Source organism: Campylobacter sp. US42a (assembly GCF_004379055.1).
In the GTDB taxonomy this organism is placed as follows: Bacteria; Campylobacterota; Campylobacteria; order Campylobacterales; family Campylobacteraceae; genus Campylobacter_D; species Campylobacter_D jejuni.
In genome coordinates this window covers 115,344-173,014 of record NZ_RYYK01000001.1, presented here as the reverse complement: position 1 = coordinate 173,014, position 57,671 = coordinate 115,344, and the positions used below count along the sequence as shown (strand labels likewise).

Genomic DNA, 57,671 nt, shown 5'->3' with positions numbered 1-57,671 from the left:
AATCAAAAACACAGGCGTACCTTATCTTGTTTTAGAAAGTGATTTAAATTTAGTAGAACTTGGAGTTAGTCGGGGTGAAAATGTCGTTTTTGCCAATGCTGCTCAAGAAGAAACCTTAAAAATTGCCAATATAGAAGAATGTGCCGTAGCTATTATCACAGTTACAAATGAAGCTAAACTTGAAATTTTATGTCAAGTGCTAGCTAATTATCCAAAGCCTATAGACACCATCATTCATGTAAATGGAACTTTGAAAAAGATGCTTTTTTCAAGCATAGATGAAAATATACGCATCATTCGCTCTGAAAAAGTAATCGCTAGAAATTTAGTTCAAGAAGCGCTAGAATGCCGCATTCATAAAAATACCTAAGGAAGAATTTTGACAAAAAATGAAGAAAAAGCCTTACGCGTAAAATACCTAAGAAATCTTGAAAAATTTTTCAATGGCGCTATATCTGCACTTAAAAAAGAAGATTTTGATAAGACTAAATTTGAAGAAAGAATGCTAAAAAATGCTAAATTTTTTGAAAAAAATCCCACGGTAAATCTTAACTCAACCTATGCAAAAAATCTTGAATTTTTTGTCAATGCTTGTTTAGATTTTTCCAAAGAAAAAAACGAGCTTTTAAATCTTGCTAACGCCTTAGATAAACAAAAAAAACAAGGTGAAAAAAAAGAAAAACATAAAAATTATTTAAAGGATTATGAATGATTAATGTATTTTTTGATATGGATGGAACTTTAATCGATAGTGCAAACGCCATTTCTTGTGCAGTCAATGAAATAAGGCAGGATTTAAACCTAGCTCCACTTTCAAGAGAAATCATTATGCAAACCATCAATACTCCTAATATTGACTGGGCAAAAGAACTTTATAATATAGAAAATTTCCATCATTCTAGTTTTAAAGAAGGCTATGAAAAATATTTTGTCAAACACTATGAACAAAGCGTGGTACTTTTTGAAGGAGTGAAAGAACTTTTAGAATTTTTAAAAAGCAAAAATTGTTTTTTAGCTATTGCTACTAACGCCCCGCAAAGCTCACTTTCAAGCATACTTAAAAAACATCAAATCATTCCTTATTTTGATAAAATTTTAGGCGTAAGTTTAGGCATGGAACCCAAACCTCATCCTATGATGCTAGAGCTTTTAAAAAGCGAGGCTCCATATAAAACAAGCGTTTTTATAGGGGATAGTCAAAAAGATAAAGAATGTGCTAAAAATGCTAATTTGCCTTATTTTCATGCCAAATGGTATCAAAAAGATTTAAAAGAAAATGAATTTAGCAACGCTAGTGAGCTTAAAGACTTTTTGCAAAAGTATTTATAAGTTTTTTAATGAAATTTTAGTTAAAATTAGAAATAAATTTTAAAAAGAGTAAATTATGAGTGAATTATTAATAGAAATTGGCACAGAAGAATTACCTGCTATTCCTTTGCTAAAAGAATTAGCTAATATAGAAAAAAAATGGAAAAATATTTTAGAAGAATACCGCTTGGTAAGTGATTTTAAATTTTATTATACTCCGCGTCGTTTAGTTTTTTTTCATGAAAATTTTGCAGAAAAACAAGAAGATAGCTTTGCTGAATTTATAGGAGCACCTAAAAATGTCGCCTATAAAGATGGGGTTTTAACTCCTGCGGGGCAAAGCTTCCTACAAAAAGCAGGGATCAGTGAAAATGAACTCACTTTTAAAGAAATCAAAGGCAAGGAAGTTTTATACCATCAAAAAGCTATTAAAGGTTTACAAAGTCAAGAAATTTTAGGAGAAATGATAGAAAAATTTCTAAAAAGTCTTAGTTTTGGCAAAAGTATGCGCTGGGGTGCAAATTCTTTTGAATTCATCCGTGCGATCCGTTCTATAGCTTGCATTTTAAATGATGAACTTGTAAATTTTCAAAGTTATGGGGTAAAAAGTGCTAAAAAAACTTTCATTCACAGAAGTGTAAGTTATGATTTGCAAGATTTTAACAATGCAAAAGAATATTTTGAACTACTAAAGAAAAACTATATTATCCTTGATCCAATCAAAAGAAAAGAAAAAATACTTGAGCAATTTAAACTCATAGAAAGTCAAAAAAATATACAAATTGGAGAGGATGAAGAACTTTTAGCTGAAGTAGTTGCTATCACAGAATACCCTAATGCACTTTTAGGAAGCTTTGAAGAAGAATTTTTAGAAATTCCTAGTGAAGTAATCATCACTTCAATGAGAGAAAATCAACGTTATTTTGCAGTTTTTAACGATAAAGGCTTAAGTAATCATTTTATAGTAGTAAGCAATGCAGTATGTAAAGATTATTCAAAAATCATACATGGAAATGAAAGAGTTTTGCGTGCAAGACTTAGCGATGCAATGTTTTTTTATCAAAATGATTTACAAAATGGTTTAAAACCTGAAAAACTTGCCAAAATGACCTATCTTGAAGGTTTAGGCACAATGCAAGATAAAAGTTTAAGAGAGATTAAAATTGCTGAAATTTTATGTCAAATGCTTCATAATGATAAAATCGAAAATATCAGCACGGCACTAAAATACGCCAAAGCAGACTTAGCCACACAAATGGTTTATGAATTTACTGATTTGCAAGGCATTATGGGAAGTTATTATGCGCAAAAAATGGGCTTAGATTATGAAATTTGCTTAGCCATCAAAGAACAATATCTTCCTAATTCCGAACAAGCTCCACTTCCAAGCACGGAATTTTCAAGCATAGTAGCCCTTGCAAACAAGCTTGATACCCTTATAGGACTTTTTAGCATAGGAAAAATTCCAAGCGGAACAAAGGATCCTTATGCCTTAAGAAGAGCAGCCAATGGGATCATTAAAATCGCTCTAAATTTAAATAAAGAATTTGATATCCAAATTTTATTAGAAAAACTTTCAAGTCATTATAAAAGCTTTGATATGCAAATTTTAAAAGATTTTATTTTTGAAAGACTTTATACTTTTTATACGGTCAATGCTTCTTTTGTAAAAGCGGTTTTAAGCTCACAAAATACAGATCTTATCCATATCAATCAAAGCGTAAATGCTCTTATAAAACTTAGCAAAAAAGATAATTTTAATGAAAATTTTGCAACCTTTAAAAGACTGGCCAATATCGCCACTAAAAATCCTCATAAAGTTGATGAAAGTCTTTTTGTTCAAGAAGCAGAAAGCAAACTTTACAAAGCTTTTCAAGAAAAAACTAAAGCCAACTCTTTACAAGAAAAACTTGAAAATCTTTTTGCACTCAAGCCTTTTATCGATGAGTTTTTTAATCAAGTGATGATTAATGCTGAAGATGAAAAACTTAAAAATAATCGCCAAGCTTTGGTTTATGAAATTTATGCGGAGTTTTTAAAAATCGCCGATCTTAAAGAGTTAAGCCTATGAAAGCCTTATGGCTTTTTTTAAGCCTTGCTCTTTGGCTTTTTGGAGCTCAAAATTTAGAACTCATCAAAGGTCAAGCTTTATTTTTGGAACTAGATAAGAAAGATTTTTTATCTTTGAAAAATAATGATAAAAATATTCCCACTTTTGCACATCCTAAAAATCAAGAAAAAATTCTAGCTATTTTTTCCTTACCTTACAAAAATCCCCCGCAAAACACCAAACTTATCGCATTTTATAAAGATAAAAAAGAAGAAATTTTCATAAAAACTTTAGAAGGTAATTATAAAAGTGAAAAATTGCAAGTTGAAAACAAAAAGATTTTTCCACCAAAAACCGTACAAGAACGCATCGCTAAAGAATTAAAAGAAGCCAATGTGATTTATAGTTCTTATACTCCAAAAGCTTTATTTAATGGTGCTTTTAACATACCTTTAAATTCTTTTATCACAAGTGATTTTGGCAAAGCAAGAACTTTTAATGAAAAAGTAGCAAGTTATCATAGCGGAACGGATTTTAGAGCCGCCACAGGAACGCCTATTTATGCAGCCAACTCAGGCATAGTAAAAATTGCAAAAGATCGTTATTTCGCAGGAAATTCGGTAGTGATTGATCATGGTTTTGGAATTTATTCACAATACTATCATCTTTCTAAAATCGATGTTAAAGTAGGACAAAAGATAAAAAAAGGCGAACTTATAGGACTTAGCGGGGCTAGTGGTAGGGTAAGTGGGCCGCATTTGCATTTTGGAATTTTAGCTGGAGGCAAACAAGTTGATCCTTTGGATTTTGTATCCAAATTTAATGCTATTTTTCAATGAAATTTAGTGACTTTTTCCACGCTTGGCTACATGAAAGCTATTATAAAAATGCTGTAAGTATAGGAAAAAATGGGGATTTTTTTACTGCTGTTAGCGTAGGAAATCTTTTTGGCACACTTTTAGCCAAGCATTTTTTAAATTTAATAGATGAAAAAATTCTCAAACCTCCACTAGAACTTGTAGAAATAGGCGCTAATGAAGGCTATTTAAGTCGTGATTTTTTAGCCGCTTTGCTTGAATTAAGACCTGAAATTTTTTCTCAAATTTCTTTTTTCATCATAGAACCACATGAAAAATTAAAAAATTTACAGAAAAAGACCTTAGAAGGAGTGGAATTTACTCACAAAAATAGTCTTAAAGAATGCCATTTTAAGAACGCTTTTTTCTTTTGCAATGAACTTTTTGATAGTTTTACCTGCGAACTTATAGATCATGATAAACTGGCATTTGTAGAAAATTTTAAACTTATTTTTAAAAATATGGATGAAAATTTGATCACAAAATGCAAAGCTTTAAATCTTACAAAAGGCGAACTCAGTTTAGAGCTTGAAAATTTTTTTAAAGATTTAGATCAAGCTTGCGAGAGATTTATATTTGCGGGATTTGACTATGGAACTTTGAATCCACAAAATTTTAGCTTAAGAATCTATCAAAAGCACGAAGTTTTTAGCCCCTTTGAAATATCCTTGAAAGATTTTTTCGGCAAAAGCGATCTAACCTATAATGTTAATTTTACTCATCTTCAAAAACTCATCAAAGAATACGATTTCAAGCCTTTAGCTTTTAAAAAACAAAGTCTTGCTTTCATGGATTTTGGTTTTGAAGATTTATTAGAATACACAAAAAATAAAAACATTAAAACTTACGAAAGTTTTTTATCTCAAGCTAAAATTTTATTTTTTAATTTTGATGAAAAATTTCATTTTTTCGAATTTCAAAAAAACTAAAATTTTATATTTTTCATACTCGCTAAACAAACCCCCTCTCTTAAACCCTCATCAATGACTAGAAGTTTATGTTTATCAAACAAAGCATAAAACAATAAACAACCTGCACTCAAATAATTTTTTCTCATCGTGCCTACTTCTTTTATGGCCTTTTTTTCTTCCATATGAAAAAGTTTAATAGCATAATTTAAAAAATCCTTATAGCAAAGTTTTTTACCATTTACTCTAGTTGCTTCATACTTTTCATAGCTTATATTTTGTTTTAATGCACTAAGCATAGTAGGAACTCCGGAATTTAAAACCACCGTTTTAACTCCTAAAGAACGAAGTTCCTTTTTAATCATAGCCACCTCATCAAAAGCCATAAAAGCTAAATGCTTTAAATAGGGATTTGCAATTAAAAAATGAATTTTAAGTTTTTTATCTTTAATATTGATGATAAATTTAGGATATTTTTTTATCAATTTTTTATAAGAAATACAAGATTTATAATAAGAATGGCAATTTTTTTCATAAAAACTAATAATACCAAAATCAAAACTTTTAAAACTTTTTCCAAAAGAAAGCTCACAAGAAGCCCCTCCTAAATCACAATACGCAAACTCTCCCCAAATTTTAAGCCTTCTTAAACCTGATTGCATACCTAAAACACTGATCTTAGCTTCACTTTTAGCATCTATAAGCTTAAAATCAACCCCAAATTCTTCTTTTAAATGGGCAAAAATTTCATTTGTATTACTTGCCTTTCTAAAAGCTGCAGTCGCTACAGCTCTTGCTTTGCTTAAATCTTGCTCTTTAGCTAAAATACTCAAAGCATTTTTTAATCTTTGTATGGCTTCTTTAGAAATTTCTCCACTTTGATTTAGATTTTTCGCTGCCCCAATAACAAATTCATATTCTTTTAATTTATTTAATTTTTCATCCATTTGTACTGCTCTTAAAGTATTCGAACCAAGATCTATACCTAACATGACTTTCCTTGTTTGATTTTATAGTATAATAGCAAAAAAGTTCTAAAGGAAAAATATGCTTTTAGGTGTAAATATCGATCATATCGCAGTGTTAAGACAAGCTAGAATGGTAAATGATCCTGATCTTTTAGAGGCTGCTTTTATAGCAGCTAAACACGGAGATCAAATCACTTTGCATGTAAGAGAAGATCGCCGTCATGCTCAGGATTTTGACTTGGAAAATATCATAAAATTTTGCAAAAGCCCTATCAATTTAGAATGTGCTTTAAATGATGAAATTTTAAATTTAGCTCTTAAACTCAAACCCCACCGTGTTACTTTAGTGCCTGAAAAAAGAGAAGAGCTTACTACAGAAGGGGGACTTTGTTTAAATCATGCTAAATTAAAACAAAGCATAGAAAAACTTCAAAATGCAAACATTGAAGTTTCACTTTTTATCAATCCTGGTTTAGAAGATATAGAAAAATCAAAAAATTTAAAAGCCCAATTCATAGAGCTTCATACAGGACATTATGCAAATTTACACAATGCACTTTTTAGCAATATCTCTCATACTGCTTTTGCTTTAAAAAAACTTGATCAAGATAAAAAAACCCTGCAAACTCAATTTGAAAAAGAATTACAAAATTTAAAACTCTGTGCCAAAAAAGGCGTAGAACTTGGTTTAAAAGTGGCTGCGGGACATGGTTTAAATTACAAAAATGTAAAATCCATAGTAAAAATTAAAGAAATTTGTGAGCTAAATATAGGACAAAGCATTGTAGCAAGATCTGTATTTACAGGACTTCAAAACGCTATTTTAGAAATGAAAGAACTTATTAAAAGATGAAAAAACTAGCCATTAGCATAGGCGATATAAACGGCATAGGACTTGAAATTTTAGTGCGTTCTCATGAAGAACTAAGCAAAATCTGCACACCTTTTTATTTTATCCACGAAAACTTGCTTGATAAAGCTTCAAAACTTTTAAATTTAAAACTTTTTAATGCAAAAATTGTAGCTTTTAAAGATGACAAAGACTATGAGTTTAATTTTATAAAAAAAGAAAATTCTCTTGAAATTTACTCTTTTTGCCTTCCTTTAGGCTTTAAAGTGGATGAAAATTTTGAAATCCAAGCCGGAGAAATAGATGCAAAAAGTGGACTTTATAGTTTTTTAAGCTTTAAGGCGGCAAGTTATTTTGTCTATGAAAAACACGCCCATGCCTTGCTTACTCTGCCTATACACAAAAAAGCTTGGGAAGATGTAGGACTTAAATACAAAGGACACACCGATGCTTTAAGGGATTTTTTTAAAAAAAATGCCATTATGATGTTAGGTTGCAAAGAACTTTTTGTAGGGCTTTTTAGCGAACATATACCTTTAGCTAAGGTGAGTAAAAAAATCACTTTTAGAAATTTAAGTATCTTTTTAAAAGATTTTTACAAAGAAACGCATTTTAAAAAAATGGGACTTTTGGGGTTTAATCCTCACGCTGGAGATTATGGAGTTATAGGTGGAGAAGAAGAAAAAATCATGGAAAAAGCTATAGCCTTTGTCAATGCCTTTTTACACTCTAAAAAAGATGAAAAATTTTTCAAAAAAGCCTTAAAAGATGAAAATTTACAAAAAGAATTGCTTTTAAATTTTAAAGGCAAGGGCGTTTATCTACCCTATCCTTTAGTAGCTGATACAGCTTTTACCAAGGCTGGTTTAAAAAACTGCAATCGTTTAGTGGCTATGTATCACGATCTTGCCCTTGCTCCTTTAAAGGCCTTGTATTTTGATAAAAGCATCAATGTGAGTTTAAATTTACCTATCATACGCGTTAGTGTTGATCATGGCACGGCCTTTGATAAGGCCTATAAAAATGCTAAAATCAACACTAAAAGTTATTTTGAAGCAGCTAAATTTGCAATCAATTTAAGTCCTAAAGCTTAAATTTAGCCCTAGAATCAATCAAATCTTCTTTAGCTAAGCTGTCTATAAAATCTTGCAAATCTTTATTGGTATTTAAACTTTGAGTGAGTAAATTTTCATATTTATCAACTTTATTTTTAAAAATTTGCCCTAAAGCTTCTTTAGTTTTTGTATCTTTTTTTGCTCTTTGCGTAAGCTCTAATAAAGCTTTAGCATAAGCTTCTTGCATGCAATCACTTGCATTGAGTAAAGGTAAAATAGGATTTTCCCCTGCTTTTGTATTTTGCATATTTTTTATACAAATTTTTCTTTCTTTAATCATCTTTTTTGAAATAGCTTTAAAATCTTTTTTCATCTTTTCGTCTGCTTTTTTTGAAATATTTTGATACAAACTACTATAAATGTTATCTACTAAAGCAAGTTTTTTATTATCAAATTCATTACGCACGCCAATTTCATTGCATATCATAAGCTCATCATCACTTTTGCCATCATCTTTCACCTTAGAACAATCAAAACTAGGTTTTACTTCATCTTTGTAAATAAGCTCATCAAAACTCAAAGCCCCTAAACTCACCAAACTTAAACCGAGCAATAAAATAATTTTTTTCATTTTTACTCCTTTAAAATTTTTATTTTATTTTAACAAAAATATTTTGAATTTTTTAAGGAAATTAAGCCTTTATTTTATTATAATGCGTTTTTATTTTTTATAAGGAAATTAAAATGCAAAATTACAAAAAAGCTCTTTTTGCACTAGCTCTTAGTGCTTTTTGTATGGGTGTAACCGAATTTGTCATGGCAGGAGTTTTGGTTGATGTTGAAGCGTATTTTAGCGTAGATGCAAAAACCGCAGGATATCTTACAACTTTATATGCCATAGGTGTTGTTATAGGTGCTCCTCTTATTACTATACCTTTAAGTCATTTTCATAGACATACACAACTTTTAATCAATCTTGGAATTTTTGCTTTAGCAAATTTCATCATCTTTTTTAGCCAAAATTTCTATCTTACAGCATTTGCGCGTTTTATAGCAGGAACACAGCATGGGGTGTTTTTTGTCATTGCTACCTTAGCTGTAAGTGCTATAGTACCTAATGATAAAAAATCAAGTGCTCTAGCTATAATGGTCACAGGACTTACCGTAGCCTTAGTTACTGGAGTACCACTTGGAACTTTTATAGGACATTATTTTGGCTTTAAATTTATCTTTTTACTTATTTTTATCATTACAAGCCTAGCATTTTTTGGAGTATGGCATATGATGCCCAAAAATTTACATCCTAGTCCAACAAGTCTTAAAAATCTAATCCCTGCTTTTTCGCATCAAAATTTGTTAAAAACTTATACTATAACCATTTGTAGTTGTGGGGCTCAATTCGTTCTTTACACTTATTTGCAAAAATTACTTGTAGAAATAAGCGGTTTTAAAGTCCAAGATACAGCTTATATCTTGCTTTTATATGGAATTTGTGCAATTTGTGGGAATTTATGGGGCGGAAAAATAGTAGATAAAAAAGGTGCTATTTTTTCCTTGCGTCTTATTTTAAGCATACAAGTTCTAGTATTTTTAAGCGTATTTCTCACCATGCATTCTAAAATTTTAATCATTTTTAGCGTAGCTTTGATAGGATTTTTTGCCTTTTCCACTATACCTGCGCTAAAAATGCTTAGCATTGCTAAAGCTAAACGCCATACTTATAAAGTCATAGATAGTACAGTAAGTGTGAATGAAGCAGCTTTTAATGTAGGCATAGCCTTAGCAAGTTTTTTAGGTGGGATTGTTTTAGCAGGATTGGGTATAGAATTTAATGCTTTATTTTCGGCACTTTTTGTAAGCCCTGCTTTGATTTTTGCCTTACTTTTTGCCAAAGATAAATTAAATTATAAAAAATTTCAAAGAAAAAGTTTAAAAAAGATATAAATTGGAATAGAAATTGCTTGTTTGTTTAATGTAAAGTTAAATAAAGGAGGAGAAAATGGTAGTAGATAATACTCAAAAAACATCAAATGCTATTTTTAGCACCACAACAAAGGTTAAAGAGAAAAATACTTCAGCAGATGAATTTCAAGCCACATTAAATGAAGTAAAAAACAAAGAAGAAAAGGAAGAAGAAAAAACAAGCTCAAGCAAATTTACTAACGAAGATATTGATCTTAGTGCTGTTAGAGAAGATTTTAGATCTTATGCTTGGCAAAAAATGAGAGAAGATCAATACAAAAAAAATGAGGAGACTTTGCTAAATAAGCTTTTTGCTACAATTGACGCAGGAAATACCACAAACAATACAAAGGCTTAGTATACAAATCAAAACTCAAACTACACAAACGAGAATTCCAATAATTCTCGTAAAATTTCTCATAACTCTGGATAAAATGAAAAAATTTATTATTTCCTCCATATGAAGAAAATATAGAAAAAGTGACCAATTTAATTTATCAAATTCTGTTATAATTTTGCTAAAAACAAAGGAAAATAATGATTTTTATTGATGCTTGCTTTAAAAAACCTACACCCTACACCCCTATTTGGATGATGCGTCAAGCAGGAAGATATTTGCCAGAATATATGGAAGTAAGAAAACAAGCGGGTGATTTTCTCTCTTTATGTAAAGACTATAAAAAAGCTTCTGAAGTTTCTTTACAGCCTATTGATATTTTAGATGTAGATGCAGCAATCATTTTTTCAGATATCTTAGTTGTTCCTCTTGAAATGGGTATGAATTTACGTTTTGAAAAAGGAGAAGGGCCTGTTTTTGATAATCCTATTTCAACCCTAGAAGACTTAGAAAAACTTGACGATCAAAATGCACATAAAAAATTAAATTATGTCTATGATGCCTTAAAGCTTACTAGAGAAAAATTATCTCAAAACAAGGCTTTAATAGGATTTTGCGGAAGCCCTTGGACTATAGCTACCTATATGATAGAAGGAAGCGGAAGTAAAAATTATGCAAAGTGTAAAAAAATGCTTTATCAAAACCCAGAACTTTTACATAAAATTCTAAATAAACTAACTCAAGTTTTAAAACTTTATTTAGAAGAGCAAATTAAAGCAGGTGCCAATGCTATACAAATTTTTGATAGCTGGGCAAGTGCTTTAGAATATGATAAGTTTTTTGAATTCTCTTTTAATTATATGCTTGAAATTTCAAATTTTATTAAAAGCAAATACCCAAATATACCTGTAATTTTATTCCCTAAAGGCATTAGTGGTTATTTGGATAGAATCGATGGTAATTTTGATGTTTTTGGGGTTGATTGGAGTACTCCACTTGATTTAGCACGCGATAAACTATCACACAAATACACTCTTCAAGGCAACATGGATCCTTGTAGACTTTATGATAAAAATGCCATCAAAGAAGGAGTGGAAAAAATACTAAAAACCATGCAAAATAAAGCTCATATTTTCAACTTAGGACATGGGATCTTGCCTGATATTCCTGTTGAAAATGCAAAATATTTTATCAAGCTTGTACAAGAAAGTTCAGCTAAATGAAAATACTCTTTGGTCCTGTTAGCTCTAGGCGTTTTGGAAGATCTTTGGGTATAGATTTAAGCCCTAGTAAAAAACAATGCAATTTTGATTGTGTTTATTGTGAGCTTGATCCAAAAAAAGCCCAAGAAAAACAGGATGAAGTTATCAGCATAGATAAAATTATCTCCGAAGTTAAAGTTATGCTTGAAAAAAATGTTGAATTTGATTTTCTTACCCTTACTGCCAACGGAGAGCCTAGTCTTTATCCTTATTTAAATGAGCTTATTTTATCTTTACGCAGCATTGCTAAAGATAAAAAATTGCTTATTTTAAGCAATGGTACAGCTGTATTAGATGAAGACAAATTTAATGCTTTGCTAAAACTAGATGTAGTCAAATTTAGCCTAGATAGTGCAGTTGCTAAAACTTTTTATCGTATTGATAGAGCTTTAAAAAACATTGACTTAGAAAAAATGATAGAAAAAATGGTAGATTTTAGAGCTAGATTTAATGGAGATTTGATTATGGAAATTCTAGTTGTTAAAGATCTTAACGACAATGAAGAAGAATTTAAAGCACTTAATCAAGCTTTAAAAAAAATCATGCCTTTAAGGGTTGATCTAAGCACCATAGATAGACCTCCTGCTTATGCCGTTAAAAAAGTAAGCGAAGAAAAACTTTTAGAACTTTCTAAACTTATAGATTCTACTCCTGTACTCTTAGCCAAAAGGCATTATGAAGGTGAAAAACTAAGCTTCAATGAAGAAGAATTATTAAAAATGCTTCATTTGCGCTCACAAAGCGAAATAGACATTGAAGTGAAATTTGATGAACAATCCAAAACTCTCTTAAATCAACTTATCAAAGAAAAAAAGGTAAAAATTCTCGATTTAGCTGGAGTTAAATTTTATAAAGTTTAGGCCTTTGGCAAATACTTTCTAAGTAAAGTTATAAGATCATTTCTACTTACATCACTTAAAACTTCGCTCACACAATCAAAATCCCTAACTTTTTCCTTTGAAAAAAAGATGATATGACTTTGTGGATGCTGTTTTTTATAAGCACTTAGCAAATTTCTCATTTGCTCAAGATCAAATTTAATTAATTCATAATCAAGCAAAATCAAACGATAAGTCTCCTTGCTTAATTCTTGTTTTAATTGACTAAAAGAATTTATACATACATTTTTATCGCATTGTTTTTCTATTATATTAAAAAATAAGGTTGCATCAAAATCATTTTGTTTAAAAAGCAATACATTATTTTGATAAGGGGTTTTAAATTTTAAAGTGCAAACCTTATCAAGCTTGTTTTGCAAAATATTTTCAAGATCTTTTTTTTCAAAAGGTAAAGTTAAAAAATACTCATAATGTGTATTTTTATGGCGACCCATCACTATAAAATCATAGTTTTTCTTTACATTTTCATTTAAAATTTTATCCTTGATAAAAATCAAATGAAAGTCATTAACATCAAAACTTAAATTTTTAAAACAAGTGCTTTCTATGCCAAAATACGAAAGTAAATTTGCAAGTAAAAAATTCTCAAGCTCATCATTATTAACTATAGCCACACTTGCTTCAAACTGCAAAACCTTTCCGTGAGATGTCCCTATAATGCTTTTATGATGCTCTAAAGCCTCATTTAATTCTAATCTAATTTGATCTTTTTGAGAATTTAAGGCATTTAAAATCAAAGAATTAATTTCTTTATTATACCCTTCATTTAAGCAACGCATTGCATTGGATATATTTCCAAGCTGATATAAATTTTCCTCCAATAAATGCAAATATCTATCTTTTTCATGGGATATTTTAGTTAAATTTTGACCCGTAGTTTCAAATTTTTCCTTTAACAAATCAAGCGCACTATCAACATCAATCTTTTTTTGAAAATTTAAAAAATCATTTTGCATGTAAAAAATTTTTTGATATATTTTGTTTATATTTCTATTTTGTCTAAAAGCAAAAATAAAAAGTGTTAAAGATAAAACAAAAATGCTAGAAAACATACCTATTTTCAGTTGTTCAGCAACACTATCAAGCTTTGAGATATCAATACTTAAATACGCTAAAATTAGATTAAAAATAAAAATTATCCCTGCTAATATCAAATCAATTTTCCTTTATCTTTTGTGCCGCTTTCTTGCCTACAAGCATTGCAAGATCTTTAAAATCAGCCTTATATATAGATTCAAAATTTCCATAATACGCTAAAAGTTTTTGTATAACCCCTGAACTAAGTCCTAAATTTACAAGCTTAGAACTATTCAAGTCCTGTTTTTTCTTAGTATTTTGATGAAAGCTGATAGCAAAACGGTGTGCTTCGTCTCTTAATTTCTGTAAGAATTGTAGTTTTTTATCGTTAATACTTAAGCTAAATTCTCCTTTTAAGGAATGAATTTTATCTCTAGCACCTCCTTTAGCCCTATGTGCTTTTGCATCGATTTTTTCTTTTGAAATAGCTAAAATATCGACATTTGCCCCACTACTTACAATGATTTCTTTAGCCAAATCAAGCAAAGCCTTTCCTCCATCTATAAGCCATAAGTCAGGAGGGGGTATTTTATCAAAGTCCAAAGCCCTACGCATTAAAACTTCACGCATTTGATCATAATCATTTTTATGTTTTAAATGAAATTTGCGATATTTTGACTTATCCCAAGAATTTGCACTATAAGTTACCATAGCTCCAACATTTGCCACGCCTTGCAAATGAGAATTATCAAACACTTCTATACAAGAGGGTAAATTTTCAAGCTCAAAATAAGACTTTAATTCTTTTTGTATAGTAAAACCATGATTTTTTTGCTCTTTTTCTATATTTAAAAGTGCATTTTGAAAAGCCAAATCACAAATTCTTCTTTTTTCTCCTATTTTAGGGATTTTAATACTGATTTTTTTATCAAATCTTTGGCTTAAAATTTCTTCCAAAAGCACTCTATCTTCAAATTCTTCATAAACATAAATAACATTTGCAAGCAAAGGAATGTCCATACTAAAATTTTCTAAAATCAATTGCTTATAAATTTCATTTTTATCCCATTGTATATCATTTTTTATAGGAGTAATCTTAGAATTTACACTGATAATTTTTCCATTTTGCACTACAAAACGCAAGGTTGAAAGCATGGAATTTTCAAAAGCTAAAGCAAATACTTCAAAATCTTCTAATTTTGCAATATCTATTTCAACCTTAACTTCTAAATCCTTAATCGTTGCAATCTGATCTCTTACTTTAGCTGCTTCTTCGTAATTTTCATTTTGCGCTAAAATAAGCATTTGTTTTTCTAAGTTTTTAAGCAAAATACTAGGATTTAAAAGCGCGTGCATAGCCTCATCTAAAATTTCAAGGTATTTTTCCCTGCTGATGCGTTTATCACAAGGTGCAAGACAACGAAAAATTTGATAAAAAATACAAGGGGATTTACAACTTGCTTTTTGCTTTAAAGGATAGTATAAATAAAGCGCATCTAAAAGCTCTCTAGCGCCTTTAAAAAAAGGGCCAAAATATTTAATTTTGCTTTTTTTTACTAATTTTCTAGTGATCTCAAAGCGTGGAAATTCTTCTTCAAAATCCACATAAATATAAGGATAAGTTTTATCATCTCTTAGTAAAATATTATATTTTGGATGCAGTTGTTTGATAAAAGAATTTTCTAAAATCAAAGCATCGGCTTCTGAATTAGTAGTGATAAATTCCAAATGCACTGTTTCTTCAATCATTTTTTGAATTCTTAAAGAATTTCTTGGGTTTGCATGTAAATTTGGAGTAAAAGCGAAATAAGATTTGACACGATTTTTAAGATTTTTAGCCTTACCTACATATAAAAGCTTTCCTTCTTGATTGAAGTATTGATACACTCCAGCGCTATTAGGAAGAGTTTTTAACTCATTTTCTAAATTCTCTTTAGTCAAGATTAGAACCTTTTTTTATAAGCTCTCTTAAATCTTCAAATTTCTTAAATAATTTTTCATCTTCAAAGCAATTTTTAAATTCACCCTTAGAAAGCTCCAAATAAGAATTTTTAGAGAGTTTTTCATCATTTTTGTTTTTATTTACTGTATAAGTGTATTTTTGAGAAAAGATTTTTATATCTTTTATATCAACAAATCCACTTAAAGGATATTTTTGTCCATACGCTTTTATGAGAAATTTAATATAAATTTTGCTATCATCATGATTTAATTCTTGATAAGCTGCTGGATGTAAGGTTATTATATTTAAAATATGATTTTTTACATAAATTTTAGCAATCAAACGTTGCTTAGCAGGCGGAAAAGAACTTAAAAAATCTTTGCAAAAAAATAAGGTTTTTAAAGGCTTATAATGAGGTTTATCCATCAATTCATTAATAACAGCACTAGCGTTTTTAGTCATCTTAATATTATTTCTTTTTCCCATAAGATGATTTTAGCATTTCTTTTCTTAATTTTCTTCTGTGCTTGCGGATATAAAGGCAACCCTCAATACACAAGCTATGAACAAAATGGTTCGGTAAAAACCATTAAAAAATACGAACAATTACATAGGTGGTAAATAATGAAAAAAGCAGATATTTTAGTTTTGGACTTTGGCTCTCAATACACTCAGCTTATAGCAAGACGCTTAAGGGAACAAGGGGTTTATGCAGAAATTTTACCTTTTAATGTGAGCTTAGCTGATATTAAGGCGAAAGAACCAAAAGGTATTATTTTAAGCGGAGGTCCAGCAAGCGTATATGCAACTGATGCGTATTTTTGCGATAAAGGTATATTTGACTTAGGTTTACCTATTCTTGGAATTTGTTATGGTATGCAGCTTATGGCACATCATTACAAAGCTACAGTAGCACCTGCAGGACATAAAGAATACGGCAAAGCAAACATAGAAGTTAAAAAAGATAGCGCTTTATTTAAAAATCTTCCAAAAAAACAAACTGTTTGGATGAGTCATTCTGATAAGGTAGAAAATTTACCTCAAGGTTTTGAAGTTTTAGCCACAAGTGAAAATAGCCCTTTTTGTGTTTTTGGCAACGAAGATAAGAAATTTTTTGCTCTGCAATTTCACCCAGAAGTGCAACACAGTGAATTTGGCAAAAATATCTTAAAAAATTTTGCTAAATACGCTTGTAATTGTGAAAGCGTTTGGAATATGGGTTCTTTTGCAAAAACTCAAGCAGAAAAAATCCGTGAAGAAGTAGGCAATGATAAAGTGCTTTGTGCAGTAAGTGGCGGAGTAGATAGTAGTGTAGTTGCTGCACTTTTAGCTAGTGCTATAAAAGAACAAGTTATAGTAGTTTTTGTAGATAATGGACTTTTAAGAAGCGGAGAAAAAGAACAAGTTGAATTTATGTTTAAAAATACCTTAGGTATCAATCTTATCAGTATTGATGCAAGTGAAATTTTCCTAAGTCGCTTGGCTAATATTAGAGATCCTGAGCAAAAAAGAAAAATCATAGGAAATACCTTTATAGAAGTTTTTGAAGAAGAAGCAAAAAAACATAAAGATGTAAAATATCTCGCTCAAGGCACACTTTATACTGATATCATAGAAAGTTCTGTTGTGGGTGCAAGCAAAACCATTAAAAGCCATCATAATGTAGGGGGCTTACCTGAAAAAATGAATCTTAAACTCATAGAGCCTTTAAAAGAAATTTTTAAAGATGAAGTGCGTGCTTTAGGGCTTGAGCTTGGACTTAGCAAAGAAGTAGTTTATCGCCATCCTTTCCCTGGGCCAGGGCTTGCTATACGCATTATGGGAGAAGTAAATCGCCCTAGCTTAGAACTATTGCGCAAGGCTGATGTAATTTTACTCGAAGAACTTAAAAGTACAGGTTGGTATGATAAAACTTGGCAAGCATTTTGCGTGCTTTTAAATGTTAAAAGCGTTGGGGTTATGGGGGATAACCGCACTTATGATAATGCAGTTTGCATACGCGTTGTAGATGCAAGCGATGGTATGACAGCTACTTTCTCGCATTTACCTTACGAAGTTTTAGAAAACATAAGTCGCCGTATCATCAATGAAGTAGAAGGTATAAACCGCGTTGTTTATGATATCTCAAGCAAACCACCTGCAACCATAGAATGGGAATGATCCATTTTTTCTAGCTCTTATTTTTATTATAAAATTTTTATAAAAATAAGGCTAGAATTTATTCAAGAAATTTCAAGGAAGAAATATGCATGGAAAAATAGCTATTTATATGGATTCTACAGGACGTGGAACCGTTACAAACTCAGCAAATACCTTTTTTGACTTCAATCGCCAAATTTGGAATGATAAAAAAAGTATGCCAAGTGTTGGTATGCTTGTGGAATTTAGAACTCTTTCTAGCGAAAAAAAAGCAGAAGACGGCAAGCCCGTTCAAACAAGCAAAACCATAACAGGTATAAAACCTTCAAAATTTCAAGAATTTAAAGAAGGGGATTTTATCACTGAGCATGATTTTTGGAAAACTGATAATGATGATGAATTAGAAGACTTGCAAAACTCAAGAAGAAGTGCTTATATAACAGAACTTTATAGAACGACAGACTTTGACACTATAGAAAAAATTCCTCTTTCTTTTACTATACCTCAAGCTATACAAAAATATTTTGCCCATGAAATTTTATCCGTAGAAACGCTTCAAGCCAATCTACAAGATGAAAAGGAAATTCCTTGCATACTTGATTATCTTATACTTAAAAGATTTTTATTTAAAGCTTATGATACTTTAATTTTTATGGATAATAGCATAGACCAAACCCAATTTAGTGCATTAAAAAGCATCATGATGCATTTAGAGAATTCATACAAGCAAATGATAGCTGATCAAAAACCAAATATCACTAAAATTTTTAACGAAACTTTTTTATCTTTGCAGTGTCATTACCAAGCTTTAGTAGCCACCATAGATACAAGAAAAAATCGTCTAGCCTCGCTTGAAGCACAAATGAAAACTTTACAATCTGAAATAAATCTTAAAAGCAATGCGGCCAATGCAGACCCTGAAAAACTTAAAGCAAGGCAAGAAAGATTAGCTAAACTACAAAAAGAAGCAGAATACTACAGAACAACACTAAAAAGACTTGATGCTATAAGGGAAGATTTTTATAAGAAAAATTACAATATTTTCGAAAATGCTTTTAAACTTTCACGAGAAAAGCTCTTTAAAAAAATTGTCACAGGTTTAAATCTATGCGCAACCATAATGGATGTTAAAATTTGGCACTTATCTTTAAAATCATCAGGGGTTAAAAATTCTTATTTTACTATGAGTAATATAGAAAATTCTTTCTGTTCTCTTTCTTTTGCAGAACATTACTTAAGTCGCTTAAACAAATCCGCTCTAAATCCTTTTGATCAAAAACTTTTAGTGTATATTCAAAAAATCACAAAAGAACAAAGAAAAAAATTTTTAGTTGTCACATCGGATTTAGATTTATTATGCAAATTAAAAATTGAAAACTTTTCACAAAATCCGTATTATTTAGTAAAATACGCACCTAAAAAAGTGAATTATCAGTCTTTAATGCGTGATAACACCTTTGATATAGTCTATATTGATGAAAAACATGTTTGGGAAAATGTTGCCGATATTATTTTACAAGGAAAACATTTTGACAAATCAGGAAAAACCAAATTTAAACTGATTTAAGACATAGAAATTTAAGCTAAATTAAGTTATAATTTCCTTGCCTAAACAGTTTGTGGTATTTAAAGCGATCCAACACATTTTTATTAACTGCGATTGTGTGATTTACCGTGTTCTGTGGCATCGTTTGAGCTTTGAAAAAAGCGAGAAGTTGCAGCCTTTAAAAATTACCTAGCGGTTTTCTTTGACTTTTTGGGGTCAATCTTTGTTAAACGGCTGTTTGGGTTTAAAAGGAGATATAAATGAAAATAATGATTTTGGGTAGTGGTGCAAGAGAATATTCTATTGCTTTAGCCTTAAGAAGAGTAGACAAAAATTTAGAGTTTTATTTTGCTCCTGGAAATGGCGCTACCGAAAGTCTTGGAACAAATTTAAACCTAAAAGATCCAGTAGTTTTAGCAACCTATGCAAAAGAAAAAGGTTTTGATCTTTGTATAGTAGGAAGTGAAAGTTTTTTAGCTGAAGGGGTTGTAGATATTTTTAAACAACAAGGACTTGCTATTTTTGGGCCAAGTAAAGCTGCTGCAATGCTTGAAACCTCAAAATCTTTTATGAAAAGCTTTCTTAAAAAATACCGCATCAAAACAGCCAAATTTTTAAACACAAATGACATTGAAAAAGCAAAAAATTTTATATATAGTTTAACCCCTCCTATAGTAGTAAAAGCCGATGGACTTTGCGCAGGAAAAGGTGTTATTATAGCTAAGACTCATGAAGAAGCCATAGAAGAAACAGCTAAAATGCTGAGCGGAGAAAGCTTTGGAGATGCTGGAAAACTCGTTGTAATTGAAGAATTTTTAGATGGTTATGAATTAAGCATTTTTGCAGTATGTGATGGCAATGATTTTGTTTTACTTCCTGCAGCACAAGATCACAAAAAATTACTCGATAATGATCAAGGGCCAAATACTGGTGGAATGGGTGCTTACGCCCCTAGCTCTTTAGCGAATGAAAGTTTGCTTAGAAAAGTTCAAAAAGATATTATTTTACCGACTTTAGCAGGCATGAAAAAAGAAGGAGCGGAATTTTGTGGCGTTTTATTTATAGGCGCTATGATCGTTGGAAATAAACCTTATGTATTAGAATTTAATGTTCGCTTTGGCGATCCTGAATGTGAAGTTTTAATGCCTTTAATCGAAGATCCTTTAGAGCTTATTTTAGCTGCTACTCAAAGACGCTTAAGACACGCAAAAATCAAAATCAAAAAAGAATTTGCAGTAGGGGTTGTATGCGCGAGTGAAAACTATCCTTACAAAAGTTCACCAAAAAGTGAAATTACTGTAAATAACATTCCTGAAAACTCTCATATTTCTTATGCTGGAGTAAGCCTAGAAGATGGCAAATTAATGGCTGATGGTGGAAGAGTTTTAGTTTGCGTTGGCACAGGAAAAAGTATAGAAGAAGCGCAAAAAAATGCTTATAAACTTTGTGATAATGTAAATTTCAAAGGAAAACAATACAGAAAAGACATCGCTCATCAGGTTCTTAAATGAAAGAAAATTTACAAGACCGCTTAGAGCGTGAAAATCTAAAAATAGCAAGTTTTGGAAAAAGAGTTCTAGCTTTTTTAATCGATGATATGGTTATTTCTTTGATTGTGCTTATCATTTTTTATGATCGTCTAATCCAAGCAAAAGATTTATTTGAAACGACTCAAATTATAGGAAATTTTTATCTTGGCTTCATCTTGCTTCATTTTAGTTATCAAGCAATTTTTACTTATCTTTATGGGGCAAGTTTGGGAAAAATATTATGCAAAATTATCATCTTGGATGAAAACCTTCTTGACAAACCCAATCTCATCCAAAGTTGCATCAGATCTGCCATAAGACAAGTTAGTGCTATGGCGTTTATGCTTGGGTTTGCTTGGGCTTTAAGTAATGATTTACGCAAAGCTTGGGAGGATTATCTAGCAAGGACAATAGTAGTCGATGTGGCGTAAATTTTCCCTATTGCTAGGAACTAGCATAGCTTTAAATGCAGCACAAGTTGATATTTACGCTCTTGATGCAAAAAAAGAAGGTGATATTCTTACTGCAAACAATGATGTTATTATTTTTTCTGATTTTTATTTCATCACTGCCAATAAAGCAATTTACAATGAAAAAACCGGAGATGTTGAGCTTTTTGGCGATGTTAACATCCTAAGGGGACAAAACGAAAGATCACATTCTGATTATGCTAAAATCAACCTAAATTCCAATCAAGCCGATTTTAGTAATTTTTTCTTTTCCAATAACAATCTTGAAGTATGGTTTCAAAGCAAAACAAGCCATCTAAATGATAAAGTCTTTGAAAGCAAAATTTCAGCAGTTTCAAGCTGCAATGTTGAAGATCCTGATTGGGAAATTCGTTTTTCAAAAGGCTGGCTTAACCGAGAAACCAATTTTGTTCATCTTTACAATGCAAGATTATATGTTAAAAATACCCCAGTTTTTTATCTACCTTATTTTGGATTTAGCGCTGATACTCATAGACAAAGCGGGCTTTTAATCCCAAAAATCGTTTTAAAAAGTAGCGAAGGCTTATACTATGAACAACCTATTTATATAGCCACTCAAGAAAATTGGGATTTAGAACTTGATCCGCAAATTCGAACAAACCGTGGTTTTGGACTTTATTCTACTTTAAGATTTCTTGATTCTCCATATTCAACAGGAGAATTAAATTTTGGTGCTTTTAGGGAAAATAGCTCCTATTTTCACGATGAAAATTTGAAAAATCAAACCCACTATGGAATAGAACTAAAATATTCAAGAGATGATTTAATCAAATCTTTACTCAGTGATAATTTTCAAGAAGGCCTATGGATAGATGCAACCTATCTCAACGATGTGGATTATTTAAATTTAGGAAGTAGGGATTATCGAGATCTTAACTCGCTTGTAACCTCCAAAATCAATTATTTTTTAGCCGATGAAAACAATTTTTACGGAGCTTATGCAAGATATTATATCGACACATCTAAACTTAGCAACAATACAACCTTACAAGAATATCCAAGCTTTCAATATCATAGATTTTTAAATAACCTTTTTGATGAACGCTTGCGTTATTCATTTGATGCTTCATTTCATAATTTTTACCGACCTGCTGGTTCTTATGCAAATGAGCTAAATTTAGACTTGCCTATCTCGTATCACAACGCTTTTTTTGGAGACTTTTTACACTTTACTTTTACAGAAAGATTTTATGCTTCTTTTGTAAATTATAGCAACGATCCCGAAAGAAACCATGAGCATTATTTCAGAAACACTCATGATTTTAATCTCTACACCGATCTTTCAAAAGCTTATGAAAATTTCTTTCATACTTTAAATTTAGGGGTGAATTACATTTTGCCAGGAGCAAAATCAGGTAAAATCACGCAAGATTATCTTGAAGAATACGACAAAGAAAACGAACATGCAAGTCTTTATGCTGTGCAATATTTCTATAACAACGAAGGACAAAAAAAACTCAAACACAGAATTTCACTTGACTATCTCAATAAACAAAATGAATTCTATGAACTTGAAAATCTTTTAACTTATTATTTTAATGAAAACATCAATCTCAACAGCGAAGTGCTTTACTCTTATGAGCAAAGTCGCTTTACCAATGTCATCAGCCAAATAGAAGTCAATACAAATTCAAAATTTAATTGGATGTTTTCTCATGCTTATCAAAACGATGAGTATGGAAAATATAGCTTTATTGGTACAAGAGCAAATTATATTGCCACGCCTAATTATAATTTATTTGGTGGAATTTGGTTTGATACTCAAAGAGCTCATGCAAACATGTGGGAACTTGGCTATACCTACCAAAGAAAATGTTGGAACTATTCTTTAATGTATAGAGAAAGAATCGATCCACAACTCACAAGTGGTGGCATCACAGCTAAAAATCAAAGCGGAGTTTATTTTATTTTCAACTTCTATCCTTTAGGAGGAGTAAAATACGATTTCTCTTTAGCAGAAAGTGAAAACAAAATTTAAAAAGGATGAAATTTGCTAAATATTTTAAAAAATTTTACGAATTTATTATCTGGTAAAAAAGGAAAAATAATGCAATACAGCATAGAAATTAACAAAAATACAGAAATATTTGATATAGACAAAGTCGCCAAACAAGCTGCCGGTGCTGTTTTAATGAGACAAGGCAAAAGCGTTGTTCTAGCTACAGTTGCAAGAGAAGAAAAACAAGTTGAAGAAGATTTTTTACCTCTAACCGTCCAATACATCGAAAAAGCTTATGCCGCAGGAAAAATCCCTGGTGGTTATGTCAAAAGAGAAACCAAACCAAGCGATGCAGAAACCTTAACAGCACGCATTATTGATAGAAGCTTACGCCCTCTTTTTCCAAAAGGCTATGCTTATCCGACTCAAATCGTTGTGATGGTTCTCTCAGCTGATCCTAAAGTAGATTTGCAAGTAATGAGCTTAAATGCCGCAAGCGTGGCACTTTATCTTAGTGATATACCTATGAAAGCTCCAGTATGTGGTGTGCGTATAGGAAAGATAGATGGAAATTTCATACTCAATCCAAACAATGAAGAACTTCAAAATAGCACCCTAGATCTCTATGTAGCAGGTGTAAAAGATGAGCTTTTGATGATAGAAATGAGAGCCTTGCCTGATCAAAAAGAAAATGAAATCTTTATCGAAGCTCCCTATGCTGATGTTTTAACTCAAACCACTTCACAAAATATGAATGAACTTAGCGAAGATGAAATTTTAGAAGCTCTAAATTTAGCTCAAAAAGCTATATTAAATGGTTCAAATGCTTATGAAGAAGCCTTTAGCAAACACAAAAAAAATTCTCAAATCGAACTAAAAAATGAGATTGAACATCCTGAAATTTTAGCTTTTATAGAAAATAATTTCCAAAAACAAATCAAAGAAGCCATCAACCAAATGGCAAAAAGCGAAAGAGCAAGCGAACTAAATAAAATTGCTAAAGAAATTTTAAATCTTGAAATCGCTAAAGACTGGAGCGAAGAAAGTGTCTTAAATACCTTAGCTAAAGTCAAACGCAAACTTATTCGTGAGCAAATTTTAAATGAAGGTAAAAGAGCTGATGGTAGAAGTTTAAACGAGGTACGTCCTATCAGTATAGAAACCAATATCTTGCCAAACGCTCATGGCTCTTGTCTTTTCACTCGTGGACAAACTCAAGCTCTAGTGGTTGCAACCTTAGGCGGAGAAAACGACGCTCAAATGATAGACTTGCTTACAGAAAAAAATCCTATAAGCGAACGCTTTATGGTAAATTATAATTTTCCAGGTTTTTCAGTAGGCGAAGCAAGTCCTATCAAAGCTCCAGGAAGAAGAGAACTAGGACATGGAAATTTAGCCAAAAGAGCACTTTATCCAAGCGTGGATGAAAACTATCCTTATGTAATCCGCTTAGTCAGTGAAATTTTAGAAAGCAATGGCTCAAGTTCTATGGCAACGGTTTGTGGCGGATCTTTAGCCTTAAAAGCAGCAGGAGTGCCAAGCTTAAAACTTGTTGCAGGAGTAGCCATGGGGCTTATCTTTGAAGATAGCAAATTTGCTGTTTTAACAGATATCATGGGACTTGAAGATCATGATGGGGATATGGACTTTAAAGTAGCAGGAAGCAAAGACGGCGTTACTGCTCTTCAAATGGATATAAAACTAGGTGGAATCGATCAAGAAACACTAAAACAAGCTTTATATCAAGCCAAAGAAGGAAGAATTCACATCCTAAATATCATGGAAGAAGCTGCAAAAGAAATCATAGTCAATGAAGAAGTTTTACCTAAACTTGAGCTTTTTAGCGTTGATCCTTCAAAAATCGTTGATATCATAGGACAAGCTGGAAAAACCATCAAAGAAATCATAGAAAAATTTGGCGTTTCTATAGACTTAGATCGCGAAAAAGGTGAAGTAAAAATAGCAGGTAGTCAAAACGAGCAAATCAAAGCCGCAAAAGACTACATCATAAACATCACAAGCTCTCAAAAAGGAACTAAAAAAGGCTCTAAAGACAAAGATATATCAGGCTTTGAACTTGGGCAAGAATTTCAAGGTATTGTTAAAAAAATCGCTCCTTTTGGAGCCTTTGTGGAACTTAAAAATGGTGTTGATGGTTTATTGCATAGTTCAAAAAGCAAGCATCTTAATTTAAGCGAAAACCAAAGCTTAAAAGTTAAAATTAGCGAAATTAAAAACGGAAAAATTTCTGTGGATTTGTGTGAGTGAGTGAATTTCTAACTCATCCTTTTGAGCCTTTTTTTGACAAAGATTCTAAAATCTTAATTTTAGGATCTTTTCCTTCTATTAAATCAAGACAAGACGGCTTTTATTATCAACACCCAAGAAATCGTTTTTGGCCTATACTAGAAACACTTTTTGATGTAAAATTAGAAAATATCACAGAACAACAAGCCTTTTTAAGAAAAAAACATATCGCTCTTTGGGATGTACTTCAAAGTTGCAAGATAAAAAATTCAGATGATAAAACCATAAGTTATGCAAAAGCTAATGATTTAAGCTTAATCCTTTCTCAAGCCAAAATCCAAGCCATTTTTACCACAGGACAAAGTGCTTATAGATTTTTTGTTAAATTTCACCCTCACTTAGAAGCCATAGCCCTACCCTCAACTTCTCCTGCAAATTTAAATTTTTCTTTTGAACAGCTTTTACAAAACTATGAAATAATCAAAAAATTTACAAAATAACAAACTAAGCATTACCCCCCCCCAAGTAAAACAAGAAAAAAGCTAGTTAATATCTAGCTTTTGTGTGTTATCCTTAAATTCAAATTCCACTCTCTTAGCTCCAAAACCTTTAGCAATAGCTTCTAAAGTATCCTTAGCGCTTTTATGAATTTTGCTTTCTAAATTTTGGATAAGATTTAAAGACAAGTCTTTAACCTCATCTTTGGCTTCTTTTATGAGTTTGTTTTTATCACTTTCGCTAAAACTAATCCCCGTACTATTGATAGAATCAGGCAGTAAAAAAGGTAAAAATTTAGCATTTTTTTCATCATAAAATTTCATATCTATGATGCTGTGTTTGTATCTACACTCTGGCATGATGATCTTATAAGCATCGTCCCCTAAAGGCAAAATATCAAAGTTTTTATCCCTTAAATCATACAAGAAAGTGATCTCAAATTCAAAAATCAAAGCAATCTGTCTTTCACTCAAAGACCATCCTAAAAGATTTTTCCAAATTCCATTAAAAGCGCTATCTTTTTTAGTGACAATCTCTTTACTAAAAACTTGAAAAACACTTAATTCTCCTATGGATTTAAGCTGCATGATATCGCTAAAACTTTGCGTGCTTTTTTCTTCTATTTTAGGGCTTTTATACTGCCTAAAAAGCACTACAAACAAAAGTACAAGTAAAATCATCACTAAAACAAATAAAATCATTTCCATTTTAAACCTTTCTAAATTTATAAACCTTGATTTGAAAAGATATATTTTTTCTCAAACGCTAAGAAAATAAAAGCATTAATGATAAAAATCAAACACACAAAAGTAAAAACAAATTCCACACTAAAATGTGAAGCCATAAGCCCTCCGCCAAAAGCTCCACAAAAATTTCCCAAAAATTGACAAGTTTGATTAAAACCAAAAATCACACTTAAATTTTTAGCACTCACACTTTTTTTAAGCAAGGCATTCACACAAGGCAAAAGCCCTCCAAGTCCTACACCTATAAGTAAACGCACGAAAATAAGCGTATAAACATTACTTACTACAGCCTGCAAATAAAAGCAAATTCCACAAAATATCAAAGCTCCAAAAATAATCTTACTAGGCCCTATCTTATCGGCGATTTTTCCAAGTTTTGGTGCGAAAAAAAGATTGCTAATCCCACTTGCAGCCACTACTATACCCGCCCAAAGAGCCAAATTTCCACCTTGATGAATTTGCTCAACATAGATACTTAAAATCGGCATCACTCCAAAAGTACCAAATTGTATCACAAAAGTAGTGATAAAAAGAACGATGATAAGGGTTTTGTTTTCTTTCACTTTTTGAGTATTTTTCTTCGCCTCTTTTTGAATTTTTCTCTCATGGATGAAAAAATAAATCGTCACAAAAGAACAAGCGATCAAAAAAGCCACCATATCAAAAACCGCACTAATACTAAAAAATTCAGCCACAAAGCCACCAAACAAAGGCCCAAGCAAACTTCCACTTATAGAAGCCGTAGAAAGAGTTCCTAAAGCATAAGCCACTTTTTCTTTAGGTGCTATCACAGCGATAAACACAACAGCAGCAGAAGTAAAACCCGAAATTATCCCTGTTAAACCCCGCACAAAAACTACTTCTAAAGCACTATGAGCAAAGCTAAGCCATAAGGTTAAAACCGACATCCCAAAACTTGCACGAAGAAGCATATTTTTATAACCATACTTTGCACCCAAAAAAGCCCACAAAGGTGAAAAAACAGCCATAAAAAGTGGAGTGATCCCAAAAGCAAGCCCTGAGTAAAACGCTATTTCACTCGTATCAACATGTCCTAGTTCTTTGATATAAAAAGGCAAAATCGGAGCGATTTGACTAAGCCCCATACTTGTGGTAAAAACACCAAACCAACACACAAGCAAAGTTCTATTGAAATTTTCCATGGATTTATTGTATGATATTTTTTATAATTTTTAATTAAAACTCAAGGATAGAAATGAAAAAAATACTCTTTATATGCTTAGGCAATATATGCCGTTCGCCTATGGCAGAATTTATCATGAAAGATCTTGTCAAAAAAGCAAATTTAGAAAAAGAATTTTTTATAAGCAGTGCTGGAACTTCAGGAGAACACGATGGAGAAGGTATGCACTATGGGACCAAAAACAAACTTGCTCAACTTAATATAGAACACAAAAACTTCGCAAGCAAAAAACTCACTCAAAAGCTTTGCGATGAAAGCGATTTTTTAATCACCATGGACAATTCTAACTTCAAAAATGTTTTAAAAAACTTCACCAACACCCAAAACAAAGTTTTAAAAATCACTGATTTTAGTCCTAGTCTAAACTACGATGAAGTCCCTGATCCTTGGTATAGCGGGAATTTTGATGAAACTTATAAAATTTTATCCCTAGCTTGTAAAAATTTACTTGTTTTTTTATCAAAATAATTTAAAACAACTATATATTACTTCTCGTTTACTTTTTAGGCTTATACTTCTAAACGAACCGAAAAACATTCATAAGAAAAACTCCTTAAAATTACACGCCTAGCTTAAATCCCTTTAGCTAGGCTTTTCTTTAGATGTTTTTATCCTTCGGATTTAAAATTTTTACTATTTTAAGTGCTTCTTAAGAAAAAACTCCAAATTTATGTGCTACAATTACGATGTTTTATTAATTTTTGACAAGGAGAATTCTCATGAAACTAGTTAAACTTAGTTTAGTTGCAGCTCTTGCTGCGGGTGCTTTTTCAGCAGCTAACGCTACTCCACTTGAAGAAGCGATCAAAGATGTTGATGTATCAGGTGTATTAAGATACAGATACGATACAGGTAATTTTGATAAAAATTTTGTTAACAACTCAAATTTAAACAACAACAAACAAGATCACAATTATAGAGCACAAGTTAACTTCAGTGCTGCTATAGCTGATAACTTCAAAGCTTTCATTCAGTTTGACTACAACGCTGTTGATGGTGGCACTGGTGTTGATAACGTAACAAATGCCGAAAAAGGACTTTTTGTTCGTCAATTATACTTAACTTATACAAATGAAGATGTTGCTACAAGTGTAATTGCTGGTAAACAACAATTAAACCTTATCTGGACAGACAATGGTATCGATGGTTTAGTTGGAACAGGTGTTAAAGTAGTAAACAACAGCATCGATGGTTTAACTCTAGCTGCTTTTGCTGTAGACAGCTTCATGGCTGAAGAACAAGGTGCAGATTTATTAGGATTTAGCAATACATCATCTTCTACACCTAAGATAGCTCCTTTTAAATTAGACTCAATTGGAAATCTTTACGGTGCTGCTGCTGTAGGTTCTTATGATCTTGCTGGCGGACAATTCAACCCACAATTATGGTTAGCTTACTGGGATCAAGTAGCATTCTTCTATGCTTTAGATGCATCTTATAGCACAACTATCTTTGATGGAATCAACTGGACACTTGAAGGTGCTTACTTAGGAAATAGCCTTGATAGCGAACTTGATGATACTACACATGCTAATGGCAATTTATTTGCTTTAAAAGGTAGCATTGAAGTAAATGGTTGGGATGCTAGCCTTGGTGGTTTATACTACGGTGATAAAGAAAAAGCTTCTACAGTTGTAATCGAAGATCAAGGTAATCTTGGCTCTTTACTTGCAGGTGAGGAAATTTTCTATACTACTGGTTCAAGACTAAATGGTGACACTGGTAGAAATATCTTCGGTTATGTAACTGGTGGATATACTTTCAACGAAACAGTTCGCGTTGGTGCTGACTTCGTATACGGTGGAACAAAAACAGAAGGTAATGCTCATTTAGGTGGCGGTAAGAAACTTGAAGCTGTTGCAAGAGTAGATTACAAATACTCTCCAAAACTTAACTTCTCAGCATTCTATTCTTATGTGAACCTAGATCAAGGTATAAACACTAAAGAAAGTGCTGATCATAGCACTGTAAGACTTCAAGCTCTTTACAAATTCTAAGAAGCTTTCAAGTCTAACTTCAAGGCGGAGTTTTGCTCCGCCTTTTTTTATGCCTTATTTTTAAAACTTAATTTTATATAAAAGATTTTCCCAAGCTAAAAAGCTTTAGGAAAATTAGGACTTAAACCAATTAGCGATTTTTTCAAAAAGCCCTTTTTGCTCTTGATGCATACCATCTTTGATACCAAAACTTTCACTTAGTTTTTCTAAAAGTTCTTTTTGTTCCTCGTTTAAAGAAGTTGGGAATTTAATAGAAATTTGAACGATTTGATTTCCTATGTGAGAACTATGAACATCTTTTACCCCTTCTTTTTCAAGAACAAATCTTTGTCCATCTTTAGCACCCTTTGGTAAATTTAAGGTCGCTTCACCGCGTATGGTAGGTACTTTGATACTTTGCCCTAAGATAGCTTGAGTAAAAAACACTGGAAATTCTATATATATATCATCATCATCTCTGATAAAAGTATCATCTTCAGCAGCGATGATCTTAACATACATATCCCCTCTAGTGCCATTTTTTAAGATATTGCCTTTAGCATTGACACGAAGTTTCATACCTGTATCTACACCTTCTGGGATATTAAGCTCGACGCTATCTTTGCTTTCATTATAACCCAAACCTTTACAATCGCTACATTTTTCACTAGCCTTTTCTCCACTTCCTTGACAATCAGGACAAGTTTGTGCAAAAGTGATAAAACCTTGAGAAACCCCAACTTGTCCTCTACCTTGACACTTTGGACAAGTTTGAAGTTTTCCATCTTTAGCCCCTGTTCCACCACAAGTTTTACAAGAGCATTTATAAGTAAAGTCTATATTTTTCTTGCAACCAAAAACCGCTTCTTTAAAACTTAATTTTAAATTAACGATAAAATCGGAAGGGATTTTCTCATCGTTTGAACTTTTTCTACGACGCGATGATGAGCCAAAGCCTTCCCCAAAAAAACTAGAAAATATATCTCCTAAATCCTCAAAACCACCAAAACCTGAGCTACTAGAACCAAATCCACCGCCTTTTAAAGCACCTTTTCCGTATCTATCATAAATAGCACGCTTTTCATCATTGCTTAAAACTTCATAGGCTTCATTAACAAGCTTGAATTTATCTTCTGCTTCTTTATCGCCTTGGTTTCTATCGGGATGGTATTTTAAAGCCATTTTTCTATAGGCTTTTTTTATGGTTTCTTTATCAGCACTTTGCGTGATTTCAAGAATTTCATAATAACTTATTTCCACATTATTCCTTTAAAAAATTTAAAATTTTGCTAGAATTTTAATCTTAAAAATTCAAAAATCTAATTTTAGCAAAAATAAAATCAATAATTTATCAAATTTTAAATAAAATTATGTAAAGATTATAAATCTTAGATAAAATTTAAAGGATACCAAAATGATTAATGTGTTGATGATAGAAGATGATCCTGATTTTGCGCAATTATTATCTGAGTATTTAGCGCAATTTAATATTAAAATCACAAATTTTGAAAATCCTAAAAGTGCTTTAAATGTAGGCGTTCAAGGCTATGATTGTCTAATCTTGGATTTAACTTTACCAGGAATTGATGGTCTTGAAGTTTGTAGAGAAATCAGACAAAAAAGCAATATTCCTATTATTATCTCATCAGCTAGAGGTGATTTAAGCGATAAAGTTGTGGGGCTTCAAATCGGCGCTGATGATTATCTACCAAAGCCTTACGATCCAAAAGAAATGTATGCAAGGATTATGAGTCTTATTCGTCGCACAAAAAGAGTTGAACACACTAATAATGAAAATATTAATTCTGCTTTCAAAATCGATGAAAGAAGACATGAGATCACCTATGAAGATAAGGTTTTAACACTTACTCCTGCTGAATTTGAAATTTTAGAATACCTTATCCAACAACACGGATACAGCGTTTCAAGAGAACAGCTTGTAAGTCGCTGTAAAAATCTAAAAGATAAAGATTCCAAAAGCCTTGATGTTATCATCGGTCGCTTAAGAGTAAAAATAGGAGATAGTTCAAAATCTCCAAAACATATTTTTTCTGTTAGAGGTATAGGATATAAACTGATAGGATGACAAAAAATTATTCTATTTATACCAAACTGATTATTTTATTTGTTGTTACTTTTTTCTTAGTTTGTGTGCTTTTTATCGTTCTTTTAAAAATAGAAGGAAATGCCTATAATGAAGAAGAAAGTTTAAAACAAGAAAATCTTATAAAAAATTTACTCATCTCCTATGAAAACACTTCAGGTGTTGAAATAGGAGCTTATCTTGGAAACAGCGGTTTTAACGCTATACAAAATCCCCATCTTGTAAAAGCTATAAGAAATAATGGACAATCACTTTTTAAAGCAGGTGGAGAGCTTTGTACTCTTTCTTCTTTAAAATATCATAGCAATCTTTATTTTGATGTTCAATGTAAAGATTTTGATGGCTTATATGAAGAAAATACTAGCGATAGGGTTTATAATCTTTTATTGATAGGATTTTTCTCTTTTTCTTTGCTGGTTGTTTTTATGTATTTTTCGGTATTAAGATCCTTAGAACCTTTAAAAAAATTAAGAAGACAAGTTGCCGAAGTTGCAAATGGGGAACAACCTGATTTTCTAGACTATCAAGAAGATGAAGTAGGTAAGATCGCCTTTGAATTTCAAAAAGCCTTCAAGAAAAACCAAGAATTAATCCAATCAAGACAACTTTTCCTAAGAACAATCATGCATGAGTTAAAAACCCCTATAGGAAAAGGGAGAATCATTTCTGAAATGATCAAAGAAGACAGACAAAAAGAAAGACTTATCGCTATATTTTTACGCATGGATTCTTTGATCAATGAATTTGCCAAAATCGAAAATTTATTTTCAAAAAACTACAACTTACACTTTAAACCTAGTCGTTTTAGCGCTATACTTGAAGAAGCTAAAGAACACCTTATGAGAGATGATTTTAATAAAGTTGTAAAAGTCGATATAAGATATGATGCTTTAATCAATGTTGATATGGAAATTTTCTCTGTAATTTTAAAAAATCTTATCGATAATGCCTTAAAATACTCAAACAATGGCACTTGTGAGCTTTTTTGTTGTAAAGAATGTTTTACCATTAAAAATCCAGGCAAGCCTTTAGCAGAACCTATAGAACATTATCTTGAAGCTTTTACAAGAGAAAAACACAATCAGGTCAAAGGTATGGGGCTAGGACTTTATATAGTTTCAGAGGTATGTAAACTGCATAATTTTGATTTGATTTATTTTTATGATGATGGAAAGCATTGCTTTAAAATTTTCTTTGGAGATAAAGAAAAATAATGGCAAAAGGCCTAGAAAAATTCAATGAACTTGTTGAAAGTTTTGCAAATTTACCTACCATAGGAAAAAAAACCGCTATAAGGCTTGCTTATCACCTTTGCATAAATAATCAAATCGATGGTATGAAACTCGCACACAATATAGAAAATGCTATCCGCTTTATAAAACCTTGTGAGCAATGCGGTGCTTTAAGCGAAAATGAGCTTTGCGAAATTTGTAGCGATGAAGAAAGAAATAAAAACATTTTATGTATAGTTGAAAGCCCAAAAGATATACTAACACTCGAAGAGAGTCAAAGTTACAATGGGCTATATTTTGTTTTAGATGAGTTAAATGAAGAAAAACTTGAAAAACTAAAGCAAATCATACTTAAGCTAAATATCTCTGAGCTCATTTTTGCATTGACACATAGCATTAATTCTGATGCAACTATCTTTTTTATAGAAGATAAATTTAAAGGCTTAAACCTAACTTTTAGTAAAATCGCTCAAGGAATTCCAAGTGGTGTGAATTTAGAAAATGTGGATTTAATCTCTTTAAATAAAGCTATGAATTTTAGAACAAAAATTTAGTAATTTTTATAAGAAATATCGGCTAATTCTTGCAAAGAAAAATCCGCAATCTTTTCATAAGCAAAACCTTCCTTGCTTAAAAAATCAAGTAAAGTTTTTTCCATGATTTTAGCTCCTTGTATAAGCTCATCTGAAAGCTTAAAACTCATCGCTTCAATACGCTTTGGCACACAAGCTAAGATGTGTGTTTTAGGCAAATCTCCTGCAAGTTCCATGTATTGTAAGGTTTGAAGCATTTCTATTTCATGAGCACTTCCACTCCAGCTAATTTTATTAGGCATAGCATCATAAGGAAAGAAAAATACATCTCCTATACTCGCATCTTGCGCTTCTATACAGTCTAAAACGATAAGCCTATCGTACCTAGCGATGATATAGCTAAGTTGTAAAGCTAAAGTTCCACCATCAATAAAATCTAAAGTAAATTCAGGATGAGCGAATTTGTAGTTTTTTTCAAGTTGTTTGCAAAGATGAACGCCTAAGCCTTCATCTGCAAACATGATATTGCCTATTCCAAGGACTAAAAATTTCAATGCTTTTCTTCTTTTACATATTTATATCCGCTAATAATAGCATCCATAGCACCATCTTTACCTTTTACTGCGTTAAAAATCGCCATATAAATATGTACTGGTACAAAAATCATAATCACCCACATCAAAATTCTATGATAAGTTCTTACATCAGCCAAGCCACCCATTGCAGCTTCAAGCGGTCTTAAAATATGATATAAAAGCCCACCTAAGCCCTCATGATAAGTATGAGTATAAAGAATAAGCCCTGTAAGAATGATACCTAACATCACAAGATAAAAGAAAAAATAAGTTACAAATTGCAAAGGATTATAAACCCCTTTTAAATGCGGGTGTTTTCCTAAGAAAATGTAAAATTTTACTTGTTCTATCCATAATTTGATATTAAAGATATCCCATACACTTCTGCGTTCTTTTGCACTTACCTTATCGCAGAAAAACAAATATACTTTAAAAATAATACAAGCGATTAAAACAAAACCCACAGCTTGATGTACTAAACGGTATTTTGCTTGCATAAAATTTACGGGTTCGCCGTTGCTAATAGGACTTTGAAACACATAAGAAAGATAATATCCTGTGCCAATAAGAATCACTATAGCAATAGCTCTTACCCAGTGCGTTAAACGCAAACCTATGCTAAATTCATATTCAGCTTTTCTTTGCAATTTTTCTTCTTTGTTTTGCATGAAAGCCTCCTTATAAATTGACATTCACTTTATATTCGCTTAGATTATTGCCCTTAGTATCCATTACATGCACCGCACAAGCAATACAAGGATCATAAGAGTGAATTTTTCTAATGATTTCAAGTGGTTGTTTTACATCAGCGATTTTAAGTCCTATCAAACATTGCTCATAACTTCCACCTACGCCATTTGCGTCTTTTGGACTTGCATTCCAAGTAGAAGGCACTACAGCTTGCCAGTTTTCAATGACGCCATTTTTAATTCTACACCAATGGCTTAATGTTCCGCGTGGCACATGCCCCATATAGCGTCCTTTATATTCTTTAGAATTATCAATCACATAAGGAGCACAAGTACTCTGATCTACTTTTAAATTTTCAACTAAATTATTAAACGCTTTTAAAGCATTATTTGCAACGATTTTTGCTTCAATACAACGCGCAGCTGTTCTTCCAAGTGTGCTAAATACAGCATTTAAAGGAAGTCCTGTTGCTTTTAAGAACTCATCTACCACAGGAACAACATTTGGATTACCCTTAGCATAATTTACAACGATATTTGCTAAAGGTCCTACTTGCATAGGGTTTCCTTCATAGCGTGGAGCTTTAATCCAACTGTATTTACCCTTAGTATCAAACACTTTAGAATGAACATTATTTCCATGATGATCTACACTTTCTCCATCTACAAGTCCTGTATAATTTGGATTTGTTTTACCATCATAAGGATGTAAAGGTTCATTGTCTGCATACCAAGAATGAGTTGCCTCTTCAGTAATCTTATCTTCTTCTACTTCATAAACCTTGCTTAAATCTCCATTTTTGATAATACCACTTTCAAAAAGCCATTCATCTCTTCCGATTTGGAATTCTTTAAAGGTGTAAAGATTATTTACCCCTATATCATTTAAAACACTTGCTTCATGTGCATAAGCTTTTCCTGCCATCACAAGATCAGGATAATACGCACGATTAACAAAGTCTTGTACTTCTTGGAATTTAACCATATATTCACCCATTCTTGCAGGATCAAGTAAATCCATAACGCAAGTTACACCACCAACGGTTAAGCTTTGTGGATGTGGGTTTTTAGCTCCAAAAATCGCCATACATTGAGCAATGATTCTTTGAATTCTTAAACATTCTAGATAGTGAGAAAGAACAATTAAATTTTGCTCAGGACTTAAACGATAAGTTGGATGACCATAGTACGCATTAGCAAAAGGCCCTAAATTTCCTTTATCTACAAAAGTTTTAAGTCTTTGTTGCACTTCAAGAAGTTTATCTGCACCTGTTGCATAAGGATTTGGAGTGTATTTAAAAGCTTCATCGCTTGCTTTTTTAACATCAGCACTTAAAGCACTTACCACATCAGCCCAATCAAGCCCATGAAGTTGATAAAAATGCACAATATGATCGTGTAAAAATAAAGCTGCATTCATTAAAGTTCTTGTTAAAAGCGCATTTAAAGGCGGAGTAATACCTAAAGCATTTTCAACAGCAACTATACCTGCTTTATAATGTGAAAAAGTACAAACTCCACAAATTCTTTGTGTCATAAAACCCGCATCTCTTGGATCGCGCCCTTTTACTATGGTTTCAATACCGCGCCACAAAGTAGAGCCTGCATAAGCTTCTTTTACCACATTGTTATCATCAACAACAACTTCAACTCTTAAATGCCCTTCAATTCTTGTAATAGGATCTACGATTATTTTTTGACTCATTTTTATTCCTTATCTTTTTGCATGGAAGATATAACTGCGTGTGCTGCTATAGCAACGCCTGTGAGTGTAAGCACACCTATACCGATTTTATCTGAAACACTATCTGCACCCAAACCAAAAACAGTATCAAATTTACGACTAGCCATAGGCTCTTCAAAAGGTCCCATAGTATCCCAAAAATCAGGCTCAGAACAACCTATACAACCATGCCCTGCTTGAATAGGCCAAGAAGTGTGCTGGTTAAATCTCTCTCTTGAGCAGTTATTAAAAGTATAAGGCCCTTTACAACCTACTTTATAAAGACAAAAACCTTGTTTTGCTCCTTCATCTCCAAAAGCATGTACAAACTCACCCGCATCAAAATGTCCGCGTCTTTCACAAAGATCATGAATTCTTAGACCATAAGCCCATTTTGGTCTATTATACACATCAAGTGCTGGTAACTCGCCAAATAATAAATAATGAAGCACATTACCCACTATATTTTTTTCACTTGGAGGACAGCCTGGAACATTGATCACAGTTTTGCTTGTTACTTTGCTTAAAGGCTGTGCATTACTAGGATTTGGTCTTGCGGCTTGGATTCCTCCAAAGCTAGAACAGGTTCCTATAGCAAAAATTGCCAAAGCATTTTCACTTGCCATTTTTGAGAGCTCATAGCCTGTTTTTCCATGTGCACCTATGGTTAAAAAATGCTCTGTATCACCCATAGGGATACCACCTTCAACCATTAAAATGTATTTATTTTTATGCTTTTGAATGGCACTTTCTAAATTTTCTTCAGCTTGCCAACCTGCTGCAGCCATCACTGTTTCGTGATATTCTAAAGAAATATAATCAAAAATCAAACTATCAATCGTTGGAGTATCACTTCTTAACAAACTCTCGCTACAGCCCGTACACTCAGCCATATGAAGCCACACAACAGGAAGCCTATCAGCAAGCTCAGCAGCTTTTGCCACCATAGGAGTAAAACTCGCTGGCAAAGCCAAAAATGCAGTCATAGCACCTGCCCATTTCATAAAATCCCTTCTAGAAAAACCTGACTTTTCTAATGCTTTTGTAATACTATCATTGTCTTTCAAAGAAGGAAGCTTTTCAAGAGCCGATAAACGCGACTCTATTTGATGATAATCAATCATTATATTTCCTTTATAACATGAAATTTATTCTCTATAATAATAAAATAAAGGAAGTTAAAATAAAGTTAAAAACTTACTCTCATAAGCAAATATTAGTATCACTCTTAATTAAAGCTTAATCATAAGCCTTTTTTGAGTTTGCGAATCAAAAATCTTGCAGGGTGAATAGCGTGGATGTATTTTTTTTCTAAACACAAGGGTTCATTATTTATCAATGCACACAAATACCTTGCCGCTAAAACACTTGTGCTAAAACCCCTTGATCCATGAGCAAAATTAAAATACAAATTACAAGACATTTTAGCTAGCTTTTGCTTCTTGTTTTTTGTCCATAATAAAGCTTTATATTCTTCTTTATAAAACACTTCATCATAGGCATTTCCAACTATCATAAAGCGATCACTCGAATAAGATCTAAAGCCTACCTTAGAACCTATGATTTCTAATTTTGTATTTTTATCTATAAATTCGGCTATATTTTCTATATTTTGTTTATCATCTTCTTCTTTTGATTCTAAACTTGTATCAAGCCTATCATAACTTGCTCCAATCACTTGCAAATCATCTTTTACAGGGCAAATATAAGCCTTAGAAGATAAAGGAAATGGAGTATTTAAAAAAGGTTTTAGATGTGTAACTTGACCTCTTACTTTGCTTAATTTCATCTCATCATAAAAAACAAAATCTTTTGTATCTGCACCCATAGCATAAATTAAAACCGCATAATCACTTTTAACAATATCATTTTTAAATTTTAAAGTAAAACACTCATTTTCAAATTTATAAGCTTGAAATTCATGATTAAAATATATACAAGCTTTACTTTTTTCAAAAAGATTTTTAACCAAATTTTTTGGAAAAATCACTCCACCCTCTTCTAAAAAAGCTTGATTTTTTGAAATTTTAAACAAAACATTTTCTCTTTGTGTGTCAAATCTTTCTTGCATCAAATCATTATGTGCAAACTCCACCACACCCTTAAATTTTAAATCTAAGATTTGTCTATAAAAACGGCTTGCTTCTATAAAAGAAAGCTCTGAAAACTCCCCTAAATTTACCTTAGGCTTTAAGATTAAAGAGCTTAAAATTCCACTTTCATTTCCGCTTGCACCCTTGCCTAATTCTAAATATTTTTCAAAAACATCTACTTTAAAACCTCTTAAACTAAGCTCATAAGCTAAAACAGCACTTGATATACCCGCACCAATAATAGCTACTTTTTTATTTTTTAAAGATGAAAATGTTCTTGAAAAATACGCTTCTTTGTCTTTAAACTCAAGCTCATTTTCCAAATAAGCTTTAATCATTTCTCTTTTTCTAAAACCTTTGGTTTTTTCTACTCTAAAACCATATTTTTTTAAATTTTTTTGCAAAAAACTTGCCGAAGAAAAGGTGCAAATTTGTGTATTTTTTTTAGAAAGTCTTGCCACTTCAAAGATTAAATTTTCATCAAACATTTGCAAGTTTTTATTTGGAGAAAATCCATCTAAATACCAAACATCAGCTTTAAAATCCAATTCTTTTAAAACAGCTATATCTTCAAAAACAAGATCTAAAAAACAATCTTCAAAATAAAAACGATAAATTCCTTCTTTAGCCTTGGGATAAAATTTTAAAAATTGCTCTAAAAGCTCTTTAAACTCTTCATAAAATCCTAGTTTTTGATAAATTTCTCTTAATTGTTCTTTTTCGATATAAAAAGCTTCTACGCTAATATAAAAAAGTTTTTTAGGACGCTTAGAAGGGGTAGTTTCTAAAAAGCGTTTCAAAGTAAGAAAAAAATTTAAACCTATACCAAAACCACTCTCTGCGATAATAAAATTTTCTTGATTTTTCCATTCAAAAGAATGAGTATAAACAAATTTACTTTCATTTAAGCCATCTTTGGAATTAAAATAAAAATCATCAAAATCCAAAGAAAAAGGAGTATTATCTTTAAAGATTAACTTAGCTTTTTTCATCGATTATTGTAAAAATAATTCTCAACTCCATCAGCAATACCTTTAACCAATAAATCTTGAAAAGTTTTATTAGCAATTCTTTTACCTTCAGTTGGATGTGTAATATAACCGATTTCAACTAAAATTGCAGGCATTTGCGCACCTACTAAAACCCAAAAAGGTGCTTCTCTTACACCACCATCTACAATTTTATACTTTTTACGTGTTTGAGCGAGTATATTTTTTTGCACATCAATGGCTAGTTTATTTGAAGCAACGATTTTTTCACGATTTAAGAAATTTAAAATACTTTGTTTTGAGAAATAATTAATCTCTTCAAAATCCCCTTGATTTTCTTTTTCTGCTGCCTTTTTACTTCTTTCACTTCTTGCAGGACTTAAAAAGAAAGTTTCCACACCTTCACTACTTTTGGCTTTTGTAGCATTTGGTGCTGCATTAGCATGTATAGAAATAAACAAATCCGCTCTTTTATCATTAGCATATTTAGTTCTATCACGAAGGTTGATAAATTTATCTGTATTTCTAGTGTAAAGTACTTTATACCCACGTTTTTTAAGTTCATTTCCAAGTTTTAAAGCCGCACTTAAAACTATATCTTTTTCCTTTAAACTTCCTTTTTTATCACTTAAAGCACCGCTATCTTTTCCACCATGCCCTGCATCGATAACCACAAGCTTTCCTGATTTGTAATTTGTATTTAAAGTTTTACTAGAACTTTGAGTTGCTTTTTTGTTTGCATTTTGATTTGTAGTTTGTGCATAAAAACCTAAAGTGAGATTTTTATTATCCAACTCCTTTAAGAGTTTAAATTCTTTAGGAGCACTCAAAACCACACGAACAGTTTTTGGATTGTATTGAGTAACTGTAATCACATTTTGTCCAAAAGTAAAGCTTTTTCTATTACCTTCTAACACACCCTTAAAACTTACAACATATCGGAATTTTTGATCTTTAGTATCAAATACTGCTATTTCTTTTTCATCTAAATCATCGCTTAAATTTAACACCACAGCATTAGAAATTTTATCCACATCTAAAACATATAAAGGCTCTTGATTTTCTTTTTCGTTATTGGTTTTTTTATCTTGTTTTTTTGTTTCTAAAACTTTGGCTTTAATTTCTGTTTTTTGATCTTGCTTTTTCTCTGAAATTTTACTAACTTGCTCAGTCTTTTTTTGGCTAGTAGTTTCTTTTGAAAAAATTAATTTTTCTTCTTTAAAAGATATATCAATAGGAATTTTTTCTTTAGCATAAACCACTATGCGTATGGTTTTGGGATTAAATTGTGAAATCACTAAACGATAGTCATCAAATTTAAACTCTTTTTTACCCCCTTCTAAAACCCCCTCAAAATCACTAATAAAACGATAATTTCCTTTTTCATCTAAAGCAAAACTTTTTAATTGATCCTTATCCAAATCTGCATTTAGTTCAAACTCTACACCTTGGTTTGTTTTACTTGACTTTAAAACATAAATTTTATCATCGCTTTTTGCTTTAGAAACGATACTACTCTTTGGTGCTTGCGAAGTTTTAGAATTTGTTTTTTCTGTATTTTTTATTTGTTCGTTAGATGATTTTTTTTCATTTTTTTGAACTGTTTTTATAGGTTCAAAAGTTGATTTTTCAGCGTCTTGAGGAATATTTTGAACCTTAATATCTTTAATAACAGCCTTTCTTAAAGCATTGATACTTGCTTCACTTATACCACCTTCTTTTAACTCATTAGCATATGACTTGTCATCTAAATTTAAAGTATTTGAACTGATGATCAATCTTTTTAAAATTTCAATTTTAGTTTTTTCATCTTCATTAATAACACTTTGTATATAAAGGCTTTTGAGCTGATGATGAAATTTTACTTGTACTTCACTTTTAGAACCGATAAAATTTTTATCGAAATTTGCAAGTTCATTTTCATAAGCTCCAAAAAGAGTTGTGAAAACAAATACTAAAAATACAAAAATTTTAGCCATTATTCACCATTAACCAATTTTTCCATAAGTTCTTTAACACTGATAAGCTTATCTAAACGATATCCATTTGCACCTGTAAAGAAAAGTCCTGTTTCTTTTTTACCTGACCACGCATCAAAAAGCCTATCTGCTATACAATACCCTACTTTAGTCGCCTCTTTTCCGCGTCCACAAGGTGCTACACAATTGCTTATACAATTGATCTTTGGACCCATTCTTTTATCTACCAAATTTAAAAGATTGGTTCTAACCCCACGTGCAGGATAGCCCACAGGAGATTTAATAAGCTCTATATCTTCTTCTTTAGAAGCTAGCAAAACGCTTTTAAACTCTTCACTCGCATCACATTCAAAAGTTCCTATGAAACGCGTTCCCATTTGAACGCCACTAGCCCCTAAAGAAATAGCGTTTTCTATATCTTTTTTATCCCAAATTCCACCCGCAGCAATCACAGGAAAAGATCCCCAATTTTTAGCCTCTTCTACCACAGGAGCGATTAATTTTTCTAACTGATAATTTGGATCTAAGCACTGTTCATAAGTAAAACCTTGATGACCTCCACTTTTTGGCCCTTCTAAAACCACTGCATCAGGCAAGCGATTGTAACGGCTTTGCCATCTTTTGCAAATAATTTTTAAAGCCTTTGCAGATGAAATGATAGGCACTAAAGCCACATCAGGAAAATCTGCAGTAAATTCAGGTAAATTTGTGGGAAGTCCAGCGCCTGAAACAATCACATTAAAACCAACTTCACAAGCATCGCGTGCTATTCTTGCATAATCATTACTTGCACATAAGATATTACACCCCAAAGGTGCATCGCCACAAACTTTTCTTGCATTATTAATCAAAGCTTGCAAACCCTTGCGTGAGTAAAAATTTTCACTTCCATAAGGCTTAGCATTTAATTCTTTACTTGCATACTTTCTTTCTTCATAATATCCTGTTCCAACAGAAGAAATGATCCCAAGTCCACCATTTAAAGAAACCGCAGAAGCTAATCTATCCCAGCTTATGCCTAGTCCCATTCCCCCTTGAAAAATGGGATATTTTATAGTATGTTTTCCTATTTGTAAGGGTTGTAAATTCATTCTTTTACCTTTAATTTTGCAAATTTTCTTTTACCTATTTGTAAGATGTATTCTCCTTGTTCTAAATGCATTTGCTCGTCGCTAACTTTTTGAGAATTTACACTTACTGCATTAGCACTGATGCTTCTTCTTGCCGCAGAAGTAGAACTTTCCAAACCACATTCAACCAAAGCCTTAGCAAGCCAAATTTTTCCTTGTATTTCAAACTCAGCCATATCACTTGGTAAAGCATTTTGAGAATGAATCCTATCAAATTCAGACTTAGCATTATTAGCCTCTTCTTTGGAGTGAAAACGCTCCGTAATCTCTAAAGCTAAATTTTCTTTAGCTTTTTTAGGATGTAAATTGCCTTGTTCTATATCTTTTTTTATTTGCGCGATTTCTTCTAGACTTTTTTGACTTAAAAGTTCATAATATCTAAACATCAATTCATCACTAATACTTAAAATTTTAGCATACATATCATTAGCTTTTTCTGTAACACCAATGTAATTATTTAAACTCTTACTCATTTTGTTTACACCATCTAAACCTTCGAGTAAAGGCATCATAATCACAGCTTGTTCTTTTCCTATGTTATAAACCCTTTGAAGCTGTCTTCCCATTAAAAGATTAAATTTTTGATCCGTTCCGCCCATTTCAATATCGCTTTTTAAAGCCACGCTATCATATCCTTGAAGTAAAGGATATAAAAACTCACAAATCGAAATAGGGCTTTGCTCTTTAAATCTCTTGGTAAAATCGTCACGCTCAAGCATTCTAGCTACACTAAAAGTTGAAGTAAGCTCTACTATACCCGCAGCTCCAAGTTCATTAAGCCAAGTAGAATTAAACTTAATCTGTGTTTTTTCTTTATCCAAAACCTTAAAAACCTGCGTTTCATAAGTTTTAGCATTGATTAAAACTTGCTCTTTATCCAGCTTTTTACGCGTTGCACTTTTTCCACTTGGATCGCCAATTTGTCCTGTAAAATCTCCAATCAAAAATTGCACAATAGCTCCATGTTTTTGCAAAAAAGCCATTTTTGTTAAAACCACACTATGGCCTAAATGTAAATCAGGTGCTGTAGGATCAAATCCTGCCTTTATAAAGAAATTTTCACCCTTTTCATAATAATTTTTAATTAAATTTTCTATTCTTTCTTCATCAATAAGCTCTGCACAGCCACGCTTAACTTCTGCTAATATTTTTTTTATATCCATAATAAACCTTTTTAACCTTCTTTATAAGCATCATTTAAAGATGTAAAATCTAAAATTTTACAACGAGATTTTAACCTATCCTTGACACTATCTGGATTGATATTATCAGGAATTTCCATTGTAATCTCAAAATAATCTACCGCCGAATTTAAATCACTTGATAAATTAATTGTTAATAAATTTATCTGCATTTTAGCTAAAAATGCCAAAAATTCCGCTAAAACACCTTTTTTATTTTCCAAAGAAAAAATCAATTTATAAGATTTAGGGATGTTAGAATCCCATTTTATAAATACCATATCTTGATTATTATCTATCATTTTATCAGCTCTATCGCAAAGCTTATGATGGACGATAGCGTTACCACCTTTAACAAAAGCTAAAACAGCATCACCTCTTTTTGGATGGCAGCAAAAATCAAAATCCACATTAGCGATTTTATGGTTACAATATAGAGTAAAATTTCCTATTTTTTGTTCTTTAATCTCATATTTATCAAACCAATATGACTTCTTGGCGTATTTTTTAAGACCATTAACTATATCTTTCAAATAAGCACTATCTGTTGCTACTTGTCTAATACGTCTGGCTAAATTTTCTTTTTCTATCCAAGTTTCAATTCTGTTTTTATCAACTCCAAAAATAAAACTTAACATATTAATAGAACTTGCTAGATTAATCTCTCTGATTTTTTGCTTACAAAATTCCCTTATACTTGCTTTTGCTTTTCCTGTTTTAACACTATCTATCCAAGAACAGCGATAAAATTTATCATTGCTAGTAACCACTCGCACAATATCGCCATTTTTAAGTTCGGTTAACAAAGGTACTTTAATACGATTTACATAAGCACTTTTTGCATGAAGCCCTACTTTAGTATGCACTTCATAGGCAAAATCAAGAACCGTTGCACCACGAGGCAAAGTGAAAATTTCTCCCTTAGGAGAATAGACTGCGACATCTTCAACATAAAGACTATCTTTAGCATATTCATAAAGTTCAATAGCATTATAATCTTCTGCATTTTCAAGATTGTTTATACTTTGCATTGAAATATCTGTAAGCCAATCGAGACGAGGCGCAACCACACTGCCATCTTCTTTATATTTCCAATGTGCTGCTATACCAAATTCCGCAATTTTATGCATATCAAAAGTTCGAATTTGTGCTTCTATAATACTTTTAGCATCAAAAAGTGTGGTGTGTATAGTTTGATAACCATTTTGTTTAGGCAAGGCTATATAATCCTTAAAACGCGAAACCAAGGGATTAAAATGTGTATGTAAAATTCCCAAAGCTAAATAACAATCACTTACTTTTTCAACCAAAATTCTTACCCCAAGCAAATCAAGAACTTCTTCAATACCAATGCCTTTTCTTTGCATTTTAAGATAAATAGAATAGCTATGTTTAATGCGTTTTTGAATTTCAAAACTACCTTGTCTAAAGCCATTGCTTAAAAATAAAAGTTCGATTTTGGAAATAAACTCATTTAGACCTAATTGCATTTCTTGATTATTGGAATTGATATAATTGTCAATAAGCTTATACTCATCTGGCATAAGATATTTAAAACTAAGATCTTCTAAATAATTTTTTATGCTTGAAATACCAAGTCTATGAGCTATTGGGGCATATACAACTAAAGTTTCTTCGCTGATTCTTTTTTGCTTATCTTCTCTTAGAATATCAAGAGTAAGCATATTATGCAGCCTATCGCATAACTTCACAATCAAAACCCCAACATCTTCAATACTTGCTAAAAGCATATTTCTGAAAGTCAAGGCTGATTTAGTTAAACTTTTTTTAGATTTTGATGAAATGAGATTATCTTCTCTAATTTCTATAATTTTAGTAAGTCCTAAAACAAGTTTTAAAACCTCAGAACCAAACTGCTCTCTAAGTTCTTCTTCAGTGCAGTTTGTATCTTCAATCACATCATGCAATAAAGCAGCTAAAATATTGCTTTTATTTTCACTTAAAAATCCAACCAGTGTTGCTACTAAAATAGGATGTACCGCATAAGGCTCTCCACTTTTTCTAAACTGCCCTTCATGGCAAAATATACAGTAATCTACCGCTTTTTCAAGAATGGCATCATGGCCACAAATTTCGAAAAGCAAAGCCTTAGCAGCTTCTAAATCTTTACAATTTTTTACATTATCGATTAATTGTTCAAGCAATAATTCTTCATCGATTGGTTTCAACTAAACCCTCTAAAGTGATTTTATTTTCTGCAATTTCATATAAAGCTATATCTGCAAGTTTATTTTTATTTTTATCAAAGTCTACCAAAGGGGTTGCTCCATTCGCCAATTGTTCCGCTCTTTTTGCTACCACTAAAGAAAGGCGATATCTATCATTACCCATTTTTTCCAAAGCTTTTGCCGCTACTTCTTCTATTCTTTTATCCATAATTTTCTCCTTAATTATTTTTAACGATTGAACAAAGGCTAGTATCACCTTGTATGATTTTAAGTAAATTACCCTCTTCAAACATATTACAAACCACAATAGGAAGTTTGTTATCTTTAGCTAAAGCTATAGCTGTATCATCCATCACTTTAATATTATCTTGCATAGCCTCATCATAACTTAAAGTATTTAAAAATACTGCATCATCAAATTGTTTTGGATCTTTATCATAAACTCCATTAACTTTTGTAGCTTTTATTACCATATCTGCATCAATTTCCACAGCTCTTAAAATAGCTGTTGTATCCGTAGTAAAATAAGGGTTTCCAGTACCTGCAGCAAAAACCACAACACGACCCTTTTCTAAGTGTCTTTGTGCTCTTCTCATAATATAAGTTTCACAAAATGCTTCCATCTGAATGGCACTTTGAACCCTAACTTCAAGTCCAGAGCTTTCCAAAGCTTCTTGTATAGCAATAGCATTGATAACCGTAGCAAGCATTCCCATATGATCTCCACTTGTCCTTTTAATCAATCCGCCCTTAGCAGCACTTACTCCGCGAATAATATTACCACCGCCTATAACTATACCTACTTCTATTTGATTTTTTATAAGTTCTTTAATCTCTGAAGCTATGAATTTTAAAATAGAATTTTCTATACCAAAGCCATTTTCACCTGCTAAAGCCTCTCCTGAAAATTTTACTAAAACTCTTTTTCTCTCTTGCATTATTTCTCCTTATTTAACTTGAAATTATATTTTAAATTCCATTAAATTTAGCTAATTTAAGCTAATGAGTTCCAAAGGATTGATATGAAAATTTTTTTGAGTTACTTCAAAAGTAAGATCATTTTTTATTCTACCCACTACGGCACCTTTTTTAATATTCTTACCAACTTTAATATTAGGAGCAATCTTATCTAAATGTGCGTATATTGTATGTATGCCATTATCATGTTCAACAATAACAACTCGAGCTAACATACTAGTATCTTTGGCAAAGACTATTTTTCCATCTAGCACATTTTTAACAACTGCATCGCTTTTATTGCTTCTTAAAACTACATTCTCGTTAAAAATTTTAAGATTGTAAACAGGATCAACATAATTTCCAAATTTTTGCTTCACAGTAAAAGAATCCAATGGAGCTATGGTTTTTTTTCCTGTGTAACGCTTGACTGAACTTCCTTGATAGCTTGAACCTAATTGTCTTATTTTTTGATTATTTTTTACTATTTTAGTATCATTTTTGTTTGAATTTGCATCTTCTTTATCATTAATAATTTTTAATTGATTTAATGTTTTTCTAAGCTCTTCTTGCTGAGCTTGCAAATCATCGAGTTTTTTTGCATATATAGCTCGATCTGTTTTTTGTTTATTAATTTCGCTAATTTGTTTTTGTTTTAAACTTTGAAGCTTGGCTAATTGAGCGTTGTAATCCTTAAGACTTTCATTAATTTTATTAATCTGAGCTTGTTTATCATCAATAAGCCTGCTTACTCCCTCATAATCTTTAGAAATTTTAAAAATTTCTTCATTTAAAACTTTGTTTAAACTTCCTAAAATTTCAAAAGCCATAAAACTTTCTTCACTTTCAATATAGCCTTGAGGGATAGGTAAATCATAAGCAAAATCTTTGGCCATTAAAGATATAAGCTTACCTTCCATATTTGATTTACTTTTAAGCAAATCTTCATTTTGGCTTGTAAGGGTGTTTAACTCTTGATTTTGAGCCTTAGCACTTGCTTCAAGCTTAGAAGTTTGTGAATTTAAGCTTTCAATTTGCAAACTTAGATCTTTCAAACTTTTTTCACCATTTAAAATGTCGCTAGCCAAATCTTCAAGTTTTTTATTTAACTGTTCTTGTATGCGTTTATTTTCTTCTAAACTTTTTGTTTTTTCATTTATAGCGTTTGCTAAACTTATATCAACAAACAAAAAAAAACAAAAAAAGATAAGAATATTTTTTCTCATCTTTTAACCTTAAACATAACCGTATTTACACACAACAAGCAAATAAACAAAGTAGCTAAAAAAATTAAAGTCAAATGTAAAATAAAATTAATAGGTGGAAAAATAATATCTACAGCCTTTAAACTTTCTTGGATAATAGAAAGATCAAAAATTTGGGTAAAAAAGGCAAGTAAAATAACAAAAGCAATAAAACAATCAACCACAACCACCTTATAAAGCATAAAAGATCTAAACCAAAACGGAGCTCCAAATAAACACATAATTTCAATACGATCGGTATGTTCATAAAGCCAAATTCTCATCTGTTTTAAAAACAAAACAAAGGCAAGTAAAATAATGATAAACAAAAATAACCAAAAAACAAATTTCATCAAAATAAGCAAAGAGTATATCTTATCATGGGTTTTGGAAAAAGTTTCAACCTTACTAACACCTACAATATTTAAAAGTTGATTTTTAATCGAATTTAGTTCATTTTGATCGGGTAAAGAATTTAATTTTAAAGTATAAAATTTTGGCAGAGAATCTTTTAAAACTTTCAAATTCTTTTCAGAAACATCATTTTTCAAACGATCGATTAAATCCTTAGGATCTAAAGATTCAAGTCCAGCAAAAAATGGTACTTTTGTTTTTACTACATTCTGATCAAGTTCAGTTTTGCTGACAACTATAATATTATAATCTTTATTAACAAGTTCTTCATAATGCTTTAAAGTTGCATTTGTAATCAAAATAAATTCAAAAGCAAACATCATAAAAAGTAAAGGTAAAATTAAAGATAAATGTGTTTTAAAAAATTTCATTCATTTTTCCATTTTCTATATTAAAACGACGATAATCCACTCTTAAATTACTAGGAATTCTATGTGTTACCACTATAACACAAGTTCCTAAAAGCTCTCTAGCAGATTTTAAAAGAGTCCATATAATATCAGAAGAATACTCGTCCAAATTTCCCGTTGGCTCATCGCAAAGCAAAAGCTTTGGATTATGAGCTAAAGCCCTAGCCATAGCGACGCGTTGTTGCTCACCACCGCTAAGTTGATTAGGCAATTTATCTGCTTTAAAAGTTAAATTTACATGCTTTAAAAGCTTAGCAGCTTGATCATGGCATACTTTTTTGCTATAACCTTTAATCATTAAAGGCAACATAACATTTTTTTCAACACTATATTCTTGTACAAGTTTATAATCTTGAAAAATAATCCCTATTCTTTGACGCAATTTTAAAAGTTCTAAATTTCCAATTTTATTCATCAAAGATCCACATACTTCAAGCTTACCAGAAATAGGTTCTAAATCTCCATAAAAAGACTTTAAAAGCGTACTCTTACCACTCCCACTTTTACCCGTAATAAAAACAAAATCATCATCCTTAAAAGCAAAACTCGCTTCTTTAATAACTAATTCATCATAACCTAAAGTAAGTTTATTTGCTTGGATTAAATTAGGCATCCTTTTTCCTTAATTTCCCTTTTTAAATTTTTAAATTATGCTTTATTTTTGCTTAATTTTCAAGAAAAATTATATTTTAAACTGAACTTTTAAAATTTCTTTTAATTCATTTATCGCTTTAATATTTTCTTGAATTTTAAATGGTTCTTTAAAAACAAAATCAATCGTTTTATCAAGATGTAAATAACAATGTTCAGGCTTATTAAAAGCTCCAAAAGCAACCTTTAAAAGCAAATTCTCATCTTGTTTATAGATGCTTTCAAAATGCAAGAAAAAATCATCTTTTTTTATAGTAATATTTTTAAAATTCTGCTCTATTTTTTTCAAATCCTCTTTAGAAAATTCAACCGATGAGAGATTAAATTCATTTAACTCATAGTTTTTACACTCTTGGTTAAAATTCCACACCCAAAGATCATATATATTTTTTTCTTGCTTTTTCCATCTATCTTCATATTTGCTTGAAATTTCTAAATTTTCATTTTTTCTAAGACTAAATTTTGGAGCAGGAAAAGTCAAAAATTGTTCTAGAGTAAAATTAAAATACTCAAAACTATCTGTTCTAAGCTCAAAACGACCATTTTGGGTTAAAACCCTAGCACATTCTTTGCAAAAATCTTTCCCAATAACTCGCCTATGAGGCTTTTTATCCCAAGGAACAGGAAAATGTAGAAAAATCTTTTCAACTGATTTTGATTTTAATACACTCAATAACAATCTCGCATCACTTTGGATTAGCAAAATATTATTTACATTTTGCACTTTAGCAAGTTTAGCTACTTGAGTTAAAGCTGGGTTGTAAATTTCCACCCCTAAAATTAAAACATTTGGATTTTCTTTTGCTTGATAAAGCAAATGTCTTCCTGATCCAAAGCCTATTTCTATATAAATTTTACCTTGAAGCTTAGACAAAAGCTCATCAAAATTATCAACGATAAATGGTGTTTTTTCAATTAAAGCATTGTTTTTAAGTCCAAAAGCTTCATTGATAATATCCTCACAAAAACCTTCTTTAAAGATTTTTAAAGCCTTTTGCAAATAACCTATTTTAGAAGGTTTTGTATGTTTATCGCCTTTAATCACAAAACCATTTTGTGCTTTTTTAATCTGCAGAAAGAAACTCTCTTCTTGAACCTTTGTATAAATAAGACTAACATTATCATTCTTAGCAAGCCAAAGAAATTCAACATCATCCTTGCTATAAGGTAGATTTATTTCTTTGATCTTTTTGCTTTTAAAATTTGGCACTACTGAGCTGCCTTAACTTTGCTTGAAGGTTCTGAACGAAGCCCAGCCGAATCAATAGCAATAACTTCATAACTATATTCCACCCCTGGTAAAGCTTTTACATCTTTTAATCGCTTTTCTTTAATGCCTTTAAAAACAGCATTTTGCTCCCCGCCATAGCGTCTTACTTCATACTCAACAGCTCTAGTATCATTATCGCTCCATTCTAAATTTATCCCTTCGCTTGTGCTTTGAGCCAAAATAATACTAGGAGCCAAAGGGTTACCTAAAGTTTTACCTTCTACACCATCTTTTGGCATAGGACTTTCAAGACCATCTTTATCCACCATTGTTACTTTATAATACTTGCTTTTACCTGCTCCTTCTACTATATCCTCATAAGAATTTTTATCAGTCTTTGCCAAAACACTAAAAGGAAGGAAGCTTGAGCTTGTAGAATAAACTTTATAATAAGAAAAATCTTCATATGTAGGAGCATCCCAAGTTAAAATGATTTTATTAGAACCATCTGTGCTAGCACTTAAATGCTCAACTTGAGGAGGCAAAGCCTTGCTTGTAGAACTTACAACTTGACTTGGTTCACTCTTTATCCCATTAAAACTCACAGCAATGATTCTATAGCTTGAATTTTCATTAGGTTTTAAATCACTATCGATGTATTCAGCGTTTAAACGATTTTTTACTTCTGCAATTTTTTTAAATTCTTTATCATCACCTTTAGTTCTTTCAATAATATAAGAATCAACTCTAAAATCAGGATGCGGACGCCAAATAAGTTTAATACGATTAGGCAAATTAGTCACAGCTTGAACAAAAGGAACAGCTTCAAGTCTTGGAGCTGTGCTCACTTCTATAACCTTGCCATCTTCTGAAATTTGTCCTTGCTCATTAAAGCTTTTCATCATATAACGATACTTAGTACCAGGCTCTAATTTAGTATCTACATAATGAGTTTGAAACTTATCTTTAATAGTGCCTACAAGTTTAAAATCAGGATTTTCATCACTAGAACGATATAAATAAAATCCTTTAATATTTTCATTATATAAAGGCTCCCATTCAAAAGCAATATTACTCATATCGCTAAGACTTTTTAAACTTTCAACCTTTGGCAAGCTTTCATTTACAGCAGGCTCTTTACTTGAAGCTAGCGAATTCATTTGCGAAACACTACAAGCGCTAAGCAAAAGAGTTAAAAAACTCAAGTAAAAACCCAAGCGAAATCTTTTCATCATTCTCTCCTAAATTAATTTGTTTAAACATAATATTTTTAAAATCTTCCATCAAAGGTGCTTTAACAAAAATTTGCTCTTTGGTTTTTGGATGGATAAAATACAAAAAATAAGCATGCAACATTATCCTACAATCATACTTACCCTTATAACCATACAAACTATCACCTAAAATATGGCGATTTAAACTAGCCAAATGCGCTCTAATTTGATGAGTTCTTCCTGTAAAAAGCTTAGCAGCCATCAAAGTTAAATTTTCAGTTTTTACTATATTTATAAAAGCTGATTTTGCGTTTTTACTGAATTTATTTTCCTTATCTATGGCTATTTTTTTAATAGCATTAGAAGGCGAACGCATTAAAAATTTTTCTACTATAATTTTATCTTCTTTTAGTGGCAAATCAATTAACGCAAGGTAAATTCTTCCCATGCTTTTATCTGCAAGCTGTTCGCTTAATTTTTGATGGGTGAAATTATTTTTCGCTATCAGTATAGCTCCGCTTGTATCTTTATCTAATCTATGGACAAGACCAGCTCTTATCTCTCCTCCTAAATTTGATAAAGTATATTTTTTTTCTATTAACCAATCCACCAAAGTGGCATTTTTAACGCTACTTGCTCCATGAACGACTAAATTTGAAGGTTTATTTAAAACAAGCAAGTCTTCATCTTCGTATAACACATCAATATCAAAATCCACTTCAAACTGAGGTTTTATCTCATTGCAAAGCTTTAAACTTGCAATAGAAATAATATCACCATTTTTAAGCTTAAATGAATTTTTATCTTGAATTTTATCATTAACCTGTACACAATCTTTTTCTATAAGTAAAGCAACTTGATTGCGACTTTGGTTTAATTTTTTAGCCAAAAATACATCAAGCCTTGAATTTTCATCTACTAAAAAAGTTTGCATTTTTTCCTTAGAAGTTTTGATAAATTTAAAATTTTAGTTTATAATTATAGCTTTATATTACCAACTGAAGGCAAATTTTGTTTAGATTAGATAGAAGAATTTTAACTCATTTTGACTATATGCAACCCATTTTATTTTTACCCATAATTCTTATTTCATTTTTCTTAATCTTTGAAGCTAATCCTTTTTTAGCAGAAAAACAGTTTGTTTATGCCTGTGTGGGATTGTTTGCTTTTATGGTTTTTTTCTTCTTTCCCATAAGGAAATTTATTTGGATTATTCCTGTTGCTTATTGGATTAATATTTTTTTATTGCTAAGCGTAGATATTTTTGGGGTTGAAAAATTAGGTGCTAAAAGATGGCTTGAAATTCCTTTTACTCACTTTACTATACAACCTTCTGAAATTTTTAAACCTAGTTTTATTTTAATGCTTGCCTATCTTATTTATCAAAATCCTCCTCCAAAAAATGGATACAAGCTTAAACAATTCATCAAACTTAGCTTTTACATCATCTTGCCTTTTTTGCTAATTGCAAAAGAACCTGATTTAGGAAGTGCTATGGTTTTACTACTTGTTGGTTTTGGAGTGCTTTTTATCATGGGAATTCATTATAAAATTTGGTTAAGTATTGTTATAGCTATAAGTGTTAGCTCTCCTATTATTTATACACATCTTTTAAAACCCTACCAAAAGCAAAGAATTCATGATTTTATTTCAGAAAAACCAAGTTATCAAGTAGCCCAATCAATGATAGCTATTGGAAATGGTGGTTTAACCGGAAAATCTCAAGATGAAGCTACGCAAACTCATTTTAAATTTTTACCTATTTCAACTAGTGATTTTATTTTCGCTTACATGATAGAAAGATTTGGATTTATTGGGGGATTGACATTAATTATATTTTATATTTTACTTATTTTTCATCTACTTAGTTTAAATTATAAACTTAAAGATGATTATTTTGCTAGAGTTGCTATTAATTGTGTTGCATTATTTATTTTTATTTATGCGGCAGTAAATATTTCAATGACTATAGGTTTTGCACCAGTAGTTGGGATCCCTTTGCCTTTTTTTAGTTATGGTGGAAGTTCTTTTACTATTTTTATGATTTTTTTTGGAATTTTACAGCATTTAATCACTTTTAGATATTTTTGGACGGATATAAAGGCTAAATAAAATATTTTTAAGCATTAATAAGATATAATTTTATCTTTTAATTCAACTTAGGCGGATTTATAGCTCAGTTGGTTAGAGCAACCGGCTCATAACCGGTTGGTCGCAGGTTCGAGTCCTGCTAAATCCACCATTCTACATATAAGCTATAGACTCTTTCTTTAAAAAATAATTTTTAGTTCTTTAAATATTTCAATCTTATATAAAAAAGTATGTGATGTGATTTTCTGAAAGATAAAGTGGTGGTTAGAGGCAGAATCGAACTGCCGACACGCAGATTTTCAGTCTGCTGCTCTACCGACTGAGCTATCCAACCACAATGATTTTGATAAATTAAAAATGTAATTGTATCTTTTTTTCTTTAATTTAAGTTTAAATACAAAAATAAAATTTTATTTCCCTTAAAGTTTTAATAAGATAGAATACCCGCTTTAGATCATTATCAAATGGAAATTTTTTGAAACAATTTGGACTAGATAGACGAACTTTTAAAATTTTACTAGCTGGTTATATTATTATTGCATTGTTTGGGGCTTTATTACTACATTCAAGCTGGGCACATACAACTCCTATTGATTTTTTGGATGCCTTTTTTACAAGCACATCTGCTGTTAGTATGACAGGATTAGTAGTTAAGAACACTGCGGTTGATTTTACCTTAGCAGGGCAAATTATTATCTTAGCTTTGGTGCAAATTGGAGGCTTGGGATATATGGGTATAGGTTTATTCGTTTATATACTCATACGCAAAAAAGTTGGTTTTAGTGCAAGAAATTTACTAAAAGAGTCTTTATTTTATCCATCAATGGATGGTTTATTTAAATTTTTTAAAAAGGTTTTGCTGTTCATTTTTACTATAGAATTGATAGGTGCTATACTTCTTACCATGCGTTTTGCCCTTGAAATGAATTTTAAAAAAGCTTTATGGTTTGGAATTTTTCATTCTATTAGCGCTTTTAATAATTCTGGATTTACTATATTTGAACATGGGCTTATAGCTTATAAACATGATATAGCAATTAATCTTATTATCACTTCTTTGATTATTATTGGAGGGCTTGGATATTTTGTTTTGGTTGAATTATACTTTTTTCAAAGAAAAAAATTGCAAAATTTAAGCCTACATACAAAAATGGTTGTTGTTGCAAGTATTTTTCTTATTTTCTCTTCAACGCTTATTATTTTTGCTTTTGAATACTCAAATCCTCAAACTATAGGACATTTTTCATTTTTCGATAAAATTTTAAGCTCATATTTTATCGCTATTAATTACCGCACAGCAGGATTTAACACCTTAGATATGGGACATTTGCATGATGCAAGCTTATTTTTTGGATCATTGTTTATGGTTATTGGTGGTGCACCAGGTGGAACAGCTGGGGGTATGAAAGTAACAACTGTAATGGTTTTATTGCTCTATGCTTATTGGAGTATCCGCGATGGAAGAGTTAGAATTTTTGGACATGAAATTCCAAGAGAAACTATATCTAAAGCTTTTATTATAGCTGTAGGTTCAGCTGTTTATATAGTAATAGCTGTTATTTTGCTTTCCTTGCTAGAGTCAAAATTTGATTTTATAGCCTTGCTTTTTGAAACTTCTTCAGCTTTTGCAACTGTAGGAATTTCAGTAGGAAATGGTGGAACTTTATCTTTATGCGCTTTGTTTAGTGATCCTAGCAAGGTGATTATCATCATTATGATGCTAAGTGGTAGGATAGGTGTTTTTGCTTTTTTACTCTCGGTATTCAAACAAGACAAAGCTATTCATTTAAAATTCCCTGAAGGAAAGGTTAATTTATAAAGGTAAAATCGTGAAAAATCTTAATTATGGAATCATAGGACTTGGAAAATTTGGCTCAGTTGTAGCAGATGAACTCATTGCTGGAGGTCATACTGTTATCGTTGCGGATAAAGATGAGGAAGCTTTAAAAAGTATACAAAATCCTCCAAGCTATGCTTATATTTTAGATTCTACAAATATTTCAGCCCTAAAAGAAGCAGGCTTTCATGATGTTGAAGTTGTTATTGTTAGCATAGGAGAAAATGTTGAAAAATCAATCCTTACTCTTATGGCGCTTAAAGATATAGGTGTTAAAAATATCATTGCTAAAGCAACCTCTAATATCCATGGTCAAATTCTTTCTAAGTTAGGTGCAACAAAGGTTATTTATCCTGAAAAAGAAAGTGCTAAAAGACTAGTAAAAGAATTTTTAACTAAAGATGCTGATTATGAAGTTTTTGATCTTTCAGCAAATACTATACGAGCTATTAAGATCAATATAGATGAAAAATTAGCAGGAAATTCTTTAAAACATGTAGCACAAAATATGAAAGTGATTTCTTATAAAAAATTAAATAGCGACTGGGAAATACTACCTGATTTAGAAACCACGACAGTTTATAGTGGAGATGTTGTAATACTCCTTGGAACAGTTAAAGAGCTTAGAGAATTTGAACACTAAGCAAGATTTAAAGCCTTACAAGCCTTTACAAAACGCTTTAAGGCTGTTTTTTCTTTGGTAGAAATTTTATGATATATAACTTCATCTAAATAATATCTAACATCTTTTATATCTAAATCCCTTGTTTTGGCATAATTTTGCAGTATATAATAAGGAATTTTAATCTTTGTTTCTGGAAATTTTTTCAAAATTTGTTTATATAAAGCTTTTTTTTGCACACAAGAAAATCTAGCAAAAACAAAAGGCAATCCTGTTTTTTCGTGCCATTTTGCACATAAATCGATATATCTAGAAGGATCTTTTAGATAAAGCTTTAAAGCCTTATCACCTATAATTACTTTTCCATCTTGTTTTAATACTTTAGCTAAAGCATTTGAAGTTGCTGAACTTGGATCTTTGGCATTTGATGTATTTTTTTCTACTAAAACACTTAAAACTCTTTTATTAGCACAAATACCCAAATCTAAATTTTTATATTTTTTTCTAGCACTTTCTATGCTTGAAATGATAGCTGCATCAATTCTTCTATAAAATAAATCTTTATTTAGCTTACTTGGAACTCCTTTTTTATACTCCATACTTGCTTTATAACCATTAGGTAGGGGATATTTCTTAAGATATATATGTAAAGGTAAAAGATTAATATAATCAATTTTTCCAAAAATCATCTCTCTTAAAGAGTGTTAAACACTCTATCTCCTGCATCTCCAAGCCCTGGGATAATATAACCTTTTTCATTTAAACCTTCATCAATACAAGCCACAAAAACTTCTACATCATCATGCATTTGGCTAAATTTTTTCAAACCTTGTGGAGCAGCAAGTATGGATATAAATTTTATTTTTTTAACTCC

General features: G+C 31.2%; 54 protein-coding genes and 2 tRNA genes (2 of these 56 cut by a window edge). 28 read left to right on the top strand and 28 right to left on the bottom strand.

Features of this window, described 5'->3' with window-relative positions; genetic code table 11:
* The 6 genes in view from ELQ10_RS00845 to ELQ10_RS00820 are tightly spaced (at most 55 nt apart) and all read left to right on the top strand, a layout consistent with a single transcriptional unit that may run on beyond the window.
* Positions 1-370 carry the end of a cation:proton antiporter gene (locus ELQ10_RS00845; RefSeq protein ID WP_002859297.1) on the top strand. The gene continues 1,256 nt to the left of window position 1, outside the view, so the window shows 370 of its 1,626 coding nt (coding positions 1,257-1,626); its start codon lies off the left edge, out of view; its stop codon occupies positions 368-370.
* 9 nt (positions 371-379) lie between these two features.
* Positions 380-712 carry a hypothetical protein gene (locus tag ELQ10_RS00840; protein ID WP_002924166.1) on the top strand — a complete coding sequence of 111 codons (333 nt, stop codon included), beginning with the start codon at positions 380-382 and terminating at the stop codon, positions 710-712.
* Positions 709-1,329, top strand: a complete 621-nt coding sequence (locus tag ELQ10_RS00835; protein WP_134250050.1) for an HAD family hydrolase — start codon at positions 709-711, stop codon at positions 1,327-1,329. The genes ELQ10_RS00840 and ELQ10_RS00835 overlap by 4 nt, the downstream gene beginning before the upstream one ends.
* Positions 1,330-1,384: 55 nt before the next feature.
* Positions 1,385-3,379: a glycine--tRNA ligase subunit beta gene (gene glyS, locus ELQ10_RS00830; protein ID WP_134250049.1), complete on the top strand. Its 1,995-nt coding sequence runs from the start codon at positions 1,385-1,387 to the stop codon at positions 3,377-3,379.
* Complete coding sequence (locus ELQ10_RS00825; protein ID WP_133401493.1) at positions 3,376-4,197, top strand: M23 family metallopeptidase; 822 nt, start codon at positions 3,376-3,378, stop codon at positions 4,195-4,197. The genes glyS and ELQ10_RS00825 overlap by 4 nt, the downstream gene beginning before the upstream one ends.
* Complete coding sequence (locus ELQ10_RS00820) at positions 4,194-5,144, top strand: SAM-dependent methyltransferase (protein ID WP_133401494.1); 951 nt, start codon at positions 4,194-4,196, stop codon at positions 5,142-5,144. The genes ELQ10_RS00825 and ELQ10_RS00820 overlap by 4 nt, the downstream gene beginning before the upstream one ends.
* On the opposite strand, the gene ELQ10_RS00815 is transcribed toward ELQ10_RS00820, so the two are convergent.
* Positions 5,141-6,115 (bottom strand): Ppx/GppA family phosphatase, encoded by a 975-nt coding sequence (locus tag ELQ10_RS00815; protein ID WP_133401495.1) that lies wholly within the window; start codon positions 6,113-6,115, stop codon positions 5,141-5,143. The two genes, ELQ10_RS00820 and ELQ10_RS00815, sit on opposite strands and share 4 nt — an antisense overlap.
* A 55-nt stretch (positions 6,116-6,170) precedes the next feature.
* On the opposite strand from ELQ10_RS00815, the gene ELQ10_RS00810 reads away from it, so the two are divergent.
* Positions 6,171-6,944, top strand: coding sequence for a pyridoxine 5'-phosphate synthase (locus ELQ10_RS00810; protein ID WP_133401496.1), 774 nt, complete (start codon positions 6,171-6,173; stop codon positions 6,942-6,944).
* Positions 6,941-8,035 carry a 4-hydroxythreonine-4-phosphate dehydrogenase gene (gene pdxA, locus ELQ10_RS00805; RefSeq protein ID WP_133401497.1) on the top strand — a complete coding sequence of 365 codons (1,095 nt, stop codon included), beginning with the start codon at positions 6,941-6,943 and terminating at the stop codon, positions 8,033-8,035. The genes ELQ10_RS00810 and pdxA overlap by 4 nt, the downstream gene beginning before the upstream one ends.
* Here pdxA and ELQ10_RS00800 read toward each other — a convergent pair.
* Positions 8,025-8,627, bottom strand: coding sequence for a hypothetical protein (locus ELQ10_RS00800; protein ID WP_133401498.1), 603 nt, complete (start codon positions 8,625-8,627; stop codon positions 8,025-8,027). The genes pdxA and ELQ10_RS00800 overlap by 11 nt on opposite strands.
* A gap of 113 nt (positions 8,628-8,740) precedes the next feature.
* On the opposite strand from ELQ10_RS00800, the gene ELQ10_RS00795 reads away from it, so the two are divergent.
* The 4 genes from ELQ10_RS00795 to ELQ10_RS00780 all read left to right on the top strand — a co-directional run bounded on the left by ELQ10_RS00795 (position 8,741) and on the right by ELQ10_RS00780 (position 12,417).
* Positions 8,741-9,940 (top strand): MFS transporter, encoded by a 1,200-nt coding sequence (locus ELQ10_RS00795; protein WP_002892757.1) that lies wholly within the window; start codon positions 8,741-8,743, stop codon positions 9,938-9,940.
* Between the two features lie 55 nt (positions 9,941-9,995).
* On the top strand, positions 9,996-10,316 hold the full coding sequence (gene ciaC, locus ELQ10_RS00790) for an invasion antigen CiaC (RefSeq protein ID WP_134250048.1): 321 nt from the start codon (positions 9,996-9,998) through the stop codon (positions 10,314-10,316).
* A gap of 179 nt (positions 10,317-10,495) precedes the next feature.
* On the top strand, positions 10,496-11,518 hold the full coding sequence (gene hemE, locus ELQ10_RS00785) for a uroporphyrinogen decarboxylase (RefSeq protein ID WP_134250047.1): 1,023 nt from the start codon (positions 10,496-10,498) through the stop codon (positions 11,516-11,518).
* The gene (locus tag ELQ10_RS00780) at positions 11,515-12,417 is read left to right on the top strand and encodes a radical SAM protein (RefSeq protein ID WP_134250046.1); all 903 of its coding nucleotides are present in this window, start codon (positions 11,515-11,517) and stop codon (positions 12,415-12,417) included. The genes hemE and ELQ10_RS00780 overlap by 4 nt, the downstream gene beginning before the upstream one ends.
* Here ELQ10_RS00780 and ELQ10_RS00775 read toward each other — a convergent pair.
* From ELQ10_RS00775 to ELQ10_RS00765, 3 genes are read right to left on the bottom strand one after another with little or no spacing between them, the layout of a single operon-like run.
* Entirely contained in the window at positions 12,414-13,610 is a 1,197-nt protein-coding gene (locus ELQ10_RS00775; protein WP_070304766.1) for a hypothetical protein, read from the bottom strand. The two genes, ELQ10_RS00780 and ELQ10_RS00775, sit on opposite strands and share 4 nt — an antisense overlap.
* 1 nt (position 13,611) lies before the next feature.
* Positions 13,612-15,414, bottom strand: a complete 1,803-nt coding sequence (uvrC, locus tag ELQ10_RS00770) for an excinuclease ABC subunit UvrC (RefSeq protein WP_070304768.1) — start codon at positions 15,412-15,414, stop codon at positions 13,612-13,614.
* Positions 15,407-15,901 carry a hypothetical protein gene (locus tag ELQ10_RS00765; protein WP_070304770.1) on the bottom strand — a complete coding sequence of 165 codons (495 nt, stop codon included), beginning with the start codon at positions 15,899-15,901 and terminating at the stop codon, positions 15,407-15,409. Before ELQ10_RS00765 ends, uvrC begins: the two co-directional genes overlap by 8 nt.
* A 138-nt stretch (positions 15,902-16,039) precedes the next feature.
* Between ELQ10_RS00765 and guaA the strand changes: the two genes are divergently transcribed.
* The 7 genes from guaA to ELQ10_RS00730 all read left to right on the top strand — a co-directional run bounded on the left by guaA (position 16,040) and on the right by ELQ10_RS00730 (position 25,806).
* Entirely contained in the window at positions 16,040-17,575 is a 1,536-nt protein-coding gene (gene guaA, locus ELQ10_RS00760) for a glutamine-hydrolyzing GMP synthase (RefSeq protein ID WP_134250045.1), read from the top strand.
* An 85-nt stretch (positions 17,576-17,660) separates the two neighbouring features.
* On the top strand, positions 17,661-19,121 hold the full coding sequence (locus ELQ10_RS00755; protein WP_002933663.1) for a hypothetical protein: 1,461 nt from the start codon (positions 17,661-17,663) through the stop codon (positions 19,119-19,121).
* 239 nt (positions 19,122-19,360) lie between these two features.
* Positions 19,361-20,611 (top strand): phosphoribosylamine--glycine ligase, encoded by a 1,251-nt coding sequence (purD, locus tag ELQ10_RS00750; protein ID WP_002859311.1) that lies wholly within the window; start codon positions 19,361-19,363, stop codon positions 20,609-20,611.
* Positions 20,608-21,060, top strand: coding sequence for an RDD family protein (locus ELQ10_RS00745; protein ID WP_070304772.1), 453 nt, complete (start codon positions 20,608-20,610; stop codon positions 21,058-21,060). The genes purD and ELQ10_RS00745 overlap by 4 nt, the downstream gene beginning before the upstream one ends.
* Positions 21,050-23,098: an LPS-assembly protein LptD gene (locus tag ELQ10_RS00740; RefSeq protein ID WP_070304775.1), complete on the top strand. Its 2,049-nt coding sequence runs from the start codon at positions 21,050-21,052 to the stop codon at positions 23,096-23,098. The genes ELQ10_RS00745 and ELQ10_RS00740 overlap by 11 nt, the downstream gene beginning before the upstream one ends.
* Positions 23,099-23,167: 69 nt before the next feature.
* Positions 23,168-25,327, top strand: a complete 2,160-nt coding sequence (locus ELQ10_RS00735; protein WP_070304805.1) for a polyribonucleotide nucleotidyltransferase — start codon at positions 23,168-23,170, stop codon at positions 25,325-25,327.
* A complete protein-coding gene (locus tag ELQ10_RS00730) occupies positions 25,324-25,806 on the top strand; it encodes a DNA-deoxyinosine glycosylase (protein WP_134250044.1) in 483 nt (160 codons plus the stop codon). Before ELQ10_RS00735 ends, ELQ10_RS00730 begins: the two co-directional genes overlap by 4 nt.
* Positions 25,807-25,848: 42 nt before the next feature.
* Here the strand turns inward: ELQ10_RS00730 and ELQ10_RS00725 are convergent, their stop codons facing one another.
* Both ELQ10_RS00725 and ELQ10_RS00720 read right to left on the bottom strand, forming a co-directional pair.
* Positions 25,849-26,511: a DUF4230 domain-containing protein gene (locus ELQ10_RS00725; RefSeq protein ID WP_002859315.1), complete on the bottom strand. Its 663-nt coding sequence runs from the start codon at positions 26,509-26,511 to the stop codon at positions 25,849-25,851.
* A 17-nt stretch (positions 26,512-26,528) separates the two neighbouring features.
* Positions 26,529-27,713 carry an MFS transporter gene (locus ELQ10_RS00720; protein ID WP_052782837.1) on the bottom strand — a complete coding sequence of 395 codons (1,185 nt, stop codon included), beginning with the start codon at positions 27,711-27,713 and terminating at the stop codon, positions 26,529-26,531.
* Positions 27,714-27,766: 53 nt separating this feature from the next.
* On the opposite strand from ELQ10_RS00720, the gene ELQ10_RS00715 reads away from it, so the two are divergent.
* Complete coding sequence (locus ELQ10_RS00715) at positions 27,767-28,222, top strand: low molecular weight protein-tyrosine-phosphatase (protein WP_052800689.1); 456 nt, start codon at positions 27,767-27,769, stop codon at positions 28,220-28,222.
* Positions 28,223-28,473: 251 nt separating this feature from the next.
* The gene (locus ELQ10_RS00710) at positions 28,474-29,751 is read left to right on the top strand and encodes a major outer membrane protein (protein ID WP_134250043.1); all 1,278 of its coding nucleotides are present in this window, start codon (positions 28,474-28,476) and stop codon (positions 29,749-29,751) included.
* 114 nt (positions 29,752-29,865) lie between these two features.
* On the opposite strand, the gene dnaJ is transcribed toward ELQ10_RS00710, so the two are convergent.
* Positions 29,866-30,990 (bottom strand): molecular chaperone DnaJ, encoded by a 1,125-nt coding sequence (gene dnaJ, locus ELQ10_RS00705; RefSeq protein WP_134250042.1) that lies wholly within the window; start codon positions 30,988-30,990, stop codon positions 29,866-29,868.
* Between the two features lie 154 nt (positions 30,991-31,144).
* Between dnaJ and ELQ10_RS00700 the strand changes: the two genes are divergently transcribed.
* The 3 genes from ELQ10_RS00700 to recR are packed head-to-tail and all read left to right on the top strand — an operon-like array spanning position 31,145 to position 33,620.
* A complete protein-coding gene (locus ELQ10_RS00700) occupies positions 31,145-31,816 on the top strand; it encodes a response regulator transcription factor (protein WP_002876772.1) in 672 nt (223 codons plus the stop codon).
* On the top strand, positions 31,813-33,048 hold the full coding sequence (locus tag ELQ10_RS00695) for an ArsS family sensor histidine kinase (RefSeq protein ID WP_002876769.1): 1,236 nt from the start codon (positions 31,813-31,815) through the stop codon (positions 33,046-33,048). The genes ELQ10_RS00700 and ELQ10_RS00695 overlap by 4 nt, the downstream gene beginning before the upstream one ends.
* The gene (gene recR / locus ELQ10_RS00690; protein WP_002894902.1) at positions 33,048-33,620 is read left to right on the top strand and encodes a recombination mediator RecR; all 573 of its coding nucleotides are present in this window, start codon (positions 33,048-33,050) and stop codon (positions 33,618-33,620) included. Before ELQ10_RS00695 ends, recR begins: the two co-directional genes overlap by 1 nt.
* On the opposite strand, the gene ELQ10_RS00685 is transcribed toward recR, so the two are convergent.
* The 17 genes from ELQ10_RS00685 to ELQ10_RS00605 all read right to left on the bottom strand — a co-directional run bounded on the left by ELQ10_RS00685 (position 33,617) and on the right by ELQ10_RS00605 (position 53,181).
* A complete protein-coding gene (locus tag ELQ10_RS00685) occupies positions 33,617-34,153 on the bottom strand; it encodes a HyaD/HybD family hydrogenase maturation endopeptidase (protein WP_134250041.1) in 537 nt (178 codons plus the stop codon). The genes recR and ELQ10_RS00685 overlap by 4 nt on opposite strands.
* Entirely contained in the window at positions 34,150-34,842 is a 693-nt protein-coding gene (gene cybH, locus ELQ10_RS00680; RefSeq protein WP_052802634.1) for a Ni/Fe-hydrogenase, b-type cytochrome subunit, read from the bottom strand. The genes ELQ10_RS00685 and cybH overlap by 4 nt, the downstream gene beginning before the upstream one ends.
* A 10-nt stretch (positions 34,843-34,852) precedes the next feature.
* Complete coding sequence (locus ELQ10_RS00675; protein WP_134250040.1) at positions 34,853-36,568, bottom strand: nickel-dependent hydrogenase large subunit; 1,716 nt, start codon at positions 36,566-36,568, stop codon at positions 34,853-34,855.
* Positions 36,569-36,570: 2 nt separating this feature from the next.
* Positions 36,571-37,710 (bottom strand): hydrogenase small subunit, encoded by a 1,140-nt coding sequence (locus ELQ10_RS00670; protein ID WP_002876767.1) that lies wholly within the window; start codon positions 37,708-37,710, stop codon positions 36,571-36,573.
* Between the two features lie 119 nt (positions 37,711-37,829).
* Positions 37,830-39,671, bottom strand: a complete 1,842-nt coding sequence (gene mnmC, locus ELQ10_RS00665; protein WP_134250039.1) for a bifunctional tRNA (5-methylaminomethyl-2-thiouridine)(34)-methyltransferase MnmD/FAD-dependent 5-carboxymethylaminomethyl-2-thiouridine(34) oxidoreductase MnmC — start codon at positions 39,669-39,671, stop codon at positions 37,830-37,832.
* Positions 39,668-41,647: an N-acetylmuramoyl-L-alanine amidase gene (locus tag ELQ10_RS00660; protein WP_134250038.1), complete on the bottom strand. Its 1,980-nt coding sequence runs from the start codon at positions 41,645-41,647 to the stop codon at positions 39,668-39,670. Before ELQ10_RS00660 ends, mnmC begins: the two co-directional genes overlap by 4 nt.
* Entirely contained in the window at positions 41,647-42,738 is a 1,092-nt protein-coding gene (locus ELQ10_RS00655; RefSeq protein WP_002857924.1) for a nitronate monooxygenase family protein, read from the bottom strand. Before ELQ10_RS00655 ends, ELQ10_RS00660 begins: the two co-directional genes overlap by 1 nt.
* Positions 42,735-43,940 (bottom strand): tyrosine--tRNA ligase, encoded by a 1,206-nt coding sequence (gene tyrS / locus ELQ10_RS00650; RefSeq protein WP_002856563.1) that lies wholly within the window; start codon positions 43,938-43,940, stop codon positions 42,735-42,737. The genes ELQ10_RS00655 and tyrS overlap by 4 nt, the downstream gene beginning before the upstream one ends.
* An 11-nt stretch (positions 43,941-43,951) precedes the next feature.
* Positions 43,952-46,147, bottom strand: coding sequence for a bifunctional (p)ppGpp synthetase/guanosine-3',5'-bis(diphosphate) 3'-pyrophosphohydrolase (locus tag ELQ10_RS00645; RefSeq protein ID WP_002866265.1), 2,196 nt, complete (start codon positions 46,145-46,147; stop codon positions 43,952-43,954).
* Complete coding sequence (locus ELQ10_RS00640; protein WP_002853464.1) at positions 46,131-46,355, bottom strand: DNA-directed RNA polymerase subunit omega; 225 nt, start codon at positions 46,353-46,355, stop codon at positions 46,131-46,133. Before ELQ10_RS00640 ends, ELQ10_RS00645 begins: the two co-directional genes overlap by 17 nt.
* A gap of 10 nt (positions 46,356-46,365) precedes the next feature.
* A complete protein-coding gene (gene pyrH / locus ELQ10_RS00635) occupies positions 46,366-47,085 on the bottom strand; it encodes a UMP kinase (RefSeq protein WP_002854049.1) in 720 nt (239 codons plus the stop codon).
* 51 nt (positions 47,086-47,136) lie between these two features.
* Complete coding sequence (locus ELQ10_RS00630) at positions 47,137-48,330, bottom strand: M23 family metallopeptidase (protein ID WP_002866266.1); 1,194 nt, start codon at positions 48,328-48,330, stop codon at positions 47,137-47,139.
* Entirely contained in the window at positions 48,327-49,133 is an 807-nt protein-coding gene (locus ELQ10_RS00625) for an FtsX-like permease family protein (protein ID WP_002853622.1), read from the bottom strand. Before ELQ10_RS00625 ends, ELQ10_RS00630 begins: the two co-directional genes overlap by 4 nt.
* The gene (locus ELQ10_RS00620; RefSeq protein WP_002856386.1) at positions 49,120-49,785 is read right to left on the bottom strand and encodes an ABC transporter ATP-binding protein; all 666 of its coding nucleotides are present in this window, start codon (positions 49,783-49,785) and stop codon (positions 49,120-49,122) included. The genes ELQ10_RS00625 and ELQ10_RS00620 overlap by 14 nt, the downstream gene beginning before the upstream one ends.
* Before the next feature lie 69 nt (positions 49,786-49,854).
* A complete protein-coding gene (gene trmB / locus ELQ10_RS00615; protein ID WP_002856145.1) occupies positions 49,855-51,033 on the bottom strand; it encodes a tRNA (guanosine(46)-N7)-methyltransferase TrmB in 1,179 nt (392 codons plus the stop codon).
* The gene (locus ELQ10_RS00610) at positions 51,033-52,268 is read right to left on the bottom strand and encodes a fibronectin type III domain-containing protein (RefSeq protein ID WP_075888381.1); all 1,236 of its coding nucleotides are present in this window, start codon (positions 52,266-52,268) and stop codon (positions 51,033-51,035) included. The genes trmB and ELQ10_RS00610 overlap by 1 nt, the downstream gene beginning before the upstream one ends.
* Positions 52,213-53,181: an RluA family pseudouridine synthase gene (locus ELQ10_RS00605; RefSeq protein ID WP_002856495.1), complete on the bottom strand. Its 969-nt coding sequence runs from the start codon at positions 53,179-53,181 to the stop codon at positions 52,213-52,215. Before ELQ10_RS00605 ends, ELQ10_RS00610 begins: the two co-directional genes overlap by 56 nt.
* Before the next feature lie 77 nt (positions 53,182-53,258).
* On the opposite strand from ELQ10_RS00605, the gene ELQ10_RS00600 reads away from it, so the two are divergent.
* Positions 53,259-54,359, top strand: coding sequence for an FtsW/RodA/SpoVE family cell cycle protein (locus ELQ10_RS00600; protein WP_002876759.1), 1,101 nt, complete (start codon positions 53,259-53,261; stop codon positions 54,357-54,359).
* Positions 54,360-54,412: 53 nt separating this feature from the next.
* Positions 54,413-54,489, top strand: a tRNA-Ile gene (locus tag ELQ10_RS00595).
* Between the two features lie 107 nt (positions 54,490-54,596).
* Here ELQ10_RS00595 and ELQ10_RS00590 read toward each other — a convergent pair.
* Positions 54,597-54,672 (bottom strand) — tRNA-Phe (locus ELQ10_RS00590).
* Between the two features lie 141 nt (positions 54,673-54,813).
* Here ELQ10_RS00590 and ELQ10_RS00585 point away from each other — a divergent pair.
* Positions 54,814-56,157 (top strand): TrkH family potassium uptake protein, encoded by a 1,344-nt coding sequence (locus ELQ10_RS00585; RefSeq protein WP_002876757.1) that lies wholly within the window; start codon positions 54,814-54,816, stop codon positions 56,155-56,157.
* A 10-nt stretch (positions 56,158-56,167) separates the two neighbouring features.
* Entirely contained in the window at positions 56,168-56,818 is a 651-nt protein-coding gene (locus tag ELQ10_RS00580; RefSeq protein ID WP_002853664.1) for a TrkA family potassium uptake protein, read from the top strand.
* Here ELQ10_RS00580 and ELQ10_RS00575 read toward each other — a convergent pair.
* Both ELQ10_RS00575 and upp read right to left on the bottom strand, forming a co-directional pair.
* Positions 56,815-57,486, bottom strand: coding sequence for a menaquinone biosynthetic enzyme MqnA/MqnD family protein (locus ELQ10_RS00575; RefSeq protein ID WP_002876755.1), 672 nt, complete (start codon positions 57,484-57,486; stop codon positions 56,815-56,817). The two genes, ELQ10_RS00580 and ELQ10_RS00575, sit on opposite strands and share 4 nt — an antisense overlap.
* A 5-nt stretch (positions 57,487-57,491) precedes the next feature.
* On the bottom strand, positions 57,492-57,671 hold the end of the coding sequence (gene upp / locus ELQ10_RS00570) for a uracil phosphoribosyltransferase (RefSeq protein ID WP_002831283.1). 447 nt of this gene lie beyond the right edge of the window; the window shows 180 of its 627 coding nt (coding positions 448-627); its start codon lies off the right edge, out of view; the stop codon is at positions 57,492-57,494.

What these genes read in the sequence shown, in the direction of transcription:
- ELQ10_RS00835 (WP_134250050.1), top strand. Translation starts at nt 709, where the DNA reads ATGATTAATGTATTTTTTGATATGGATGGAACTTTAATCGATAGTGCA.
- glyS (WP_134250049.1), top strand. Translation starts at nt 1,385, where the DNA reads ATGAGTGAATTATTAATAGAAATTGGCACAGAAGAATTACCTGCTATT.
- ELQ10_RS00825 (WP_133401493.1), top strand. Translation starts at nt 3,376, where the DNA reads ATGAAAGCCTTATGGCTTTTTTTAAGCCTTGCTCTTTGGCTTTTTGGA.
- ELQ10_RS00820 (WP_133401494.1), top strand. Translation starts at nt 4,194, where the DNA reads ATGAAATTTAGTGACTTTTTCCACGCTTGGCTACATGAAAGCTATTAT.
- ELQ10_RS00815 (WP_133401495.1), bottom strand. Translation starts at nt 6,115, where the DNA reads ATGTTAGGTATAGATCTTGGTTCGAATACTTTAAGAGCAGTACAAATG.
- ELQ10_RS00810 (WP_133401496.1), top strand. Translation starts at nt 6,171, where the DNA reads ATGCTTTTAGGTGTAAATATCGATCATATCGCAGTGTTAAGACAAGCT.
- pdxA (WP_133401497.1), top strand. Translation starts at nt 6,941, where the DNA reads ATGAAAAAACTAGCCATTAGCATAGGCGATATAAACGGCATAGGACTT.
- ELQ10_RS00800 (WP_133401498.1), bottom strand. Translation starts at nt 8,627, where the DNA reads ATGAAAAAAATTATTTTATTGCTCGGTTTAAGTTTGGTGAGTTTAGGG.
- ELQ10_RS00795 (WP_002892757.1), top strand. Translation starts at nt 8,741, where the DNA reads ATGCAAAATTACAAAAAAGCTCTTTTTGCACTAGCTCTTAGTGCTTTT.
- ciaC (WP_134250048.1), top strand. Translation starts at nt 9,996, where the DNA reads ATGGTAGTAGATAATACTCAAAAAACATCAAATGCTATTTTTAGCACC.
- hemE (WP_134250047.1), top strand. Translation starts at nt 10,496, where the DNA reads ATGATTTTTATTGATGCTTGCTTTAAAAAACCTACACCCTACACCCCT.
- ELQ10_RS00780 (WP_134250046.1), top strand. Translation starts at nt 11,515, where the DNA reads ATGAAAATACTCTTTGGTCCTGTTAGCTCTAGGCGTTTTGGAAGATCT.
- ELQ10_RS00765 (WP_070304770.1), bottom strand. Translation starts at nt 15,901, where the DNA reads ATGGGAAAAAGAAATAATATTAAGATGACTAAAAACGCTAGTGCTGTT.
- guaA (WP_134250045.1), top strand. Translation starts at nt 16,040, where the DNA reads ATGAAAAAAGCAGATATTTTAGTTTTGGACTTTGGCTCTCAATACACT.
- ELQ10_RS00755 (WP_002933663.1), top strand. Translation starts at nt 17,661, where the DNA reads ATGCATGGAAAAATAGCTATTTATATGGATTCTACAGGACGTGGAACC.
- purD (WP_002859311.1), top strand. Translation starts at nt 19,361, where the DNA reads ATGAAAATAATGATTTTGGGTAGTGGTGCAAGAGAATATTCTATTGCT.
- ELQ10_RS00745 (WP_070304772.1), top strand. Translation starts at nt 20,608, where the DNA reads ATGAAAGAAAATTTACAAGACCGCTTAGAGCGTGAAAATCTAAAAATA.
- ELQ10_RS00740 (WP_070304775.1), top strand. Translation starts at nt 21,050, where the DNA reads ATGTGGCGTAAATTTTCCCTATTGCTAGGAACTAGCATAGCTTTAAAT.
- ELQ10_RS00735 (WP_070304805.1), top strand. Translation starts at nt 23,168, where the DNA reads ATGCAATACAGCATAGAAATTAACAAAAATACAGAAATATTTGATATA.
- ELQ10_RS00725 (WP_002859315.1), bottom strand. Translation starts at nt 26,511, where the DNA reads ATGGAAATGATTTTATTTGTTTTAGTGATGATTTTACTTGTACTTTTG.
- ELQ10_RS00720 (WP_052782837.1), bottom strand. Translation starts at nt 27,713, where the DNA reads ATGGAAAATTTCAATAGAACTTTGCTTGTGTGTTGGTTTGGTGTTTTT.
- ELQ10_RS00715 (WP_052800689.1), top strand. Translation starts at nt 27,767, where the DNA reads ATGAAAAAAATACTCTTTATATGCTTAGGCAATATATGCCGTTCGCCT.
- ELQ10_RS00710 (WP_134250043.1), top strand. Translation starts at nt 28,474, where the DNA reads ATGAAACTAGTTAAACTTAGTTTAGTTGCAGCTCTTGCTGCGGGTGCT.
- ELQ10_RS00700 (WP_002876772.1), top strand. Translation starts at nt 31,145, where the DNA reads ATGATTAATGTGTTGATGATAGAAGATGATCCTGATTTTGCGCAATTA.
- ELQ10_RS00695 (WP_002876769.1), top strand. Translation starts at nt 31,813, where the DNA reads ATGACAAAAAATTATTCTATTTATACCAAACTGATTATTTTATTTGTT.
- recR (WP_002894902.1), top strand. Translation starts at nt 33,048, where the DNA reads ATGGCAAAAGGCCTAGAAAAATTCAATGAACTTGTTGAAAGTTTTGCA.
- cybH (WP_052802634.1), bottom strand. Translation starts at nt 34,842, where the DNA reads ATGCAAAACAAAGAAGAAAAATTGCAAAGAAAAGCTGAATATGAATTT.
- ELQ10_RS00675 (WP_134250040.1), bottom strand. Translation starts at nt 36,568, where the DNA reads ATGAGTCAAAAAATAATCGTAGATCCTATTACAAGAATTGAAGGGCAT.
- ELQ10_RS00670 (WP_002876767.1), bottom strand. Translation starts at nt 37,710, where the DNA reads ATGATTGATTATCATCAAATAGAGTCGCGTTTATCGGCTCTTGAAAAG.
- mnmC (WP_134250039.1), bottom strand. Translation starts at nt 39,671, where the DNA reads ATGAAAAAAGCTAAGTTAATCTTTAAAGATAATACTCCTTTTTCTTTG.
- ELQ10_RS00660 (WP_134250038.1), bottom strand. Translation starts at nt 41,647, where the DNA reads ATGGCTAAAATTTTTGTATTTTTAGTATTTGTTTTCACAACTCTTTTT.
- ELQ10_RS00655 (WP_002857924.1), bottom strand. Translation starts at nt 42,738, where the DNA reads ATGAATTTACAACCCTTACAAATAGGAAAACATACTATAAAATATCCC.
- tyrS (WP_002856563.1), bottom strand. Translation starts at nt 43,940, where the DNA reads ATGGATATAAAAAAAATATTAGCAGAAGTTAAGCGTGGCTGTGCAGAG.
- ELQ10_RS00640 (WP_002853464.1), bottom strand. Translation starts at nt 46,355, where the DNA reads ATGGATAAAAGAATAGAAGAAGTAGCGGCAAAAGCTTTGGAAAAAATG.
- pyrH (WP_002854049.1), bottom strand. Translation starts at nt 47,085, where the DNA reads ATGCAAGAGAGAAAAAGAGTTTTAGTAAAATTTTCAGGAGAGGCTTTA.
- ELQ10_RS00630 (WP_002866266.1), bottom strand. Translation starts at nt 48,330, where the DNA reads ATGAGAAAAAATATTCTTATCTTTTTTTGTTTTTTTTTGTTTGTTGAT.
- ELQ10_RS00625 (WP_002853622.1), bottom strand. Translation starts at nt 49,133, where the DNA reads ATGAAATTTTTTAAAACACATTTATCTTTAATTTTACCTTTACTTTTT.
- ELQ10_RS00620 (WP_002856386.1), bottom strand. Translation starts at nt 49,785, where the DNA reads ATGCCTAATTTAATCCAAGCAAATAAACTTACTTTAGGTTATGATGAA.
- ELQ10_RS00610 (WP_075888381.1), bottom strand. Translation starts at nt 52,268, where the DNA reads ATGATGAAAAGATTTCGCTTGGGTTTTTACTTGAGTTTTTTAACTCTT.
- ELQ10_RS00605 (WP_002856495.1), bottom strand. Translation starts at nt 53,181, where the DNA reads ATGCAAACTTTTTTAGTAGATGAAAATTCAAGGCTTGATGTATTTTTG.
- ELQ10_RS00575 (WP_002876755.1), bottom strand. Translation starts at nt 57,486, where the DNA reads ATGATTTTTGGAAAAATTGATTATATTAATCTTTTACCTTTACATATA.